Origin of the sequence: Cohnella lubricantis, assembly GCF_014212015.1 — a bacterium.
GTDB classification, from domain to species: Bacteria; Bacillota; Bacilli; order Paenibacillales; family Paenibacillaceae; genus Cohnella; species Cohnella lubricantis.
In genome coordinates, this window is sequence record NZ_JACJVN010000065.1 from 1 (window position 1) to 55,669 (window position 55,669).

60 protein-coding genes and 1 pseudogene (1 of these 61 cut by a window edge) are annotated in these 55,669 nt (G+C 57.8%); 51 read left to right on the top strand and 10 right to left on the bottom strand.

The window, feature by feature from the left end; translation table 11 throughout:
- Positions 1–522 precede the first annotated feature (522 nt).
- From H4Q31_RS16700 to H4Q31_RS16770, 15 genes are all read left to right on the top strand, one after another.
- Positions 523–1,476: an ABC transporter permease gene (locus tag H4Q31_RS16700; protein ID WP_185180200.1), complete on the top strand. Its 954-nt coding sequence runs from the start codon at positions 523–525 to the stop codon at positions 1,474–1,476.
- The gene (locus H4Q31_RS16705) at positions 1,466–2,419 is read left to right on the top strand and encodes an iron chelate uptake ABC transporter family permease subunit (RefSeq protein WP_185180201.1); all 954 of its coding nucleotides are present in this window, start codon (positions 1,466–1,468) and stop codon (positions 2,417–2,419) included. Before H4Q31_RS16700 ends, H4Q31_RS16705 begins: the two co-directional genes overlap by 11 nt.
- Entirely contained in the window at positions 2,416–3,174 is a 759-nt protein-coding gene (locus tag H4Q31_RS16710; RefSeq protein WP_185180202.1) for an iron ABC transporter ATP-binding protein, read from the top strand. The genes H4Q31_RS16705 and H4Q31_RS16710 overlap by 4 nt, the downstream gene beginning before the upstream one ends.
- Before the next feature lie 93 nt (positions 3,175–3,267).
- Positions 3,268–4,290 carry a siderophore ABC transporter substrate-binding protein gene (locus tag H4Q31_RS16715; RefSeq protein WP_185180203.1) on the top strand — a complete coding sequence of 341 codons (1,023 nt, stop codon included), beginning with the start codon at positions 3,268–3,270 and terminating at the stop codon, positions 4,288–4,290.
- 159 nt (positions 4,291–4,449) lie between these two features.
- Positions 4,450–5,139: a response regulator transcription factor gene (locus H4Q31_RS16720; protein WP_185180204.1), complete on the top strand. Its 690-nt coding sequence runs from the start codon at positions 4,450–4,452 to the stop codon at positions 5,137–5,139.
- Entirely contained in the window at positions 5,132–6,235 is a 1,104-nt protein-coding gene (locus tag H4Q31_RS16725; RefSeq protein ID WP_185180205.1) for a HAMP domain-containing sensor histidine kinase, read from the top strand. The genes H4Q31_RS16720 and H4Q31_RS16725 overlap by 8 nt, the downstream gene beginning before the upstream one ends.
- Before the next feature lie 82 nt (positions 6,236–6,317).
- Positions 6,318–7,244, top strand: coding sequence for a M15 family metallopeptidase (locus tag H4Q31_RS16730; protein WP_185180206.1), 927 nt, complete (start codon positions 6,318–6,320; stop codon positions 7,242–7,244).
- A 112-nt stretch (positions 7,245–7,356) separates the two neighbouring features.
- Entirely contained in the window at positions 7,357–8,466 is a 1,110-nt protein-coding gene (locus tag H4Q31_RS16735) for an ABC transporter ATP-binding protein (RefSeq protein WP_185180207.1), read from the top strand.
- A complete protein-coding gene (locus H4Q31_RS16740) occupies positions 8,456–9,262 on the top strand; it encodes an ABC transporter permease (protein WP_185180208.1) in 807 nt (268 codons plus the stop codon). Before H4Q31_RS16735 ends, H4Q31_RS16740 begins: the two co-directional genes overlap by 11 nt.
- Positions 9,259–10,071, top strand: coding sequence for an ABC transporter permease (locus H4Q31_RS16745; RefSeq protein ID WP_185180209.1), 813 nt, complete (start codon positions 9,259–9,261; stop codon positions 10,069–10,071). The genes H4Q31_RS16740 and H4Q31_RS16745 overlap by 4 nt, the downstream gene beginning before the upstream one ends.
- Positions 10,068–11,141, top strand: a complete 1,074-nt coding sequence (locus tag H4Q31_RS16750) for an ABC transporter substrate-binding protein (RefSeq protein WP_185180210.1) — start codon at positions 10,068–10,070, stop codon at positions 11,139–11,141. The genes H4Q31_RS16745 and H4Q31_RS16750 overlap by 4 nt, the downstream gene beginning before the upstream one ends.
- Positions 11,142–11,216: 75 nt before the next feature.
- Positions 11,217–11,756, top strand: coding sequence for a GNAT family N-acetyltransferase (locus H4Q31_RS16755; RefSeq protein WP_185180211.1), 540 nt, complete (start codon positions 11,217–11,219; stop codon positions 11,754–11,756).
- 68 nt (positions 11,757–11,824) lie between these two features.
- Positions 11,825–12,556 (top strand): YwaF family protein, encoded by a 732-nt coding sequence (locus H4Q31_RS16760; RefSeq protein ID WP_185180212.1) that lies wholly within the window; start codon positions 11,825–11,827, stop codon positions 12,554–12,556.
- The gene (locus H4Q31_RS16765) at positions 12,540–13,451 is read left to right on the top strand and encodes a GNAT family N-acetyltransferase (protein WP_185180213.1); all 912 of its coding nucleotides are present in this window, start codon (positions 12,540–12,542) and stop codon (positions 13,449–13,451) included. The genes H4Q31_RS16760 and H4Q31_RS16765 overlap by 17 nt, the downstream gene beginning before the upstream one ends.
- Before the next feature lie 106 nt (positions 13,452–13,557).
- Positions 13,558–14,016, top strand: a complete 459-nt coding sequence (locus H4Q31_RS16770; RefSeq protein WP_185180214.1) for a DinB family protein — start codon at positions 13,558–13,560, stop codon at positions 14,014–14,016.
- A gap of 121 nt (positions 14,017–14,137) precedes the next feature.
- Here H4Q31_RS16770 and H4Q31_RS16775 read toward each other — a convergent pair whose 3' ends face one another.
- Together H4Q31_RS16775 and H4Q31_RS16780 are read right to left on the bottom strand one after the other, a co-directional pair.
- On the bottom strand, positions 14,138–14,899 hold the full coding sequence (locus H4Q31_RS16775) for an SDR family oxidoreductase (protein ID WP_185180215.1): 762 nt from the start codon (positions 14,897–14,899) through the stop codon (positions 14,138–14,140).
- Entirely contained in the window at positions 14,896–15,270 is a 375-nt protein-coding gene (locus H4Q31_RS16780; RefSeq protein WP_185180216.1) for a MerR family transcriptional regulator, read from the bottom strand. The genes H4Q31_RS16775 and H4Q31_RS16780 overlap by 4 nt, the downstream gene beginning before the upstream one ends.
- Positions 15,271–15,557: 287 nt before the next feature.
- Here H4Q31_RS16780 and H4Q31_RS16785 point away from each other — a divergent pair, with 287 nt between their 5' ends.
- The 11 genes and pseudogenes from H4Q31_RS16785 to H4Q31_RS16835 all read left to right on the top strand — a co-directional run bounded on the left by H4Q31_RS16785 (position 15,558) and on the right by H4Q31_RS16835 (position 22,495).
- Positions 15,558–15,866 carry a PadR family transcriptional regulator gene (locus H4Q31_RS16785; RefSeq protein WP_281064873.1) on the top strand — a complete coding sequence of 103 codons (309 nt, stop codon included), beginning with the start codon at positions 15,558–15,560 and terminating at the stop codon, positions 15,864–15,866.
- On the top strand, positions 15,863–16,210 hold the full coding sequence (locus tag H4Q31_RS16790; protein WP_185180218.1) for a DUF1048 domain-containing protein: 348 nt from the start codon (positions 15,863–15,865) through the stop codon (positions 16,208–16,210). The genes H4Q31_RS16785 and H4Q31_RS16790 overlap by 4 nt, the downstream gene beginning before the upstream one ends.
- 10 nt (positions 16,211–16,220) lie before the next feature.
- Positions 16,221–16,571, top strand: coding sequence for a DUF1048 domain-containing protein (locus tag H4Q31_RS16795; protein WP_185180219.1), 351 nt, complete (start codon positions 16,221–16,223; stop codon positions 16,569–16,571).
- Between the two features lie 15 nt (positions 16,572–16,586).
- Positions 16,587–17,345, top strand: coding sequence for an ABC transporter ATP-binding protein (locus tag H4Q31_RS16800; RefSeq protein WP_185180220.1), 759 nt, complete (start codon positions 16,587–16,589; stop codon positions 17,343–17,345).
- A gap of 1 nt (position 17,346) precedes the next feature.
- Positions 17,347–18,114 carry an ABC transporter permease gene (locus H4Q31_RS16805; RefSeq protein ID WP_185180221.1) on the top strand — a complete coding sequence of 256 codons (768 nt, stop codon included), beginning with the start codon at positions 17,347–17,349 and terminating at the stop codon, positions 18,112–18,114.
- Complete coding sequence (locus H4Q31_RS16810; protein ID WP_185180222.1) at positions 18,114–18,986, top strand: aminoglycoside phosphotransferase family protein; 873 nt, start codon at positions 18,114–18,116, stop codon at positions 18,984–18,986. The genes H4Q31_RS16805 and H4Q31_RS16810 overlap by 1 nt, the downstream gene beginning before the upstream one ends.
- Before the next feature lie 7 nt (positions 18,987–18,993).
- Positions 18,994–19,311 (top strand): annotated as a pseudogene (locus H4Q31_RS16815) (ATP-binding cassette domain-containing protein); the annotation flags it as partial.
- A gap of 274 nt (positions 19,312–19,585) precedes the next feature.
- Positions 19,586–19,714: a ribbon-helix-helix domain-containing protein gene (locus tag H4Q31_RS21820; RefSeq protein ID WP_311771752.1), complete on the top strand. Its 129-nt coding sequence runs from the start codon at positions 19,586–19,588 to the stop codon at positions 19,712–19,714.
- A gap of 16 nt (positions 19,715–19,730) precedes the next feature.
- Positions 19,731–20,657, top strand: coding sequence for a DNA polymerase III subunit beta (gene dnaN / locus H4Q31_RS16825; protein ID WP_185180224.1), 927 nt, complete (start codon positions 19,731–19,733; stop codon positions 20,655–20,657).
- A gap of 60 nt (positions 20,658–20,717) precedes the next feature.
- On the top strand, positions 20,718–21,518 hold the full coding sequence (locus H4Q31_RS16830) for a phosphotransferase (RefSeq protein WP_311771748.1): 801 nt from the start codon (positions 20,718–20,720) through the stop codon (positions 21,516–21,518).
- Positions 21,519–21,607: 89 nt separating this feature from the next.
- Positions 21,608–22,495, top strand: coding sequence for an aminoglycoside phosphotransferase family protein (locus H4Q31_RS16835; RefSeq protein ID WP_185180225.1), 888 nt, complete (start codon positions 21,608–21,610; stop codon positions 22,493–22,495).
- Between the two features lie 125 nt (positions 22,496–22,620).
- Here the strand turns inward: H4Q31_RS16835 and H4Q31_RS16840 are convergent, their stop codons facing one another.
- A complete protein-coding gene (locus tag H4Q31_RS16840; protein ID WP_185180226.1) occupies positions 22,621–24,666 on the bottom strand; it encodes a glycoside hydrolase family 127 protein in 2,046 nt (681 codons plus the stop codon).
- Positions 24,667–24,800: 134 nt separating this feature from the next.
- On the opposite strand from H4Q31_RS16840, the gene H4Q31_RS16845 reads away from it, so the two are divergent.
- The 4 genes from H4Q31_RS16845 (at position 24,801) to lspA (ending at position 28,820) form a co-directional block, all read left to right on the top strand.
- Positions 24,801–25,667: an AraC family transcriptional regulator gene (locus tag H4Q31_RS16845; RefSeq protein ID WP_185180227.1), complete on the top strand. Its 867-nt coding sequence runs from the start codon at positions 24,801–24,803 to the stop codon at positions 25,665–25,667.
- Positions 25,668–25,802: 135 nt separating this feature from the next.
- On the top strand, positions 25,803–26,627 hold the full coding sequence (locus H4Q31_RS16850; RefSeq protein WP_311771749.1) for an ABC transporter ATP-binding protein: 825 nt from the start codon (positions 25,803–25,805) through the stop codon (positions 26,625–26,627).
- Positions 26,624–28,249, top strand: a complete 1,626-nt coding sequence (locus tag H4Q31_RS16855) for an ABC transporter permease (RefSeq protein WP_185180229.1) — start codon at positions 26,624–26,626, stop codon at positions 28,247–28,249. Before H4Q31_RS16850 ends, H4Q31_RS16855 begins: the two co-directional genes overlap by 4 nt.
- Positions 28,250–28,349: 100 nt before the next feature.
- Entirely contained in the window at positions 28,350–28,820 is a 471-nt protein-coding gene (gene lspA / locus H4Q31_RS16860) for a signal peptidase II (RefSeq protein ID WP_185180230.1), read from the top strand.
- Between the two features lie 374 nt (positions 28,821–29,194).
- On the opposite strand, the gene H4Q31_RS16865 is transcribed toward lspA, so the two are convergent.
- Together H4Q31_RS16865 and H4Q31_RS16870 are read right to left on the bottom strand one after the other, a co-directional pair.
- Complete coding sequence (locus H4Q31_RS16865; protein WP_185180231.1) at positions 29,195–30,403, bottom strand: MalY/PatB family protein; 1,209 nt, start codon at positions 30,401–30,403, stop codon at positions 29,195–29,197.
- A 128-nt stretch (positions 30,404–30,531) separates the two neighbouring features.
- Positions 30,532–31,542, bottom strand: a complete 1,011-nt coding sequence (locus tag H4Q31_RS16870) for a WD40/YVTN/BNR-like repeat-containing protein (RefSeq protein WP_185180232.1) — start codon at positions 31,540–31,542, stop codon at positions 30,532–30,534.
- On the opposite strand from H4Q31_RS16870, the gene H4Q31_RS16875 reads away from it, so the two are divergent.
- The 3 genes from H4Q31_RS16875 (at position 31,529) to H4Q31_RS16885 (ending at position 33,291) form a co-directional block, all read left to right on the top strand.
- Positions 31,529–31,873 (top strand): hypothetical protein, encoded by a 345-nt coding sequence (locus H4Q31_RS16875; RefSeq protein WP_185180233.1) that lies wholly within the window; start codon positions 31,529–31,531, stop codon positions 31,871–31,873. The two genes, H4Q31_RS16870 and H4Q31_RS16875, sit on opposite strands and share 14 nt — an antisense overlap.
- A 157-nt stretch (positions 31,874–32,030) precedes the next feature.
- On the top strand, positions 32,031–32,711 hold the full coding sequence (locus H4Q31_RS16880; RefSeq protein WP_185180234.1) for a queuosine precursor transporter: 681 nt from the start codon (positions 32,031–32,033) through the stop codon (positions 32,709–32,711).
- Between the two features lie 154 nt (positions 32,712–32,865).
- The gene (locus H4Q31_RS16885; protein WP_185180235.1) at positions 32,866–33,291 is read left to right on the top strand and encodes a hypothetical protein; all 426 of its coding nucleotides are present in this window, start codon (positions 32,866–32,868) and stop codon (positions 33,289–33,291) included.
- 550 nt (positions 33,292–33,841) lie between these two features.
- Here the strand turns inward: H4Q31_RS16885 and H4Q31_RS16890 are convergent.
- Positions 33,842–34,582 (bottom strand): TlpA family protein disulfide reductase, encoded by a 741-nt coding sequence (locus H4Q31_RS16890; RefSeq protein ID WP_185180236.1) that lies wholly within the window; start codon positions 34,580–34,582, stop codon positions 33,842–33,844.
- 165 nt (positions 34,583–34,747) lie between these two features.
- On the opposite strand from H4Q31_RS16890, the gene H4Q31_RS16895 reads away from it, so the two are divergent.
- From H4Q31_RS16895 to H4Q31_RS16905, 3 genes are all read left to right on the top strand, one after another.
- The gene (locus H4Q31_RS16895) at positions 34,748–35,977 is read left to right on the top strand and encodes an MFS transporter (protein WP_185180237.1); all 1,230 of its coding nucleotides are present in this window, start codon (positions 34,748–34,750) and stop codon (positions 35,975–35,977) included.
- Positions 35,978–36,065: 88 nt separating this feature from the next.
- Complete coding sequence (locus tag H4Q31_RS16900; RefSeq protein WP_185180238.1) at positions 36,066–36,518, top strand: RrF2 family transcriptional regulator; 453 nt, start codon at positions 36,066–36,068, stop codon at positions 36,516–36,518.
- A gap of 157 nt (positions 36,519–36,675) precedes the next feature.
- Entirely contained in the window at positions 36,676–37,302 is a 627-nt protein-coding gene (locus tag H4Q31_RS16905) for an FMN-dependent NADH-azoreductase (protein WP_185180239.1), read from the top strand.
- Positions 37,303–37,450: 148 nt separating this feature from the next.
- Here H4Q31_RS16905 and H4Q31_RS16910 read toward each other — a convergent pair whose 3' ends face one another.
- Positions 37,451–38,614, bottom strand: a complete 1,164-nt coding sequence (locus tag H4Q31_RS16910; RefSeq protein WP_185180240.1) for an ROK family transcriptional regulator — start codon at positions 38,612–38,614, stop codon at positions 37,451–37,453.
- A 163-nt stretch (positions 38,615–38,777) separates the two neighbouring features.
- Between H4Q31_RS16910 and xylA the strand changes: the two genes are divergently transcribed.
- From xylA to H4Q31_RS16925, 3 genes are all read left to right on the top strand, one after another.
- On the top strand, positions 38,778–40,094 hold the full coding sequence (gene xylA / locus H4Q31_RS16915) for a xylose isomerase (RefSeq protein WP_185180241.1): 1,317 nt from the start codon (positions 38,778–38,780) through the stop codon (positions 40,092–40,094).
- A gap of 92 nt (positions 40,095–40,186) precedes the next feature.
- Positions 40,187–41,683 carry a xylulokinase gene (gene xylB, locus H4Q31_RS16920; RefSeq protein ID WP_185180242.1) on the top strand — a complete coding sequence of 499 codons (1,497 nt, stop codon included), beginning with the start codon at positions 40,187–40,189 and terminating at the stop codon, positions 41,681–41,683.
- Positions 41,684–41,893: 210 nt separating this feature from the next.
- Positions 41,894–42,259 (top strand): hypothetical protein, encoded by a 366-nt coding sequence (locus H4Q31_RS16925; RefSeq protein ID WP_185180243.1) that lies wholly within the window; start codon positions 41,894–41,896, stop codon positions 42,257–42,259.
- Positions 42,260–42,476: 217 nt separating this feature from the next.
- On the opposite strand, the gene H4Q31_RS16930 is transcribed toward H4Q31_RS16925, so the two are convergent.
- The gene (locus H4Q31_RS16930; RefSeq protein ID WP_185180244.1) at positions 42,477–43,745 is read right to left on the bottom strand and encodes a BaiN/RdsA family NAD(P)/FAD-dependent oxidoreductase; all 1,269 of its coding nucleotides are present in this window, start codon (positions 43,743–43,745) and stop codon (positions 42,477–42,479) included.
- 231 nt (positions 43,746–43,976) lie between these two features.
- On the opposite strand from H4Q31_RS16930, the gene H4Q31_RS21825 reads away from it, so the two are divergent.
- The 6 genes from H4Q31_RS21825 (at position 43,977) to acpS (ending at position 48,228) form a co-directional block, all read left to right on the top strand.
- The gene (locus tag H4Q31_RS21825; protein WP_185180245.1) at positions 43,977–45,644 is read left to right on the top strand and encodes an ATP-binding protein; all 1,668 of its coding nucleotides are present in this window, start codon (positions 43,977–43,979) and stop codon (positions 45,642–45,644) included.
- Positions 45,645–45,710: 66 nt separating this feature from the next.
- Positions 45,711–45,836, top strand: a complete 126-nt coding sequence (locus H4Q31_RS21690; protein ID WP_260440175.1) for a hypothetical protein — start codon at positions 45,711–45,713, stop codon at positions 45,834–45,836.
- A gap of 24 nt (positions 45,837–45,860) precedes the next feature.
- On the top strand, positions 45,861–46,307 hold the full coding sequence (locus H4Q31_RS16940; RefSeq protein ID WP_245347366.1) for a DUF3905 domain-containing protein: 447 nt from the start codon (positions 45,861–45,863) through the stop codon (positions 46,305–46,307).
- A gap of 166 nt (positions 46,308–46,473) precedes the next feature.
- Positions 46,474–46,908, top strand: a complete 435-nt coding sequence (locus H4Q31_RS16945; protein WP_185180247.1) for a BrxA/BrxB family bacilliredoxin — start codon at positions 46,474–46,476, stop codon at positions 46,906–46,908.
- A gap of 108 nt (positions 46,909–47,016) precedes the next feature.
- Positions 47,017–47,826, top strand: coding sequence for an NAD(+) synthase (nadE, locus tag H4Q31_RS16950; protein WP_185180248.1), 810 nt, complete (start codon positions 47,017–47,019; stop codon positions 47,824–47,826).
- Positions 47,827–47,835: 9 nt separating this feature from the next.
- Positions 47,836–48,228, top strand: coding sequence for a holo-ACP synthase (acpS, locus tag H4Q31_RS16955; protein ID WP_185180249.1), 393 nt, complete (start codon positions 47,836–47,838; stop codon positions 48,226–48,228).
- 85 nt (positions 48,229–48,313) lie between these two features.
- On the opposite strand, the gene H4Q31_RS16960 is transcribed toward acpS, so the two are convergent.
- Positions 48,314–48,694, bottom strand: a complete 381-nt coding sequence (locus H4Q31_RS16960) for a c-type cytochrome (protein ID WP_221626876.1) — start codon at positions 48,692–48,694, stop codon at positions 48,314–48,316.
- Between the two features lie 94 nt (positions 48,695–48,788).
- On the opposite strand from H4Q31_RS16960, the gene H4Q31_RS16965 reads away from it, so the two are divergent.
- Positions 48,789–49,694: an AraC family transcriptional regulator gene (locus H4Q31_RS16965; RefSeq protein ID WP_185180250.1), complete on the top strand. Its 906-nt coding sequence runs from the start codon at positions 48,789–48,791 to the stop codon at positions 49,692–49,694.
- 62 nt (positions 49,695–49,756) lie between these two features.
- Positions 49,757–51,109: an A/G-specific adenine glycosylase gene (gene mutY / locus H4Q31_RS16970; protein ID WP_185180251.1), complete on the top strand. Its 1,353-nt coding sequence runs from the start codon at positions 49,757–49,759 to the stop codon at positions 51,107–51,109.
- 590 nt (positions 51,110–51,699) lie between these two features.
- Here the strand turns inward: mutY and H4Q31_RS16975 are convergent.
- Entirely contained in the window at positions 51,700–52,314 is a 615-nt protein-coding gene (locus tag H4Q31_RS16975) for a superoxide dismutase (RefSeq protein ID WP_209703614.1), read from the bottom strand.
- A gap of 414 nt (positions 52,315–52,728) precedes the next feature.
- Here H4Q31_RS16975 and H4Q31_RS16980 point away from each other — a divergent pair, with 414 nt between their 5' ends.
- The 4 genes from H4Q31_RS16980 to queG all read left to right on the top strand — a co-directional run.
- The gene (locus H4Q31_RS16980; RefSeq protein WP_185180252.1) at positions 52,729–53,151 is read left to right on the top strand and encodes a GNAT family N-acetyltransferase; all 423 of its coding nucleotides are present in this window, start codon (positions 52,729–52,731) and stop codon (positions 53,149–53,151) included.
- Positions 53,152–53,305: 154 nt separating this feature from the next.
- Positions 53,306–53,893, top strand: coding sequence for a DUF402 domain-containing protein (locus H4Q31_RS16985; protein ID WP_185180253.1), 588 nt, complete (start codon positions 53,306–53,308; stop codon positions 53,891–53,893).
- On the top strand, positions 53,890–54,480 hold the full coding sequence (lepB, locus tag H4Q31_RS16990; protein WP_185180254.1) for a signal peptidase I: 591 nt from the start codon (positions 53,890–53,892) through the stop codon (positions 54,478–54,480). Before H4Q31_RS16985 ends, lepB begins: the two co-directional genes overlap by 4 nt.
- Before the next feature lie 13 nt (positions 54,481–54,493).
- Positions 54,494–55,669 carry the 5' portion of a tRNA epoxyqueuosine(34) reductase QueG gene (queG, locus tag H4Q31_RS16995; protein ID WP_185180255.1) on the top strand. Its footprint extends 84 nt past the window's final position, so only the first 1,176 of its 1,260 coding nucleotides appear in the window; the start codon lies at positions 54,494–54,496; the stop codon falls past the right edge of the window.

Below are 55,669 nucleotides of genomic sequence, written 5' to 3' on the forward strand. Positions count from 1 at the left end.
AACGCGGGCGAGTTAGCCGGTTTGGACGAGTAACTCAGCCGAGAATGAGCTCAAGGCGGGTGAGTTAGTCGGTTTGGACGAGTATCGCAGCCGAGAATGAGCTCAACGCGGGTGAGTTAGCCGGTTTGGACGAGTAACTCAGCCGAGAATGAGCTCAAGGCGGGCGAGTTAGTCGGTTTGGACGAGTATCGCAGCCGAGAATGAGCTCAACGCGGGGTGAGTTAGCCATTTTGGACGAGCGTCTTCCCGAGACACACGTGACCTGAACGAGATATGGAGTTTTTTCTTATCCAACTGATATTGACAATCATTCTCAAATACAGATATAATCCAACTTGTAATTATCATTGATAATCATTATCAATTATCAATCGCCGATTATCGATTATTGACATCGATCATCAACCATCGATCATCGACTATCAACCATCAATCATCGATCATCGACTATCAACCATCAACCATCGACACTATCAATCATCGACTATCCACTATATCTCAAAGAAAGCGAATCGACCGCCTATGAGAAGATGGCATTTGACCGCCGCGCTCCTCGCGCTGTCGCTGATCTCCCTATTCGTGGGCGTTCAGCGCATCTCGCCGGCCGATCTGTTCCGGCTGGACAGCGAGGCTTGGCAGACGTTCTGGATCAGCCGGCTTCCCCGGTTGATCAGCATCGTCATCGCCGGCGCCAGCATGAGCGTGTGCGGCTTAATCATGCAGCAGCTCACCCGTAACAAGTTCGTATCGCCGACGACGGCGGGCACGATGGACTCCGCCAAGGTGGGCATTCTCGTCGCGATGCTGCTGTTCACGACGTCGGCGCCGCTCGTCAAGATGGCGGTCGCCTTCGTGTTCGCCTTCGCCGGGACGCTGCTGTTCATGCAAATACTGAACCGAATCCGCTTCAAGGACGCGATCTTCGTGCCGCTCGTCGGCATCATGGTCGGCAACGTCATCAGCTCGATCGCGACCTTCATCGCCTACAAGTACGACCTGGTCCAGAACATCTCTTCCTGGCTGCAAGGCGACTTCTCCGGCGTGCTGATGGGGCGCTACGAGCTGATGTATATCAGCGTTCCAATGATGGCCGCGGCCTACTTGTACGCCAACAAGTTCACGCTGGCCGGCATGGGCGAGGAGTTCTCGGTGAACCTGGGGCTGTCGTACAAGCGAGTCGTCTATCTGGGTCTCGCGATCGTGGCGCTGTCCAGCTCGGCGATTATTCTGACGGTTGGCACGATTCCGTTCCTCGGCCTCATCATTCCGAACATCGTCAGCCTTTATCTCGGCGATCACTTGAAGCGAACGCTGCCGCATACCGCGCTGCTCGGCGCCGTGTTCGTGCTTGCCTGCGACATTCTTGGCCGAATCGTGATCTACCCGTACGAGATTCCGGTCAACCTGACCGTCGGCGTCATCGGCAGCGTCGTCTTCCTATATCTGCTCATGAGGAGGAGGGCGTATGGTGAATAGAGCCGCCAGTTGGAAAATCGTATCTCTCGCCGCGCTGGCTCTCGCTCTCGTCGCTCTGTTCCTGTTCCTTCACGTCGGGAACTGGGATTACGCCATTCCGCGGCGCTCGCTCAAGATTGCCGCGCTGCTGCTGACAGGCTGCGCCATCGCGTTCTCGACGGCGGTGTTCCAGACGATTACGAACAACCGCATCCTGACGCCGAGCATTCTCGGCTTGGATTCGCTCTTCATGCTGCTGCAGACCGGCATCGTCTACTTCGCCGGCTCCGGCTCGGTTCTCGTGACGAACGGCAACCTCAACTTCGTCCTGTCAGCCGTTCTCATGATTCTGTTCTCGGCCGTTCTGTACCGCTTCGTATTCCGGCGCGGCCAGCAGAACCTGTACTTCCTGCTCCTGATCGGGCTTGTCATCGGCACGATGTTCCAGAGCTTCTCCACCTTCATGGAGGTGCTGATCGATCCGAACGAGTTCCAAGTCGTGCAGGGGAAAATGTTCGCCAGCTTCAACAATGTGAACACACAGATTGTGCTGATCTCAGCCGTCGTCATGCTGCTCGTCACGGCCTTCTTCCTGCGCAGCGCTAAGTATCTCGACGTCCTGTCGCTTGGCCGCGACCACGCCGTTAATCTCGGCGTGCCTTACGAGAGCGTCGTCAAGCGGCTGCTTGTCATCGTGTCGATTCTTATCTCTGTCTCCACGGCGCTCGTCGGACCGATCACATTCCTCGGCCTGCTCGTCGTCAACGTGGCGCATGCGTTCTTCCGAACGTATCGGCACCGCTATCTGATCGCAGGCTCGATGCTGATCGCCATCGTCGCGTTAGCGGGCGGGCAGCTGCTGGTGGAGCGCGTATTTATCTTCTCGACGCCGATCAGCGTCATTATCAACTTCGTCGGCGGCGTCTACTTTCTATATTTGCTGTTAAAGGAGAATCGGGCGTGATAGAAGTCAGGGACGTATCCAAGAGCTACAATGGCAGAACCGTCGTCGACCGCGCGTCCGTTGCCCTTCCGAAGGGGAAGATCACTTCGTTCATCGGACCGAACGGCGCGGGCAAGAGCACGCTGCTCTCGATCATCAGCCGGCTGATCGGCAAGGACGAAGGGGAAGTGCTGATCGAAGGCCGGGAGATCAGCCAGTGGAAGACCAACGAGCTGGCCCGCAAGATCTCGATTCTGAAGCAATCCAATCATATCAACCTGAAGCTGACCGTGCGCGAGCTCGTCTCCTTCGGCCGATTCCCCTATTCGCAGGGAAGGCTGACGAAGGAAGATGAAGCGAGCGTCGACGAGGCGATCCGCTATCTGAATCTGGAGGCGATCCAGCACAAACATCTGGATCAGCTCAGCGGCGGGCAGAGCCAGCGCGCCTTCATCGCGATGGTCGTCGCCCAGGACACCGAGTATGTGCTGCTCGACGAGCCGCTCAACAATCTCGACATGAAGCATTCGGTCCAGATTATGCAGACGCTGCGCCGGCTGGCAGACGAGCTTGGCAAGACCGTCGTCATCGTTCTGCACGATATTAACTTCGCCTCGTGCTACTCCGACTTCATCGTCGCCCTCAAGGACGGCCGAGTCGTCCGCCAGGGCACGGCAGAGGCGATGATCAATCCTGCCGTGCTGGAGGAAGTATATGAGATGGCGATGGACATCCGACTGATCGGCGGGAACAAGATTTGCGTGTATTACACCTGATTGCGGTAATCTCGCCGTCTCCGCCGAAGGGCCCGTCGGCAGAGGCGCGATATTATAAATTCCACTTGGACATGAAAGGGGTAAATTATAGAAATGAGAAAGACATTATCCATCCTTCTGGCAAGTGCGCTGACGTTAGCCGTTCTCTCCGGCTGCGGCGCCAACAACGCCAACAACACTAATGGCGCTGCAGCTCCCGCGCAAGCGAGCGCGCCTTCCGCGTCCGCATCGGCATCATCTGAGGCTTCGCCAAACGAAGCGGCAGCGCCGGCGGAGATAACCGTCAAGCACGCCTCCGGCGAGACGACGGTCAAGACGAACCCGGCCAAGGTCGTCGTATTCGACTTCGGATCGCTGGATACGCTCGATAAGCTGGGCATCGAAGTGACCGGCGTTCCGCAATCCAACCTGCCTTCCTATCTGAAGAAATTCGAAGACTCGAAATACGAGAACGTCGGCGGCCTGATGGAGCCGGACTTCGAGAAGATCGCCGAGATTCAGCCCGACCTGATCATCATCTCCGGCCGCCAAGCCGCATCCTACGACGAGTTCAAGAAGATTGCGCCGACGATTAACCTGGCGCTCGATACGACGAAGTACCTCGATTCCTTCAAAGCCAATCTGCAGACGATCGGCCAAATCTTCGGCAAGCAGGCCGAAGCGGACGCCGAAGCCGCGGCCATCGACGCGACGATTCAATCGGTACACGACGAGGCGGCCGCTACCGGCAAGAGCGCCTTGATCGTGCTGGCCAACGAAGGCAAGATCAGCGCCTACGGCGCCGGCTCGCGCTTCGGCCTTATCCATGACGTGCTCGGCTTCAAGCCGGCGGACGACAAGATCGAGGTGTCGACGCACGGCCAGAGCGTCTCGTTCGAGTACGTCGCGGAGAAGAACCCCGACTACTTGTTCGTCATCGACCGCGGCGCCGTCGTCGCTGCCGAAGGAGCCGAATCGCAGCCGGCCCAGAAGGTGATCGAGAACGAGCTGGTGAAGAGAACGAACGCCTACAAGGACGGACACATCATCTACCTGGACCCGAACTTCTGGTATCTGTCCGGCGGCGGACTGGTCTCTGTCTCCGAGATGGTGAAGGAAGTCGAGGCAGGCATCTAATATTCGCAAATAATCGCAGCAAGCAAGCATGCGATAACCGAATAAGCAGCCTCTATCGGGACGTCTGGCGATGCGGATCGCCGCGTCCCCCTTTTATTTTGGGGAACAGTTCCGTTAAGATTAGGACAAGTCATACAGCAGCGGATGGGAGGGAAGCGCGTGAGACCCATAACGATCCTCATCGCGGACGATGAACCGGAGATAGCGGATCTGATCGCGATGCATCTCGAGCGGGAAGGCTATCGCACGATCAAGGCTGCCGACGGCAAGGCCGCGGTGCAGGCGATACAGACGAATGCGGTCGACTTGGCCATCTTGGATATAATGATGCCGGGGCTGGACGGGTACGAGGCGACCCGCCAAATCCGGGAGCGCTATCAGCTGCCGATCATCTTCGTTAGCGCCAAGACGTCCGACCTGGACAAGATCACCGGCTTAGTTATCGGAGCGGACGATTATATGACGAAGCCGTTCAACCCGCTCGAGCTTGTCGCCCGCGTCAAGGCGCAGCTCCGGCGTTCCATGCAGCTCAATCAACCGGCGGACGGTCTTCATCAGATCATCGAGGCGGGAGGACTCGTCATCGATCCGGACAAACGGTCGGTCACGCTGTACGGAGAGCCGATCACGCTCACGCCGAAGGAGTTCGACATTCTGGTCCTGCTCGCGAGCCATCCGAACAAGGTGTTCGGCGCGGAGAACATCTTCCAACAGGTGTGGGGAGATGCCTACTATGAGAGCGGGAATACGGTGATGGTGCATATTCGGACGCTGCGGAGGAAGCTCGGCGAGGACAAGGACAAGTTCATCAAGACGGTCTGGGGAGTCGGGTACACGTTCAATGGCTAATTCACGGCGCAGCTTCCGCTCCAAGATGCTCCTGCTGTTCGGCCTCAGCATGCTCGCTTCGGGGACAATCACCTATGTCATTTACAAATTGCTTCAAAACTATTACCGCAACAACGTTCATTACGGGGACTCGATCGCGTTGCTGCGCGATATCATGCGGCAAGTCGGCGATTTGACTGTTTTCATGATTCTCTTCGTCCCGCTGGCCGTCTTATTCTTCTATCTGTTCTCAAAGCCCTACGCTTCCTACTTCGAACGGATCTCCGAGGGCATTCATCGGCTGGCGAACGGCGACTTCTCGGCTCGCGTGGAGCTGAACACGAACGACGAGTTCCAGACGGTGGCCGAAGACATCAACCGCGCAGGGGTCAAGCTGAAGAACGCGCTGGAACGCGGGGACTTCGCGGAGAGCAGCAAGGATCAGCTGGTGCTGAATTTGGCGCATGACCTGCGTACCCCGCTGACCTCCGTACTCGGGTATTTGGATTATCTATTGAAGAATGAGCAATTGCCTGCCGAGCAGGCCAGACACTATACGACGATCGCCTATACGAAGTCCAGACGATTGGAGAAGCTGATCGAGGAACTGTTCGAGATCGCGAAGATGAATTACGGCAAGCTGCCGATCGACAAGAAGCCGATTGATCTTAGCGAGCTGCTGCATCAGTTGGTGGAAGAGCTCTATCCGATTCTCGAAAATAATCAGTTGACGGCGAGGGTCATCATGCCGCCCCGAATCATGGTCGAAGCGGACGGCGCCCTGCTGGCCCGCGTGTTCGAGAACCTGCTCGCGAATGCCGCGCGATACGGCAAAGACGGGCAATTCGTCGATATCAAGGGCGAGCTTGAATCCGATGCGGTCATCGTTCAAGTGATCAATTACGGCCACCGGATTCCGCCGGACGAGCTTCCGTTCCTCTTCGACATGTTCTACACGGGGGATCAAGCGCGGACGCATCAAGGTGGCAGCACCGGGCTCGGGCTGTTCATCGCCAAGAACATCGTCGAGCAGCACGGCGGGGCGATTGCCGCGGACAGCACCGTCACGCGAACGGTGTTCGAGGTTCGAATTCCGCTTCCGGCGCAGTATAATTAAGAAAAATTTAAAGACTGGCCCATATTCTTCTTAAGCTTTCTTCCTTAACCTAATTGGACACTAGGTTGCGGGAGAGATGGAGATGAAGAAGTGGGTTATTCTGCTTGCGCTGCTATTAGGGCTCCTGCTGTGGATCGGAGACCGCAATCTGAATCGGACGCCGGGCACCGAGGTGCAGATTAACCGGGTCGAGACCGATGAGATCGCTGAGACCGCTGCCGCGGATACGAAGGATACGACGAATGCGCCGGATGCGCCGGCAGGGAACGATTCTTCCGTTCGGACGATTCAAGTGACGCCAGATCAGATTTATAAAGGCGATCTGGTGCTGGTGAACCAAGACCATCCGGTTCATGCCGAAGGGATGCTGTCCGATATCGCGGAGCTGTCACGTCATCCGGAGCTAACGGAGGGCTACGGTCTGCTGGATAACAAGATTCAGTTGTCGGAGCGGGTGGCGAAGCAGTTCTCGGCCATGGTCGCGGCGGCGGGCGAGGACGGCGTGAATCATTTTCTGATCAGCAGCGGTTATCGCGACAACGAGAAGCAAGCGGAGCTGTACGAGGAGGAGGGGCCCGACTATGCGCTTCCGGCGGGCTTCAGCGAGCACAACCTCGGCTTGTCGCTCGATATCGGGTCCTCTCTCGAGGCGATGGAGCGCGCGCCCGAAGGCAAATGGCTGACGGCTAATGCGTGGGATTACGGGTTCATCCTCCGCTATCCGAAGGACAAGACGGCGATCACGGGCATCCAGTACGAGCCGTGGCACTTCCGCTATGTCGGGCTGCCGCATAGCCAGATCATGAAGGAGAAGCGCTTCACGCTGGAAGAATATTTGTCTTATCTGAGAGAGCAGAAGCAGATTCAGGCGACAATCGACGGCCGGACCTATGACATCTCCTATATCCCCGTCACGGGCGAGACGGCGATCGAAGTGCCGACGGATCGAGACTATGAGATATCCGGCAACAACGTCGATGGAGTTATACTGACGGTTTATCCGCAGTAATTGCGATTCATGCGCGGCAATAGCCGAGCATATTCTGAAATATTCTGTTGAATATTGGCACATCCCTGATAAAATAGTACCGACTATGATAGGCAGGGGGACGGAGGCCGATATGGGAGCGAACGCGATTATCCGCTTCGAGAATGTGAAGAAGCTGTATGACGGCGACGATGCCGTCGTGCTCGACAATGTGAATTTTGAGATTGAGCACGGGAAGTTCTATACGCTCTTAGGGCCATCCGGCTGCGGGAAGACGACCATTCTGCGGCTGATCGCGGGATTCATCGAACCGACGGAAGGCTCGGTCTATATGCATGGCAAGCGGATTAATGCCGTTCCGCCGAACAAGCGCCAAGTGAACACGGTGTTCCAGGACTACGCGCTGTTCCCGCATCTGAACGTCTATGAGAATGTGGCGTTCGGCCTGCGCGTCAAGAAGCTGAAGAGTGCGGAGATCGATCGGAAAGTGAAGGAGGCGCTCAAGTTCGTCAACCTGAGCGGCTACGAGAATCGGGAGATCCGCGAGATGTCGGGCGGCCAGCGCCAGCGCGTCGCTATCGCCCGCGCGATCGTGAACGAGCCGGACGTTCTGCTGCTGGACGAGCCTCTCTCCGCGCTGGACTTGAAGCTGCGGACGGAGATGCAGGTTGAGCTGCGCGAGCTGCAGCAGCGGCTCGGCATCACGTTCATCTTCGTCACGCACGATCAAGAGGAAGCGCTGGCGATGTCCGACGAGATCTTCGTCATGAACCAAGGCCGGATCGAGCAGAGCGGCACGCCGACGGACATCTACGACGAGCCGATCAACCGGTTCGTGGCTGACTTCATCGGCGAATCGAACATTCTGCCCGGCGTCATGGTCCGCGACTATCTCGTGGCGTTCGGCGGCCAGGAGTTCGAATGCGTCGACGGCGGCTTGCAGCCGAACGAGCAGGTGGAGATTGTCATTCGGCCGGAGGATCTGGAGATTGCCGCGCCTGGAGCGGGCAAGCTGAAGATTCGCGTCGATTCCCAGCTGTTCCGCGGCGTTCACTACGAGATCGTCGGCAGCGACGGCGGCGGCAACCGCTGGCTTGTCCATTCCACGCGCCGGGTGCAGGTCGGCGACGAGATCGGGCTGGACTTCGATCCGGAAGCGATCCATATTATGCGGTTCGGTGAGTCGGAGGAGGACTTCGACAAGCGGATCGAGGCGTTCACCGAGGTGGGCGATGAAGACTAGAACCCGCAATGCCTATCTCATTCCCTACGTCGCTTGGATCGTATTGTTCGTCGTCGCGCCGATCGTGCTGATCGTCTATTACTCCTTCCAAGACATCGAAGGCAACTGGTCGCTGGCGAACTACAAGCATTTCTTCACGCCGGTCTACCTGAACATGACGCTCAGCTCATTCTGGTACGCGCTGCTGATCACGCTGTTCTCGCTGCTGGTCGCCTATCCGACGGCTTACTTGCTGACGAAGGCGAAGCATAAGCGGCTGTGGCTGCTCTTAATTATATTGCCGAGCTGGGTCAACTTGCTGCTGAAGGCGTATGCGTTCATCGGCTTGTTCGGCACGTACGGCTTCGCGAACGGCTTCCTGGAGGCCATGGGCCTTGGCCGCCAACAAATCCTTTTCACCGACTTCAGCTTCGTGTTCGTATCGGTCTATATCTTCATTCCGTTCATGCTGCTGCCGATCTTCAATGCGCTGGAGGAGATGAATCCGTCGCTCATCCAGGCGTCCCGCGATCTGGGCGCATCGGCGTGGACAACGTTCCGCCGCGTCGTGTTCCCGCTGACGATCGACGGCGTGAAGTCGGGCTGCCAAGCGGTGTTCATCCCGTCGCTGTCGCTGTTCATGATCACTCGCCTCATCGCCGGCAACCGGGTCATTACGCTCGGCACCGCGATTGAACAGCACTTCCTCGTGACGCAGGATTGGGGAATGGGGGCGACGATCGCCGTGTTCCTCGTCCTCGTCATGGCCGTCATCATGATCGTCACCGGACAGCGCCGAAAGGGGGCTAGAGTATGAGCCGCAACCGCCAATGGAAATGGTCGAACCTATATCTGATCGCGGTGTTCGCCGTTCTCTACGCTCCGATTCTGTATCTGGTGTATTACTCGTTCAACAGCGGCGGCACGATGCACGGGTATGACGGGTTCACGCTCGAGTGGTACGGGGAAGTGTTCTCCGATACGCGTCTGCTCATCATTGTGCTCAACACGTTCGTGGTCGCGCTGTTCTCTTCGGCGATCTCCACCGCCCTTGGCGTCATCGGCGCGCTGGCGATTCATCGGGTCAGACGGCTTCAGGCTAAAAATGCGTTATTGTCGCTCAACAACGTGTTGATCGTCAACCCGGACGTCGTGATCGGGGCTTCGTTCCTCATCCTGTTCACGATGATCGGCCTGAAGCTCGGCTTCGGTTCGGTGCTCATCTCGCACATCGCCTTCAGCGTGCCGATCGTCGTGCTGATGGTGCTGCCGAAGCTGCAGGAGATGAACCCGGCGCTGATCGACGCCGCGCGCGATCTGGGGGCGAACTCATGGGACGTGCTGTCCAAGGTCGTGCTGCCGTTCATTCGGCCGGGCATCTTCGCAGGCTTCTTCATGGCGCTGACGTATTCGCTCGACGACTTCGCGGTGACGTTCTTCGTCACGGGCAACGGCTTCTCCACATTGTCCGTCGAGATCTACTCGCGGGCGCGGCAAGGCGTGGCTCTGTCTATTAACGCGCTGTCGACGCTGCTGTTCCTGTTCACGATTCTGCTCGTCGTCGGCTACTATCTGATCAATCGCCGCCATAACGGCAAGATTACGGAAGCGGGTGCGCGGCCATGAAGCAGATCGTAAGGCTGTTCGCATCCGTTATCATCGCGGCGTTCGCGCTCATGTACTTAACCTCCTACCTGAACTCGGAGCAGGGCTACACAGGCGGCAATACACTGACCATCTACAACTGGGGCGATTATATCGACGAGGAATTGATCGCCAAGTTCGAGGAGGAGACGGGCGTCAAGGTCATCTACCAGACGTTCGATTCGAACGAGGCGATGCTGACGAAGATCGCCCAAGGCGGCACGACGTACGATATCGCCGTCCCGTCGGACTACGCGATCAGCAAGATGCGGGAGGAAGACCTGCTGCTGCCGATCGACAAGTCGAAGATCCCGAACCTGCAATATATCGATCCGAAGTTCATGAACCTGTCGTTCGATCCGGACAACGAATACTCGGTACCCTACTTCTGGGGAACAGTCGGCATTGTGTTCAACCCCGAGCTCGTGGACGGCAAGACGTTCGAGAGCTGGGAGGATCTGTGGTCGCCGGATCTGCGCAATGACATTCTGCTCGTGGACAGCGCGCGAGAGGTGATCGGCATGGGGCTGAACAGCCTCGGCTATTCGCTTAACGACACGAACGAGGATCATCTGCAGGAAGCGTTGAAGAAGCTGAACCAGTTGACGCCGAACGTGAAGGCGCTCGTCGGCGACGAGATCAAGATGCTGCTCGCGAACGAGGAAGCCGCGGTCGGACTCGTCTGGTCCGGCGACGCGGCCGAGATTCTGGACGAGAACGACAAGCTCGACTTCGTCGTGCCGAAGGAAGGCTCGAACGTCTGGTTCGACAACATGGTCATTCCGAAGACGGCGAACAATCTGGAGGCGGCGCATCAGTTCATCAACTTCATGCTCGATCCGGAGAACGCGGCGCAGAACGCCGAGTACGTCGGCTACGCGACGCCGAACAGCGAAGCGCTTAAGCTGCTGCCGGAGGATATCTCGGGCGACGAGCGGTTCTACCCGCCGTCCGAGGTGACGGATAAGCTCGAGGTGTACGACAACCTCGGCAAGAAGATGCTCGCGCACTATAACGAGCTGTTCCTGGAGTTCAAGATGCACAGCAAGTGATGGATTGGTGAGAGAGCCGTTGGCAGGGAAGACTGAAGCCAGCGGCTCTTGTTCTATACCAGGGAGGAATGCAGCATGGAGATTCGAATGTGGGATCGGCTTGACGATCGGCTGTGGCCGGAGGCGCGGCAACTGTATTTGGATGCGTTCCCGGAGGGCAAGCCCGTTCGCATCATCGAGAATACGTTCGCCAAGGGCGTCGGCTTGCTGTTCGTCGCGCTGCAGGACGGCGAGACGGCCGCGATGGCATTGGCCGGACCCTTGCGCCAATTGAACGCGCTGCTGATCGACTATATTGCCGTCCGTCCGGAGCATCGCCGCCTTGGCGTCGGAACGGCACTTGTGGAAGAGATCGCGCGCTATGCCCGTTCGAAGGGCATGGACGGCTTGATCCTCGAGGCGGAAGCTGGTCCCGAGCCGGAGAATGCCGAGCGCGTCCGCTTCTGGGAGCGCTGCGGCTTCACGCTGACGCCGTATGTGCACCAGTACATCTGGGTGCCGGAGCCGTACCGCGCGATGTACCTGACGTTCGATCCGGCGCGTCCGCTTCCGACGGAAGGGCAGGAGCTGTTCAAGCACATCGGCGGCTACCACTCGTTCGTGTTTAGACGTTAATCCTTTTCGAACATCTAGATGTTATGATGATAGCGAAGTATAAATTAACACAGACTGGGATGGGAGATATGAATAGCTGGTGGAGCGCGGAAGTGGACTATATTCAGCCCTTCTCAATGCAGCATCTTGTCTACATTGCGATCGTATTGGCCGTTCTAGCGGCGCTTGTTATTTGTCGCGGCAAGCTGCGAGCCCAATCCAGCAAGATAACGGCGGTTGTATTAACCGTTGCGATCTTGCAGCAGATGATGCTTTATTCGTGGTATGCGGCCGAGACGGGGTTTAATATGAATGATTCTCTCCCGCTGCATATTTGCCGGATCACCACGCTGCTCGGAATCTACTTTCTGATCACGAAGAATACGATAGTATTGGACGTCATTTTTTATTTCGGCTTGTTTGCTTACGGCTCTTTCTTGTACCCGCAAAGAATATATCCGATCACCCACTCCCAGGGACTCTCATACTTGCTCAGCCACATGCTCGTTATTCTGCTTCCGTATTACGGGTATAAGATCACGGGTTGGAGACCGACCTTGAAGGGGGTTATCCGAACCTATGGTCTATTTGTCGTCTACTTCTTCTTTGTCTATTTCTTAAACCCGCTCATCGACGGCAACTACTTCTATTTGAAGTATCGCCCATTCTTCGGCGGCTGGCCGGATTTGGCCTATGTGCCTGCGACGCTTGCCGTCACGTTAGTCGGCTTCCTCCTTGCCTTCGCGGTTGTGAGGTCTTGCATACGGAACACGGATATCCGAGACAAAAACATAGAGGTGCAGAATGAGAGCAATCCTTAACCCATGGCTGAAGCTCAGAGAGGGAATCTCTCAAGAGGACTATGAATGGATCAACAGACTCCAAGATCGATGCGTTCGTGAGGACCAGATAGCGCTGAAGCTAGAATTGGATTATAAGCTTGGCGCAGCTTCAAGCACAGAACGGACGGGGATTCGCCGAATCAATGAGTTCATGTACTTCGATGGACCCGATCTGATCGGCTATATGGGGATATGTGAATTCGGCGGCGCGAGTACGCCGCTCGAAGTGCACGGCATGGTCCATCCCGAATATAGGCGCCAAGGTGTTTTTACGACATTGAGCAGGCTAGTTATGGCGGAGTGGAAGAGCAGGGCACCCAAGAACATGCTGCTCCTAAGCGATCGGAAGTCGGAAGCCGGGCAAGCGTTCATTCAAGCAACCGGAGCCAGGTATCATCATTCGGAGCATGAGATGTACCTTCGAGCGGATCGTTCCAAGATAGATAGCAACTTAGAAGGAGTCACATTGCGCAAGGCAACGAATGCGGACGCGCCGGAGATCTACCGGCAGAATGCGATCTACTTCGGCGAAGAGCTGGGAGAAGCGGCGATCCTGCCCGAGGAGGAGGAGAAGAAGGGCATGACGATCTATCTTGCCGAGAAGGACCGGCAGGTGATCGGGAAAGTTCACCTTCAGCTGTCCTCCGGCATTGGGGGCATCTACGGTCTTGGCGTTCTGCCCGAGCACCGCGGCAAAGGATATGGCAGAGCAACGCTCTTGAAGGCGATTGATAGGCTGAAGGAAGCACACGCAGAGGACATCATGCTGCAAGTGGCCGTTGAGAACGCCAATGCGCTCCGCCTCTATCAATCCTGCGGATTCGCGGAGACATCGACAATGGATTATTACGAGTGCCAAGCGGGGAAATGCTAATGTGACATGCGCTCATGGCAGGCTCTTGGCGCGAATCGGGAATATGGTAATTTCCTGTAAATAGAAGTATGATGTTTAAACGGAAGCATTAGGGAGGTGAACCTGTATGCAAACAATCCGCAATATGTTCAAGCAGCTCAACTGGGCCAACGAACGAATTCTCGCGCATCTTCGCACGCAGGACAATAACGAGCAGGCAGTGCGATTATTTGCCCACATTCTGCGCGCTGAGCAGGTGTGGCTCGCTCGGTTGACGGGGAAGGACAGTTCGCCTATCGCGTTATGGTCGGATGCCAATTTAACCGATTGCAGCCGATGGATTGAAGAGAACAAGGAGAACTTCCAGGCTTATCTTGCTGCGATTGAAGAAGGCGGAAGCCTGGATCATGTCATCGAGTATAAGAACCAAGCCGGGACCTCATCTTACTCCACATCTGTTCGTGATATATTGACGCATGTAGCGCTTCACGGACAATATCATCGCGGACAGATCAATTCCATGCTTCGAGCTGCAGGCGGCGAGCCGGTCAGCGTCGACTATATCGTCTTCGCAAGAGAGGATTGATGAGCAGAATAAGTCAACTAAAGAGCGAATCATTCAAGACCACTCCGCTAAGGGAGTGGTCTTGTTGTTATGACGCCCTGCCAATCTCCGATTGGCGAATTCCATGGCCTAGCTGCCGCCGTTAATCTAAGGAGCTCTTCGTTGCTTGATACATCTTCTCTGTATATTCGTCGATCTCATCTCGGGACATCCGCAGACGGGCTGCAGATGTGCCATACCCGATTTCCGTCTTGCCTGCGGCCAGCTCCGTGAAGACTCCGTCTGCGAAATCATTCAACGGCTCGCCATGCGTGTGCAATCCGGAACCGCCTAAATCTGTATTAACGGCCGGAGGAGCAACTTCAATGACTTCGACTGGCGTATCCGACAACTGGTGTCTTAGACTTACGGTGAATGAATGAAGAGCTGCCTTCGTTGCGGAATAGATTGGAGCGACTGCGAACGGTGTGAAGGCTAGACCGGACGTCACGTTCATGATTACCGCAGAATCTTGCGCAGCAAGCAACGGCGCGAACAGCAGCGACAGATGGCAAGGAGCTTCAAGGTTCGTTACAATCTCCTGGTTGAAATACGCCCAGTCGTCCCTTGCGTCTGCCTTCAAGACGTTGAACCGTTGCTGGATCCCTGCGTTATTCACTAACACATTCGCTTCCGGATAGTTCGCGGTTACCCAATCAAACAAGGCGATACGCTCGGATTCCTTCGTCAAATCGCTTGCATGCGTGATAAGGCCCGGCAACGTTTCCTTGGCCTTGCGAAGCACATGCTCGCGCCGTCCGGTAACGATGACTGTATTGCCCGCCTTCATAAACCTCTCTGCAAAAGCAAGCCCGATTCCGGTGCTTCCGCCTGTAATCAGAATGGTGTTACCTGATAGATTCATGATTGTTTCTCCTCCATACTAGTTGTGTAACGCGTAATCTTGTCCTCAATGCCTTGCAAGGATTCGGTCATAGACGCAATCTCATCGAGCACCGCCTGCTTGTGGCGCTTCATCATTTCAAGCCGGCGTTCAATGGTAGTGTCTCCCTCCAAGATCCAGTCGATATACTGCTTAATCTGTTTTATTTGCATGTTCGTGTTCTTTAAGCAATTCACGGTTCGAAGAAGCGCCATCTGGTCTTCCGAAAATATACGCCTGCCTGCTTCATCCCGCTCGATCAGCGGCAGGAGCCCTTGTCTCTCATAATAACGCAGCATCGATTCCGACATCTTGAACGCAGCTGCGGCTTCGCTTATGGAACAATACTTCATTTGGAGGCCTCCGCATTAGATACCCTATGTTTTCCTGTCGACATAGATTAGGATACGACTTAAACCATGGTTTAAGTCAACAAGGGAATTTCTATGGCGGTATGCGGTACCCGGAAGGGACTTTTGCTTAGAATAAGCGAAAGTCCCTTCTGCCCTTTTCGAGGGGAATCGCACAAAAGCTGTTGACAGACCGACTACTGCGTGATACTTTATAGCTGTAGTAAGTGATACTGGATACCTGCAATACAGAATAGCAAAGGGTGATGGCGTTGGAGAACTTAACGGAGATGCTCAAAGGCGTGCTTGAAGGCTGTGTTCTTGAAATTGTAAGCCGCGAAGAGACCTACGGCTATGAGATCACGCGGCGGCTGAATGCTCTCGGCTTCACAGATGTCGTGGATGGTACGGTGTACACCATCTTGATCCGACTTGAGAAGAACAAGCTGGTGGAGACCGCCAAGAAACCATCCGACATGGGACCGCCGCGGAAGTTCTTCGCCCTCAACGACGCGGGACGCGAGGAGCTGCGGAAGTTCTGGGAGAAGTGGGAGTTCGTATCATCCAAGATGAACGAGTTAAAGGAGGAGAACCAATGAACTTGTGGGAGAGAATGACGGGCAGCGACATGACGAGGCAAATGAGGGACTTTGAATCGCGGGCGCAAAAGCTGCCGACGGATTATCAAGCGGCATGGGAGACGATAAAAGCCAACCTTTGGCCGCACTCCGACTTCACCGGCCGCAACCTCATGCCCATACTGGACGGCGTGCTTAGTCTGCTTGAAGAGACGGCGGCGGACGGCCAGAGTGTCCAAGAGGTTCTGGGCGGCGACATCAAAGGCTTCTGTTCAGCGCTGGTCGGCGCGGAAGGGGCAAAGTCGTATCGCGACAAGTGGCGTGAGCAGCTTAACCAGAATATCGCCAGAAAATTAGGCAAATAGGAGGGATCACATGAGTATCCGAGATCTCATTGAAGGCAAGAAGAAGTGGCGCGCGCACATGGCGCGCGTCAAAGCGCTCCCGCGGGATTATCAGCTGGTGTATAAAGAGATTCAGAAATATCTCTTTAAGGTCGGGCCTGTTGAGCTGACCGAAGGAACGGGGCTGCTCGACGGGATTGTCGAACTGTTCGAAGAAGGCGCGGCCATGGGGAAAGGCGTGCTTGAAGTGACGGGAAGCGACGTAGCGGCATTCTGCGACGATCTGATCAAAGATTCCAGGACTTACGCGGACGTCTATCAAGAATCGGTTAACCGGGAAGTTGCCAATGCCATGAATAAGGTAGCGAAGAAGACAAAGTAAAAGGAGGGAGCCGGGATGGACAAAGCGATTCAAGTTAGGGGGCTGCAGAAATCCTACAAGCAGCTTCAAGTGCTGAAGGGCGTAGACTTTGAAGTGGAGAAGGGCAGTATATTTGCCCTTCTCGGTTCCAACGGGGCAGGCAAAACCACGATCGTCCGAATTCTATCTACGCTGCTTAGGCATGACGGAGGCGCCGCCTCCGTCAACGGATTCGATGTCTCCACCAAGCCAGACGCCGTGCGGCAATCGATCAGCCTGACCGGGCAGTTCGCCGCCGTAGATGAGGTGTTGTCCGGACGGGAGAATCTGATCATGATTGCCAAACTGCGCCATACCGCCAACCCGCGTCAGGTCGCGGACGATCTGCTGAGACGCTTCGGCCTGACGGACGCAGCCGACCGCAGGGCATCGACTTATTCGGGCGGCATGCGCCGCAGGCTGGATATCGCCATGAGCCTGGTGGGCAAACCGCAGCTGATCTTCCTCGACGAACCGACCACCGGGCTTGACCCCGAGGCGCGCATAGAGACATGGAAGGTGGTCAAAGAGCTTGCCGACGGCGGAACGACGGTGTTCTTGACAACGCAGTATCTGGAAGAGGCGGAACAGCTCGCCGATCGAATTGCGATCTTGCATGAAGGCCGAATTATTGCGAATGGCACGCTGGAGGAGCTGAAGAAGATGTTCCCGGCCGCGAAGGTGGAGTATGTAGAGAAGCAGCCGACGTTGGAGGAGATCTTCCTCGCCATCGTCGGCAACAAGGAGGCGGTCTAAGATGGAGACCGTTAGAAAACATTTTCTCAGCGACATGAGTGTTATGCTCGGACGTTCCATGCGCCATGTGTTCCGCAGCATGGATACGATCATCACGGTCTGCGTGACGCCGATCGCGATGATGCTGCTGTTCGTCTATGTGCTCGGCGGCGCCATCCAAGCCGGCACGGATAACTATGTGAACTACCTGCTGCCCGGCATCCTGCTGATTGCGATTGCGAGCGGTATCTCCTATACAGCTTACCGCCTGTTCTTGGATAAGCAGCGGGGCATCATTGAACGGTTCCACTCGATGCCGATCGCGCGCTCCGCCGTGTTGTGGGGGCATGTGCTGACCTCGGTGGTATCCAACGTCATCTCTCTCGTCGTCATCATTGCCGCAGCGCTCATTATGGGATTCCGCTCATCTGTGGGCATGCTGCCTTGGCTTGCCGTAGCCGGCATCCTCCTCCTGTTCATGCTGGCCTTGACCTGGGTCGCGGCGATCGCCGGACTGTCCGCCAAGTCGGTGGAAGGCGCAAGCGCGTTCTCCTATCCCCTCATCTTCCTCCCGTTCATCAGCTCGGCCTTCGTGCCGACCGATTCGATGCCCAAAGTCGTTCGCGCGTTCGCCGAGAACCAGCCGGTCACCTCGATTGTCGAATCCATCCGCGCGCTGTTGGCGGGTCAACCTGTAGGTAATGACATTTGGGTCGCGCTTGCGTGGTGCGTCGGCATTATGCTCGTGGCTTATCTCTTCGCGATGCGCGCGTACAAAAGGAGCAGCTAATGAGTAAGAAGATGCATGTCGATGAGATGGAAATTGACGAGGCGCTCGTGCGCGGTCTGCTTGTCGCCCAGTTTCCCCGCTGGGCAGAGCTGCCCCTGCGGCGGATCGAGCCGGCGGGCACAGTGAACGCCATCTTCCGGCTGGGCGACGAATATTCCGTTCGGCTCGCGCGGCGGGAGGGGCCAACGAGACCAGGCAGTCGAGAGTTGATTTGGCTGCCCAAGATTGCGCCGTTGGTCCCACTTGAGACACCTGTCCCTATCGCTCAAGGGCAGCCGAATCACGAATATCCGTGGTATTGGGAGATCCATACGTGGGTTGAGGGCGAGACGGTACCGATCGAGGAGATCGACGCCGTTCAGGCAGCGCGCGATCTAGCCGCGTTCGTTGCAGTGCTGCAACAACTCGATTCATCGGGCGGGCCGCTGGGACGCGGCATTCCTCTAGCTGAGCGGGATGAGGAGTTCCGATATTGGCTGGCGCGGTTCGATGGCGATTGTGCGGCGGTGTCTGCTGCGTGGGAGGCGGCGCTTGCTGCGCCACCGTGGAACGGCCCGCCGGTGTGGCATCACGGCGACCTCGACGTGCGTAACTGGCTTGTGCGCAATAAACGCATCACCGGTGTGATCGATTGGGGTACAATGGGCATTGGCGATCCTGCATGCGATGTCATGGTCGCATGGAAGTTACACTCGCCGGCGGCCCGCGATGCGTTCCGCGAATGTCTTCCAACGGACGACGCAACGTGGGCAAGAGCCCGTGGCTGGGTCGTATCTCAGGCGGTAGCCGCGCTGGCTTACTACACGTCGGACAACAATCCAGTTCTGTACCATGAGGCGAAGTTATGGCTCGACCTAGCACTGTCAGAATGAGACGACGGCAGACTACCTTTTCTACGGGGTCGATGTGTTTAAGCCTGTCCGGCTGCTCTCCGGCGGAGAATGGACTCGTCTGAGGCTGGCGCTGCTCGTGCATCGGAAGCCGAACCTGCTCATTCTGGACGAACCGACGAACCATATGGATATCGCGTCGAGGGAGGCTCTCGAGGAAGCGTTGGAGGATTAACCGGGGACGATTCTTCTGGTGACGCACGATCGGTATCTCATGAACCGCCTGGCGCAGAAGATTTGGGAGTTGGATCATGGCCATCTCACCGTCTACCTAGGCGGATTTGATGAATATAAGGCGGAGAGCCGGCGAAGGAAAGCTCAGGATAAATGACAATCAAATGGCACCCTGCCGGGGTGCCATTTGGCTTTGGCAATAGGGTTGAAAATATTGTAAAGCCCGCATGCGTTATGATATGATTAATTTGAACGATATTGAATAAAGTAACCTAAATCAAAATAAGGGACTGAGCAAATTGAACAATCATAAGGTCAAGGTTGATGTCTCTAATAAGGAGGGGCAGCTAGGCTTTGTATTTACGAGAGGCGGTCTTCGCGAAGGGGCGGGTAGAAAGAGTATCGGCGTGACAAAGAAAGTATCCTTAACCCTAACGGAGGAGATGTGGGGGAAGATAGAAAGCTGCTGTGCGGACAATCAACTCTCTCGATCGGAGGTTATTCGTAACGCGCTTGAGTCTTACTATTCCAAATAATCCAGTTCGAGGTTAGGTGACAGGGGCTGTCGTTATACCATCACGTTATTTTCACGACGTTATTCGCAAACTTAGTGATGAGATAATTGTACTTGAACTGATAGAGCCGTTCATTCTGAATGTGAGGTCAGGCCATTCTCAAATACGCTTATGCGGGATGGATTCAACCGAATTTCCGTCTATTCATAGCGGAGATCCTGCTTGGTCCAAGAAACTGCAAATGAACAATGGCTTGTTTAGATCAGCAATTAAACAGGCGGCGACAGCGGCATCAACATCTGAGACTAGACCCGTATTAACGGGAATCCTCTGCGAGTGCGATAACGACGCACTAACCCTGGCCGCCACTGACGGAGTCCGCCTTGCTTCCCGAACTTTGCATATTGAAAATAACTCACACGCAGAATTTCAGGCCGTTATTCCAGCCAAAAATCTTTATGAAGTGTCAAAGCTATTAAGCAATGATGATGATACGACTGAGATCGAAGTGAGCGATAACCGAGTCAGATTTACAACAGACGGGCTCATCGTCGAGTCCGCGCTTCTTGAAGGCACTTATCCGTCCGTTAAGAATTTAATTCCACCATCTTACTTGTGCGAGATCCAGGTTGATAAAGACCGTCTGTTGACAGCGGTTGAATGCGTAACGGTATTGGCCAGCGAAAGGATTATTAGGTTAGAAGCCGGAGCAACTAAATTAAAGCTATTATCTAGAACGGCGGAAGTCGGGGATATGGAGAATGAAGTTCCTTTAATGGGAATGAGCGGGGAAGAATTCATCCTATCTCTGAACGGGAAGTATCTTATCGATATCCTTCGCAACAGTGATTGCCCGAATGTTCGAATTAGATATGCAGGGAGAACGAATCCCATTGTCGTGCTTCCGAATGATTCGCTCATGTCTGCTCTGTTCTTGATAACTCCAGTGCGGACGCGTGATTGATATACCCAGACCAACTTTAAAGGCTAGAAATACACCATCGTAATGAGAGGGTGAGGCATTGTGACTCAAGAAGAAGTGTTGGCAGGAGGCAATGTTAATCACATTGTCCGTAAGGAAAATACGGTTCTCCGTCCCACTGGTTATTGGAGTCCGAGTGTTCATGAGTTGCTTCAACATCTAGAGAAGCAAGGCTTTGAGGGGGCGCCGAGATATCTCGGGATCGACGACTCTGATCGTGAGATCATAACCTTCATCTCGGGGGAAGTCCCAGGCAATAAGTACCCTGAACTTGAACCTTATATGTGGTCGGATGAGACGCTCGTTGGTTTAGCGCGTCTACTACGCCGCTTCCATGATGCGACGGAAGGCTCAACTCTCATGACGCTAGGCAAATGGCAGCTGAGCTATGCCGATGATCGCGAGTACGAAGTGATCTGTCATAATGACGCTGCGTTGTACAATGTGGTCTTTCAACAGGGGACTCCTGTGGCGTTGATTGATTTTGACATGGCTGGACCCGGTCCGCGCATGTGGGACATTGCCTATTCCCTCTATACATCGGTTCCGCTTGCGAGCTTCTCGCCGGACCATTCTTCGGGGAGAACGGCAGAATATCAGTCGGACTTGCATGCTGCCGAGCGCCGCCGGCGTATTCGATTATTCTTTGAATCGTATGGAAATGCTGCTCCCGCTGAACTGTGTCAGTGGATTATCCAACGATTGACTGTCTTGTGCGATACGTTAAGAAACGGCGCTGCCGAAGGAAATCCAGCTTTTCAAAAAATGGTCGATGATGGACACCTGGCGCACTATGAGAGTGAGATTCGATTTGTAACAGATCATTTCAAAGAGTGGATATAGAATATCGGACTTTACGAAAACCGTTCTGACGAACAAGGTGTGTTGGTAATGGATCGCGAATATGATATAAATGCGGAGGGAAGAATGAAATGACATTCAGTCACCACCAAATAAATACTGATTTAGTACAAAGCTTAATCAGAAAGCAATTTCCTCAATGGGCAGACCTGCCTATCAAACCGGTTGAGAAAGGCGGGTATGACAACTTCACCTTTCATCTGGGCGAGGAAATGAGCGTGAGGCTGCCAAGAGACGAAGGCCACGCTCCGCAGGTTGAGAAGGAAGCGCGATGGCTCCCCCTGCTAAGACCCCATCTATCACTCCCTATTCCTGTCCCACTGGCGAAAGGTGTTCCGGACGAAAACTATCCATTTCATTGGTCAGTCAATAAGTGGATTGACGGCGACACCGCAAGACATGACAATATCTCGGATCTGAATGAATTTGCCGTTGATCTTGCTAGGTTTTTGAAGGAGCTTCAATCCATCGACGCATCCAACGGCCCATTAGGCGGAGACCATAACTATTTTAGAGGCCGTCCTCTTACGATGTACAAATTCAATCAGTGGACGATGGACGCTCTGGATGAACTGGCAGGAGCAATCGATACCGAGAAGTGTCTGGCCATATGGCGTCGAGCACAAGCGACGGAATGGACCAAGCCGCCAGTCTGGATTCACGGGGACATTAATCCTGGCAATCTTCTTGTAACTGACGGCAAACTATCAAGCGTGATAGATTTTGGCGTTATGGCGGTTGGCGACCCTGCAGCAGAATTGACCATGGCATGGACCTTCTTTGATGACGAGAGCAGGAAGGTATTTCTTCAGTCAGCAGGTTTCGATACGGATACAGAAGACCGGGCAAGAGGATGGGCGTTATGGAAAGCGCTAACCACATGCGTATGGGAAGAAGACAAGGAATCTACCGCTGTAAGAGAAGCGAGGAAGGTCATCGATATTTTATTGAAGGAATAGCAAGAACAAGTTTCCTGTTGAAAATGATTTTCCGAGGACAGCTGTTGAGGAGCAAAGTCAAGCTTTGCGGTAATCAGCTATAAGAGCCCGACAGGCGCGAAGCCTGCCGGGCTCTCTTTGACTTGTTAGATCTGAGCCGTCCGAATCCAGACGCTCATCTCGCCGGGCTCGCGGTTGCCCCACAGATAGTACGGCACCGCCGTCAGCCGCGTCGGCTTGGCGAGAGGGCGATACGGCGCGTACGGCGTGCCGTATCCATCGCCAGCGCTGTCCGGCCAAGCCTCAAGGTCAACCGTCGTGCCGTCCAGCTCAATGACAACGCAGCCGCCTAGCAGCTCTTCGTCGTATCGCTCGCTCGGAGCCGCGCCAACGTTCACTGCCGCCGAAGCGAGCGGCGCGAAGTTGTCCGCCTCCTCGAGGCAGTACACGAGCGGCCCGCGCTGAATGGCGACCTTGCCGGCGTCGGCGCGAATCTCCGGCCGCGCGGCGATCAGCTTCGTCTCGAGCGGCAGCTCCCACTCCGCCTCGTCGCCGTCCGTCCATGTCCGCTCTACGAGGGCGTAGCCGTTCTCGAGGCGGTAATCGACCGGCAGGCCGTTAACGCGGAGCGCCGGCTGCCCGCTCTGGAACCAGCCCGGCACGCGCAGAGCCAGCGTGAACGCCGCCGTTGCCTGGCCGCCGTTAGCGCCGGCTGCGCTTGAGGTTGCTGCTTGGCCGCCGCCAGCGGCCAGTGACACCTTGAAGCAGACGCGGCCGTCCCACGGCAGCTTCGACTGCTGCGTCAGCCCAACCTTGGCGCCGCCCGCCAGTTCAAATTCCGCTTCACTGCCGATGTATAGGTGCACATAGATCCGGCTGTCCGCCGGCGATGCGCCATAGATGTACTCATCCAGCGAGCTGAGCAGCCGAGCTACGTTCGGCGGGCAGCAGGAGCAGCCGAACCACTTCTGCCGGACCGGCTTGACATGGCGTCTACCCGGATTCTTTTCGCTCGCCTCCGGCCATACCTCCAGCGGGTTCACATAGAAGAAGTGCTTGCCGTCCTTGGACATGCTGCCCAGCACGTTGTTGTACAGCGCCCGTTCCATCACGTCGGCGTATTCGCTCTTCGCTTCAAGCTGCAGCATCCGCCGCGCGAAGAAGATGAGGCCGATCGAAGCGCACGTCTCCGCGTAGACCGTATCGTTCGGCAGATCGTAGTCGAACGAGAACGCCTCCCCGTGGTGCGTCGAGCCGATGCCGCCCGTAATGTACAGCTGCTTGCGCGCAATATTGCTCCACAGCCGCTCGCAAGCCGCGCGCAGCTCGGCGTCGCCGGTCAGCCGCGCCAGGTCGGCCATCGCCGTGTACATGTAGACGGCGCGCACCGCGTGTCCGACCGCAACGGACTGCTCACGGACGGGGAGGTGAGCCTGGTGATACGCGAGATTCGGTGAAGGCGTCGTTCCTTGCGACCAATGGCTCGTTCGTCCGCGCCGTTCCCACTCCTCCACGAAGTAGCTCGGCTGGCGCCCCCGCTCGTCGATGAAATATTGGCTGAGCTTCAAATACCGATTTTCACCCGTCGTCTCGTACAGCTTCACCAGCGCGAGCTCGATCTCCTGATGCCCGCAATACCCCTTCAGCTTCCCCGGCTCCGGTCCGAAGATGCTGTCCATATAATCCGCGAACCTGCAGACGATATCGAGTAGCTTCCGCTTGCCCGTCCCGTGGTAGTAGGCGACAGCCGCTTCGATCAGATGACCGGCGCAGTACAGCTCATGAGCGTCGACCAGATTGGTCCACCGCTTGTCCGGCTCCTTGATCGTGAAGTATGTATTGATGTAGCCGTCGTCCTGCTGCGCCTGCCCGATCAGGTCGATGGCCTCGTCCGCGATCCGCTCGAGCTCCGGGTCCGGATGGCTTCCAAGCGAATAGCCGACGGCCTCCAGCCACTTCGCCAAGTCGCTGTCTTGGAACACCATGCCCCCGAATTCGCCTTCCTGCAGCCCCGCCGCAATCCGGAAGTTGCGAATCGCGTAGCTCGGCTCGGCCCCTTCGATGAGATCGTTCAGCGCTTCCCATTGGTACGGAATGACCGTGTTCCTCACGAGCTCCGTATAGCCGTTCCAGAAGTCGTCGCGGATGCGCACTCGCTGTGTCTTGCGCTCTCCAACCGATGGCGTATTCATGTCCTCATCTCCCCGTGGATTTATCACAAATTGACTCCTCACATGCACGAGTATATGCTGGAATGGACAGACGGAATAGGTCGAAATTGAACCTTTTTTCTATAAAATCTCACACTGCGCGGAGGTGCGGGACGATGAGCGGCGAAGGGACTATTGCGCTTCGAACGCCGCCCCTTCCTTACTATTTGGGGAGCGGCATGTCACTCTTTCATCCGGGAGATCAGCATCCGAACCGAAGGGGGCTCGGCTTCTTCGATCTGCTGCTCGTCGCGAAGGGGACGCTGCATATCGGAGAGAACGGGAAGGAATGGGCGCTTGGCGAAGGGGAGACGCTCCTGCTTCAGCCCGAAGGCGAGCACTATGCCGTGAAGCCATGCGAGGAAGAGACGGCGTTCTATTGGGTTCACTTCGAGCATGCGGGAATGAGAGAGGGGAGCGCAGAGGAGGCTATTGCCGTCACGCCTTCCTCCGGCCGGCAGCCGTTCGCGAATCCGCATGCGGTTCGGCTTCCGAAGCGGTCGGTTCTCCGCAACCCGGCTGCCTCCTTCGGTCTGCTGGAGGAGCTGTTCAACTATTCGGGAGAGAACAGGCAGGCGGCCTTCTGGCGGGAGCAGACGCTCCTGCTTGAGCTGCTCAGGCAGCTTGAGGAAGGGGCGGCGAATCGGACGGCCTCGCCGTCCTACAAGCTGGCGGCGCAGACGGAAGCCTATCTGAAGCAATATTACCGCTCGGAATTGACGAACGAGTCGGTCGCGGAGGCGCTGCACTTCCATCCGAATTACATCGTCCGATGCATGAAGGAGCACTATGGCCGGACGCCGATGGACTACCTTCAAGCGTACCGGCTGGAGCAGGCGAAGCGGCTGCTGGTGGCGACGGATTGGCCGATCGGCCGGATCGCCGAGGAAGTCGGGTTCCGCTACGCGCCTTATTTCTCCAGCTGCTTCAAAGCGAACGAGGGTCTGCCGCCATTGCGATTCCGGAAAATGTATCGAACCTAGGCGCAAGACCGTATAAGACTTTATCGAGATGAGATGCCGAGCAACGAAGAAGAGTGCAACAGACACGGGAGGTGCAAGGAGATGGAAGGAACGAGTGGAGTGAGCGGAGTAAGTGGAATTAGCGGAGTGAGTGGAGTGAGCGGGACTAACGGGACAAGCGGAACCAGCGGAACCAGCGGAACCAGCGGAGAGAGCGACGTATTGTTAAGCATCCGGATCGAGGAAGCGGGTTACGAGCCGGGACGGCCTTACTTGCGCGATATTTCCTTCGAGGTGCGCGCAGGCGAGCGGCTCGGGCTGCTCGGCCCGAACGGGGCGGGCAAGAGCACGGTGATGAAGGGGCTGCTCGGACAACTGCCCCATTGGAAGGGGCAGCTGCAGTGGCGGGGAGAAGAGGCGGCTAGCGATCCCGGGAGTATGCCTGTCCGCCGGGTGGCTTATATTCCGGAGCAGCCGATTCTGTACGACCGGTTCACGCTATGGGAGCATCTGCAATTGGCGGCCGCGGCGGCCGAGCTGCCGGAGGATATATTCGAGGCGCGCGCGGAGGAGCTGCTGCACCGCTTCCGCCTGACGAAGAAGAAGGATGAATATCCCGTTCTTTTCTCCAAAGGCATGCAGCAGAAGGTTATGCTGATCACGGCGTTCCTGCTGGAGCCGGAGCTGTTCCTGGTGGACGAGCCGTTCATCGGCCTCGACCCAGGCGCTATCGTAGAGCTTCTTGCCGCACTGGATGAAGAACGCGCGCGGGGAGCGTCCGTCATTCTAACGACGCACGTGCTGGATTCGGCGGAGCGGCTGTGCGACCGGTTCGTGCTCGTTCATGACGGAGGCGTCGCGGCGTCCGGCACGATCGGCGACATCCGGCTCGCAGCGGACTGCCCGGCGGACACGCCGCTGTTCGACTGCTTCCGCGTCCTGACGGCGGAGCAGGAGGAGGAGGAGGCGCGAAGAACGTGAGCCATAAGCGTGCGGATATGAGGGAGCGCGATGAGCTCGCGGACCTCGAAGAGAATGGGGCCCGAGAAGAGCTGGCAGACCTCGAAGATCTTGCAGATCTTGAGGCGCTGGGCGGCCGTCAAGTGCGCGATACACGCGAAGGTTGCGAGGAACGGGAAGGCTTTGAGGGTCGTGAAGAACGCGAAGACTGGGCAGACCGCGAAGACTGCGCAGACCGAGAAGACCAAGAAGACCAAGAAGACCGCGAAGACTGGGCAGACCGTGAAAACTATGGGGACCGCGAAGACCGTGATGGCCGCGCCTGCGAAGACACCGCTCCCTCGCGCAGCCGCCGCTTTCACCCGTTGCCGCTGGCCGCAGCCCGCATCGCGAGCTTTTGGACCGATGTGTGGAAGAGCTGGCGGCTCGTATTCGACTGGACGGTTATCGTATATCTTGCCTTGCCAGGCATCTTCGTCTTCGCAAATATGTACCGGGATGCGTGGGAGCACACGCCGGGCTGGTTCGAGCTCATGCGTCCGCAGATCGTGTACGCGCTGCTCGGCCTGCTCATGCTGGGAGCGCGGCTGCGTACCTTCGCTGATCCGGGAGACGGCTTAATTCTTCGCCGGAATGCCCGCTGGACAGGGACGCTATATGCTGCTGGCGTCGCCTATACGCTCGCGGCTCGGCTGCTGATGTCTGCGTCAGCGCTAGTTCTGCTTATTCCGATTCTGACGATTCGTCTGCATTGGTCGCTGGAAGAAGGTTTATTCACCGCCGCAGCATCTTCCTTGTTCGGCTTCGTCTGGGCGCTAATTCGGGACGGGATCGAACGGCGGCGGGCCGGCTGGGGGCGAATCGCTCTCCTATGGTTCATTCGAGCGCTCCTGTTGGCGTCATGGGTTGCGTTTATGACATGGACAGCCTCGACCGGCGATGCCGCGCGGTATGCGCCGCATGTCTTGCTGCTCGCCGCCTCGGCTCTGCTAGTCTGGCGAAGGGCGAAAGCGAAGGGAACGTTCCTGCAAGAGATCTTGGCGGAGAACGAGGCTTATCAAGCCTGCGTTCAGTTCTTGCTGAAGAATTCTGCTGGCATCCGAAGCATGCCCAAAGGCCGTAGGCCGCTGCTATCCTTCGCGGGGCGCAGGCTGTTCCGTGAACGGGATGTTACGCGGCGGATCGCCGAGCTCGGCGTGAAGGCGGGACTGCGGGAGAGCGGGAATATCAGAACCTTGCTGCAGATGACGGCCGCTGGCGCAGCCGCCCTGCTGCTGATTCCGTTCGGGCTGGGGCTGTTCGTCTGGCTGGCGCTTGGCGCGCTGTCTCTGTTCTGGGTTCACTGGCAATGGGGGCATTGGAGAGAAGAGCGTTACGTCTCTATGCTGCCATTGTCCTTTGAGTCGCTGCAACGAGCGGAGAATGTAGGACGATTGGTTTATTGCCGCCCCTTATTCGGGCTGTGGGGCGTAATACTTGGCGTAAAGGCAGGGCTGACCTATGGAAGCTGGGGATGGCTGGCGGTTCCTGTTCTTCTAGCGGTGAGTTGGCCGCTTGCGAACTATATGAACCGAGCGGCGACGCGGATCTGGAAGCGGCGTTCCCGCCGAAGCGCCGCGAAGGGAGCTGACGATTCCCTCTAGGTATGGTCAGAATCACAGGATAATGTTGCATCTTGGTAAAGATAGGGAGATAGGATACAATTGCTATATCTAGCTTTTTGACTAAGGGAGGCGTTCGAAGTTGATCTTCTATCTGGTTGCCGCCATCGTCTTGGCTGCCGATCAATTGTCTAAATGGTGGGTGCGCAGCCATTTGGAGATGGGAGTGGCATCGACGGTATGGGGCGGCCTCGTGCACGTTCTACGCCTTGAGAACACCGGCGCCACCGGCAACACATTCGCAGGATATGGCAGATGGTTTGTTCCGATCGCCATTCTGATCTTGGCGGTCGTCTTATATTACCGGAGCAAAGGGAAGCTCAGAGGCGCATGGATGGAGGTCGGGACCGGCTTGTTCGTAGGCGGCGCACTCGGCAATGCGGTTGACCGGGCTGTGTTTAACGCGGTAACGGACTTCATCAAGGCCTCGAAAGGCCACGACGCCATTATGAATATCGCAGATATCGGCTTGAATGCCGGCGTCATCGTGATTCTGCTCTCAACGCTCTTCTTCCGCCGCAAGCGGGCTGAAGCAGCCCAGACGGCCGAGTGACGTAGGCAGACCGCGCGAGCGCATGTTGGTTGGTGGAATCACCCGCGGCGGGCGGTGCGCAAGAGGGTGATTGAAATGCCTACATTAGCGCAAAAGCGCATGGCGGATAGCGGCAGCCGACCACGAACAAGGCCCCAAAAGTGCCTTGTTGAGGCGGATAGCGGCAGCCGAGCGCGAACAAGGCCCCAAAAGTGCCTTGTTGAGCAAATTAGCAACAATCCACTCGCAAGAAGGCAACTAACTTACCTTGTTGCAACAAGCAGGGGCTGTCCCAATGGACAGCCCCTGCTCTACTCAATCGGCGGCCGATCCGGCCTGTGCCTTGCTTATGCCTTCGCCTCGGCCTACTCCCATGCCTCGCCTCCGCCCTCAGCCTAAGCCTCCGCTTTCACCTCGGCCTCGGCTGGTGCCGGCATCCCCGGCAGAGCCTCCCGGATCCGCTGCAAGGCTTCTGCCAGCACCGCGCGCGGTGCGGCGGCGTTTAAGCGCATGAAGCCTTCCCCTTCGGCTCCGAAATGGTAGCCGGCGTTCAGCGCAACCTTGGCCGTCTTCGTCATCCAATCCGACAGTTGGACGGGGCTGAGCCCATAGGCGCGGAAGTCCATCCAGACCAAGTACGTGCCTTCCGGCCGCACGACCTCCAGCTCAGGCATATGCGCTGCCACGTAGTCCATCAGATAATCCATGTTGCCGGCAATGTAGCGAAGCGCCTGATCGAGCCATTCGTCGCCGTGACGGTAAGCCGCTTCGGCCGCGGTTAGAGCCATCGCGTTGGCGCCACCGATATGAAGACGCTCCATATAAGCGGTGAACGCCTTCCGGATCTCTTCGTTCGGGATGATGATGAAGGAGGACTGGAGTCCCGCCATATTAAATGTCTTGCTCGGCGCCATGCAGATGACGAAGCGCTCGTCCTCGTTCATCAGCTTCGCCAGAACTGTGTGCCGGCTGGAAGGAAGCGCGAGATCGGCGTGAATCTCATCGGAGATGATCATGACGCCGTGCCGGCGGCAGATGGCGATTACCGCTGCCAGTTCTTCCTCGCTCCACACGCGGCCGACCGGATTGTGGGGGCTGCAGAGAATGAGCATCTTGGCCCCGTTCGCTTCGATCTTGGCTTCCAAATCCTCCAAGTCCATCTCATAACGTCCGTCCGTTAGCCGCAGCGGATTGGTCACCAGCTTCCGGCCGTTCTCCGTGACAACCTTGGAGAAGGGAGGATACACCGGCGGTTGAATCACAATAGCGTCTCCCTCGGCAGTGAAGGACTGCACGCAGGCGGCCAGTGCCGTGACGACGCCCGGCGAGTGGCACAGCCACTCCTTCTGAATGCGCCAGCCGTGCCTTCTGTCCATCCAGCCGATGACGGCTTCATCCATCGCTTCTGTTCGCATGCTATAGCCGTAGATCCCCGAATCCACACGGCGGCGCAGCGCCTCAATCACTTCCTGCGGCCCTTGGAAGTCCATATCAGCTACCCACAGCGGCAGCAGATCGCTCTCTCCGAAGATACGGCTGGTCGCCTCCTGCTTCACCGAACCAAAGCCAGTCAGATCGACATGCTGGTTGAAATCGTAGATCATTCTCGCTCACTCCTCTGCCCCAGCGGGCGCGATTGCGCGCAAGGCACGATATTTATTTTCAACCAGTTTATCACGCGGATCCAATCTTTGCATGAACAAGAAGGCAGGTATGGCGGCACCGCCCCTGATTAGTCCTCGGTCTTCGGCTTGTCGAAGGTATACGCCTTCTGCCAGCTTTTGCCTCCGTCATCGGAGGTATGCAGGACGGTGGGCTCCGTGGAATCCTTGGCGATCAGCCAGACGTGCTTCTCGTCCGTCGCGGCGATGATTTGGCCCTGATAGCCGCCGAACTCTTCCGGGCTCGCGCTCCACGTCTTGCCGCCGTCGGCCGTCGCTTGGATCGTATTCGGCTTGTCGCACGCCGGGCAATACCCGCCCATGAAGGCGGTCTGCGGATTCACCGCATACAAGTCGCCCGGCCTGCTGCCCGTTCCGTTCGGGTACTTGCCGTTGTCGTCCATCGTGAAGCCGGGCGCGGGACCGGCTCCGGCGGTGTTCTTGACGATGGCGGGCAGCCACGTCTTGCCTCCGTCCGTCGTATGGAATAGGACGTAGGACGTCTGGCTCATGCCGCTGTCGCCGATCACTTCGATCCAAGCGTCGTTCTTGCCCGTCGAACGAATGACGCTGGCAGCGGGAACGATGTCGCTCGCGCGCTTCATGACCGTCTTCCACGTCTTGCCCTGGTCCGCCGTATGCAGGAACCGGTACTCGCCGTCCGCCGATTGCACTGCCCAGCCGTTGTTCGCGTCATGGAAGTAGACGTCGCCGATGACGCCGTTCGGTACGGAGAGCTTCTTCCACGTCTGGCCGCCGTCGGTCGTCATGGCGTTGCCGCTGAAGGCCGTCCCATCATTCGTAAAATGCAAGAAACCCGCGTTCGGCGTCGTGCCGGCCTCGCTCCAATGCTTCCCGCCGTCGGTCGAGCGGATGAGCTTCAAGCCGTCTGCGCTGCCGGTATCCAGCGTCGCCCACACCTTGTTGCTGTTCAGCGCGAAGATTTGCTGCACGGCGAACGAGCCGCCGGTATATTGCAGCTCCCAGCTCGCGCCGCCGTCGTCGGTTCGGGCGATCCAGCCTTCGCCGCCGGTCCAGCCGCTCGTGTCGTCGATGAGCCGAAGTGCGGTGACAGCGCTCATCGAGACATCCGGATTCACTGGCGAGCTCGGCTTAGCGGGAGCAGCCGGACTTGTCGAGCCGTTCGGATTCGCCGGGTTGCTTGGACTAGCAGGCGCAGTCGGATCAATAGAGGCGGACGGCGAAGGAGACGGCAACGCCGAATCGGAAGGAGCCGGCGTCACTGCCGCAGACGGCGTTGCGGACGGGCTGGCAGAGGGAGCGGCATCATCGCCGAGGCAGCCGGAGAGCGCCATCGCTAACGCCAATATCACAGCGGTGGCCAACGGAATCGATCTTTTCTTTAACGCATGTGGATTGAACAAGGCGTACACCACCTTTTTCCCAAGTTGATGTCTTGTTGCTTGCACTTGTTAGACGCCGAAGCCCCGGCCGATGTTACTGCCATCTTCTGTATTGGGCACTATGTGCTATAATGATAGATTGTCCCGGGACACGGGGCCGCGGTTCGCAATCTCCCGCGTTATCAAAACTAGGAGGACTAGCTATTATGTTCAACTTGCTATGGGGCATATTCTTCGTGCTCGTCAACTTCGCGCTGTTCCTCGCCTGCTACCGCCTGCTGGGCAAGAACGGGCTGTACGTCTGGATCGGCGCAGCGACGGTACTCGCCAACATTCAGGTGGTGAAGACGTTCGAGATCTTCGGCATCGTCATGACGCTGGGCAACACGATCTATGCAACGATCTACCTGACGACCGACCTGCTCAATGAGAAGTACGGAGAGAAGGAGGCGCGGAAGGCGGTCTGGTTCGGCTTCTTCACGATGATCATGTCGCTCATTCTGATGCAGATGGTGCTTGCGTTCAAGCCGGGAGCGGACGATATCTCGCAGGAGGCGCTGGAGACGATCTTCGGACTGACGCCGCGGATCGCGCTTGGCAGTTTGTGCGCTTACTTCGTCAGCCAGTTCCTCGACGTGCGTATTTTCAGCCGGTTGAAGGTGAAGTACCCGAGCCGCTCACAGCTGTGGATCCGCAACAACGGGAGCACGGGATTAAGCCAGCTGGTCGATACGCTCGTGTTCAGCTCGATCGCATTCATCGGACTCTACCCGTGGGACGTCTGGTGGGAGATCGCGATTACGACGTACGTGCTGAAGTTCATCATCTCCGCCGCTTCGACGCCGGTCATCTATCTGGCGCGAAACTTCAAGTTCAGCGAAGGGTAGCCAAAAATAATGGAGCCCCGATCCGCCAAGCGCGGCGTCGGGGCTTCTGCGCGCGGGACCGGAGATCGCTCGGCGAAGGCGCGGTTTAAAGTGCAGTTGCATTACGGCGGCATCTCATGCCATGATGGAAATGTCAGAACATGGGAGGTTCGTTATGATCAATCGATTGGGGTTGCAGCGACGCGTTCTGTTCGTGCTTATCGCCTGTTATCTAGCAGGAGTCATCCTGGCGGGCTTGCTGTTCGCCGGATTCTATCTATGGAACAATATGAATGATCGCCCTTCGATGACAAGCATATCGGCCAGTGAGATCGGCAGCTCTCTGCATTACAAGGGGAAGGCTGTTCTTCCAGCTTGGGGAATTGAGAGAGCGGCGCTGTATGATGATCATTTTGCGAGTCCGCATGTGACGGTCGAGTTCGCCAACGGCGTGGCCGTCGAGGTGTCGAAGAGCCAGTTCGCGGTTAGCGGCAACGACGAATTTGTAGTGAAGAAGGGCGGCCTAACCTACCATTACATTCTGCCCGAGAGAATGACCGAATCGGAGATTGCCGCGCTGAAGGAAGAGGTAACGCCTTAGCTAGAGAACGCCCCGGGCCGCGGACAGCGGAGTGCGGGGCGTTGCTGTTCGAGCGCGGCCTGAAGACGTTTGCGTATGGCGGGAATTAGTTCGCGAACGGACTAACTCTGCGCCCGACTGGTGCGAATCGCGGGAATTAGTTCGCGAACGAACTAACTCCGTGCTCGGCTGGTGCGAATCGCGGGAATTAGTTCGCGAACGAACTAACTCCGCACTCGACTGATGCGATCCGTCGGAATTAGTTCGCGGACGAACTAACTCCGCACTCGACTGGTGCGATCCGTCGGAATTAGTTCGCGAACGAACTAACTCCGTGCTCGGCTGGTGCGAATCGCGGGAATTAGTTCGCGAACGAACTAACTCTGCGCCCGACTGGTGCGAATCGCGAGAATTAGTTCGCGAACGAACTAACTCCGTGCTCGACTGGTGCGAATCGCGAGAATTAGTTCGCGAACGAACTAACTCTGCGCCTGACTGGTGCGATCCGTCGGAATTAGTTCGCGAACGAACTAACTCGACGCCGGCCGGCCTTAGCCAGACCCTCTGCCCTTCAACCCTCGGCCTTGCCAAGCAGCCGCTCGGCGCGCTTGTCGAGCTCGTCCCAAGTCATGGCGCCGAGCACGCCGTCTTGGATAACGCCTTGGGCGTCAATGAAGAAGGTGGTCGGAATCGGACGGATGCGGTAGCTGTCAGCGGCTTTGCCGCTCTCGTCGAACAGGACGGGGAACTTGAAGCCGAACGCGGCGGCGAATTGCTGCGCGTCCTTCTTGCTGTCCACGTCGGTCAAGTTGACGGCGACGATCCGCAGGTCCGAGCCGTGCTCCTGATATAGCTTCGTGAGAAGCGGCGCTTCCTCCCGGCAAGGGCCGCACCATGAAGCCCAGAAGTTGAGCACGACCGGCTTGCCGCGGAACTTGGCCAGGCTATAGCTCCCGCCGTCCATGCCCTTGAGCGTGAAGGCAGGCGCAACCGCGCCGATCCGAGGCTCCTGGCGTCCCGCTGCGATGGCTGCCGCAACAGCTGCGCCCCCGTGCGCAACCGCGCCGATGCGCGGCTCCTGGCGTCCCGCTGCGATGGCTGCCGCAACAGCTGCGCCCCCGTACGCAACCGCGCCGATCCGCGGTTCCTCCCGGCCGGCAGCGTACGCAGCACTCGCCGCTTCAGCCGCCGCCCCGTCCGCTGCTTCCGCAGAAGCGGCGGCAGGGAGTGACAGCGATGCAGCGAGCAAGCCGCACAACGCTGTTGCTGCCGCCGATCCGCGGGCGAAACGGCTAATTTTTATCACCAGCATATACGTTCCTCCCAACCTGGGTATCTCGAATAGCATTACTATCGCCTTATCGGATGCCGTTCAAACGCGTATGAAAGGTATTGACTTCCAATGCCGACGCTACTAAACTTACACCATCATTAAGAGGATGCTCCATCAAGGTCCCGCAGACAGAGGTGAAAGATTGTGTCGACAGCAACGCAGACACGGGGGCCTGGTCCAGCGGCCGCCGCGTCGTTAACCGTACTGCCCGTCCTATTCTTAATTAGCTTCGTACATATGATGAACGATTCGATGCAGGCGACTGTACCGGCGCTGTACACGATATTGGAGAAGTCGCTTAACCTGTCATACGTGCAATTAGGCTGGCTCACATTCGCGCTTAATATGACGTCTTCCGTTCTGCAGCCGGTGGTCGGCATCTATACGGACCGGACCTCGAAGCCGTACTTGCTCCCGTTCGGCATGGCGCTCAGCCTATTAGGCATGGTCGGCATCGCGCTCGCGCCGTCCTTCTGGGTGCTGCTGTTCGCCGTTGTCTTCGTCGGCTTCGGCTCGGCGATCTTCCATCCCGAGGGCTCGCGCGTCGTTTGGTTCGCGGCCGGCGGGAAGCGGGGCTTCGCCCAATCGGTATACCAAGTCGGCGGCAATGGAGGCAGCTCGCTTGCCCCGCTCATGACGGTGTTCATCTTCGTGCCGCTCGGCCAGATCGGCGCGCTATGGGGAACCGCCTTCGCATTGGCGGCGATCGTGGCGTTGCTGTGGGTCGCCCCGTGGTACAAACGGCAATTGGCCGATTGGAAGACGCAAGGCGCGGCCGGCAAGTCCAAGCGAGTCGTCGCAGGCATGTCGCTGAGCACTCGCCATGTCCTCATCGCGATGGGGCTGCTGGTGTTCATCGTCTTCGGGCGTTCCTGGTATTCGGCGGGAATCGGCAATTATTATCAATTTTTCTTAATCGAGCATTACGGCTTGACGGCCAAGCACGCGCAGGTGCCGGTCTTCCTGTTCCTGCTGGCCGGGGTGATCGGGACGTTCTTCGGCGGTGTCATCGCGGATAAGATCGGCATGAAGAAAATGATTTTCTTATCGATCGCGGGAACCATTCCCTTCGCCATTGCGCTGCCTTATCTGCCGCTATTCTGGGCTTACCCGTTCATGTTCGTGCTTGGTCTCATCCTGAACTCCGGCTTCTCCGTCGCGGTCGTCTACGCTCAGCATCTGATGCCGACGAAGGTCGGCATGGCTTCTGGCCTGACGACAGGGCTTGCCTTCGGCATGGGAGCGCTTGGCGCCGTCGTGCTGGGGGCGATTGCCGACCGCCTCGGAATGGTCGATATGATGCGAATGATCGCCTTCCTGCCGCTGATCGGGCTGTTCGCGCTGCTGCTGCCTTCGGATCGCAAGAGGGGATGATTGGGAATATCCTATCCGGCCGTTATGCGTTATACTTTAAGAGACGATATGCCGTTAGCATAGCGGCGGAAGGAACGGAGGGCTTCCTGTGAGGAACGATAGGTGCGGGACCGCAACGCCGAGATGGTTCGGCTATGCGCTTCAGTCGCTTGTCTACCTGGCGCATCGCGCGGAGAACGATTCACGCTGTCCGAGCGGAGAGATCGCGGACAAGTGCAGCACCGAAGCGACCTTGATGCGGCGCATCCTGGCTCGCCTGGCCCGGGCGAATATCGTAGAGGCTAGAGAAGGCCGCGACGGCGGCTATTATCTGCGCAAATCGCCGGAAACGATTACATTGGCGGAAGTGTATCGCGCGCTGGAGATGATCGACCCTCTCGGCGTCGGATTGATGGATACGGCGGAGGGCTGCATGCTCGGCATGGGGATGAAGAGCGTCTTCACGGACATTACGAAGGAGACTGAGCAGCTCATGATGGCGGTGCTGGAGAAGCGGACGGTGGCTGATCTGGTGCGGCAGACGTATGGTGTGGAAAAGTAAGTTACTGCAATTGACATAGTCATATTGAACGTTATATACTGTGCAAGGTTGATGCACAGTCATGGCGGAGCAAGGGGGCTCGCCGGCCTATTTTTTTGCTTGCTCTTAACTGTGCCAAAATTTATCATAGTCTCTAACATCAGGAGGAATTAGCATAATGGCAAATGTATTGTTCATCAAGGCCAACGGCCGTCCGGCCGATCAGGCGGTCAGCGTGAAGCTGTACGACGCTTTCGTTAAATCGTACCAAGAGAGCCACAGCGGCGACCAAATCACCGAATTGGATCTGTTCCAAGAGAACTTGCCATACTACGACAACACGATGATGACCGGCCTGTTCAAGCTGTCGAAGGGCATGGAGCTGACGGCCGAAGAGAAGCAGGCAGCGGACGTCGCCAACAAGTACCTGGATCAATTCCTCGCGGCGGACAAAGTCATGATCGCGTTCCCGCTCTGGAACTTCACGATTCCGGCGCAGCTGCTGACATACCTGTTCTACCTTGGACAAGTAGGCAAGACGTTCAAATATACGGCTGAAGGCCCTGTCGGTCTGGCCGGCGACAAGAAAGTCGCGCTGCTGAACGCTCGCGGCGGCGTCTATTCCGAAGGCCCGATGGCTTCGATCGAGATGTCGATGAACTATGTGATGAGCCAGATGTCGTTCTGGGGCATCACGAACGTCCAGAAGGTCGTCGTTGAAGGCCACAACCAGTTCCCGGACCGCGCGCAAGAGATCGTGGAAGCCGGCCTGGCCGAAGCTGCGACACTCGCGGCAGCATTCTAAGCTAGACAAGCCCGCTGCGCAAACGGATAAAAGCCGATCGTTTCTCCCGATGGGAGAGTCGATCGGCTTTTATTTGGTATTCTTGCAGGCTGTGTCGTCACCGGGATGTTCGGGCGACGCTCGGTCGATATCCGGGCGGCGGCGGCACTCAAGCCGACTTCAGCCGCTCGAAGAATGCGGCGATGGCGAGCTCGGCCGCGCCCATCACGGCTGAACGGTCGCCGAGCTCGGCATAGAGCAGATGCACGCCCCGCAGGTGGAAGCCCAGCGCGCGCTGCTCGACCGTCTGCGTGACAGCTTCCTCCAGCCAAGGCTGCGCCCGGCTCATCCGGTTGCCAATGACGACCGCGTCCGGGTTGAACACGTTGACGATATTCGAGATGCCGACGCCGAGGTATTCGCCGATACCGCGCAGCATGGCCAGCACCTGCTCGTCGCCGGCCTCGGCAGCCTCCAGCAGCTCGTCGAGGTCGCGCGGATAGCCTGCCGCCTCCGCTTGTTCGAGAAGCGCTTGCTCGGAAGCGTACAGCTCCCAGCAGCCGCGGTTGCCGCATCGGCAGGGTCTGCCGTGCGCCTCCACCGACAGATGCCCGAGCTCGCCGGAGAAGCCGGAAGCTCCTTTATAGAGTGTGCGATGCAGAATAAGCCCGGTGCCGATGCCGATGCCGACGCTGACGTACACCATATTGGAGATGCCGCGGCCGATGCCGAACATCCGCTCGCCCAGCGCGCCTACATTAGCTTCGTTATCAACCATGACCGGAATGCCGAACGTGCGGCTGAGCGCCTCCTTCAGCGGCACGTCGCGCCAGCCCATATTCGGAGCGAACAGCACAGAGCCGGCGCGGTCGACCAAGCCGGGAACGCCGACGCCGATGCCGACGATTCCGAAGGGGCTTTGGGGAGCCTTCTCCATTAAAGTCTGTATAAAAGGGCGCAGAACGTTAAATACTTCATCAGCATCGGGCGCTTGCAATGGGAGCTTCTTCTCTGCGATGATTGCGCCGCGCAGGTCAGTCAGCACGCCGCGCAGATAGTTAACCCCGATATCGACCCCAACCGCGTAGCCGGCCGTGGCGATGAACTCCAGCATGACCGGCTTGCGGCCGCCGCTGGATACCCCGGTTCCGATCTCGCGCACCAGTTGATTATCAATGAGGTCTTGAACAAGAGAGGAGACCGTTGCTTTGTTCAAGCCGGTGATCTCGGATATCTTGGCCCTGGAGAGCGGCTCAGCCTGTAGAATTGCTTCCAGCACGATGGCCGTATTCATTCGCTTGATCAATGCTTGATCGCCAGTCGTCGTCTTCATGCCATCGTGGCTCCTTATCGTGATGAAAACAATAAATGATTGTGTTCATCATACCACAAATATTTCACCTGACAACTTTGTTTATCCAATAGACAAACAAACTTGCAAGTGATATGCTAAGGTCGTCGCAATTCACTTAAACCATTTAGGAGGCCATACAATCATGAGCTTTTTCCCGAATGTACCTCAGATCAAGTATGAAGGCCGCGGCTCCAAGAATCCATTCGCTTACAAGCATTACAACCCTAAAGAAGTTGTCTTCGGCAAGACGATGGAAGAGCACCTGCGCATCTCCGTCGCTTACTGGCACACATTCAATGCGAACGGCACTGACCCGTTCGGTGTTGGAACCGCTGTCCGCAGCTGGGACTCGCTCTCCCCGCTGGACCGTTCCTTGGCTCGCGTTGAAGCGAACTTCGAGCTGCTTGAGAAGCTCGGCGTTCCTTACTACGCGTTCCATGACGCCGACATCGCTCCGGAAGGCGAGACGCTGGCTGAGACGAACAAGAACATCGACGTTGTCGTTGCCAAGCTGAAGGAATACCAGCAATCGACCGGCAAGAAATTGCTGTGGAATACGGCTAACCTGTTCACCAACCCGCGGTATGTTCACGGCGCTTCTACTTCCAGCAACGCGGAAGTATTCGCTTACTCCGCCGCTACGATCAAGAAGATGCTCGAAGTCGGCAAAGAGCTCGGCGCCGAGAACTATGTCTTCTGGGGCGGCCGTGAAGGCTACGAATCGCTGCTCAACACCGACATGGGCCTCGAGCTCGACAACCTGGCGCGCATGCTGCACATGGCTGTCGATTATGCGAAGGAGATCGGCTTCGGCGCTCAATTCCTGATCGAGCCTAAGCCGAAGGAGCCGACGAAGCACCAATACGACTTCGACGCCGCTACCGCCATCAACTTCCTGCGCAAGTACGGCTTGAAAGATTACTTCAAGATGAACATCGAAGCGAACCATGCGACGTTGGCCGGCCATACGTTCGAGCATGAGCTTCGCGTCTCCCGCCTGGAAGGCGCGCTCGGTTCCATCGACGCCAACCAAGGCGATTACCTGCTCGGCTGGGATACGGACGAGTTCCCGACCGATCTGTACAGCACGACGCTGGCTATGTACGAGATTCTTAAGAACGACGGCCTGGGCAAGGGCGGCGTTAACTTCGACGCGAAAGTGCGCCGCACGTCCTTCGAGGACGAGGATCTCTTCTACGCTCACATCGCGGGCATCGATTCCTTCGCGCACGGCCTGAAAGCCGCCGCTAAGCTGATCGAAGAGAAAGTGCTGGACGGCGTCATCGAAGAGCGCTACAGCAGCTACCGCGAAGGCGTCGGCGCCGAGATCGTCGCCGGCAAGCACGACCTGAAGTCTCTGGAGCAATATGTGCTGACGAAGCAGCAGCCGATCAAGAACCGTTCCAACCGTCTGGAGCAGCTGCGAGCTTCCGTTAACGAAGTCATCACCAGCGTTTGATCGGATAGAGATTAAGCTAGCTTATACCATAATCCGCATGCCCGCCCCCCGGTTCGGACCGAGGGGCGGGTTGTGCGAGGGAGGACTATCGGATGAAATATGTCATCGGCGTTGACCTTGGCACGAGCGCGGTGAAGACGCTGCTTGTGGCGCAAGACGGTACGGTTAAGGCGGAAGCGACGCGGGAATATCCGCTGTATCACGAGAAGTCGGGGTGGAGCGAGCAGGAGCCGGAGGATTGGGTTGCGGCGACGCTCGAATCGCTCAAGGAGCTGGCAGCCCAGTCCGGCGTGTCGCCGGAGGATATCGAAGGCCTCAGCTTCTCCGGCCAGATGCACGGTCTCGTGCTGCTGGATCAGAACAACGCGCCTGTTCGCCGCGCCATTCTGTGGAACGACACGCGCACGACGGAGCAGTGCCGCGAGATCGAGCGGACGCTGGGAGACAAGCTGCTGTCCATCACCCGCAACCCGGCGCTTGAAGGCTTCACCCTTCCGAAAATCCTATGGGTACGCCAGCACGAACCGCAGTCGTTCGCCAAGGCCAGCCGCTTCGTGCTGCCGAAGGATTACGTCCGCTATCGGCTGACCGGCGAGATTCATATGGACTTGTCCGACGCGGCCGGCACGCTTATGCTGGACGTCGCGAATAAGCGCTGGAGCCCTGAGGTGCTCAGCGCGTTCGGCCTCGCGGCGGCATTCTGCCCGCCGCTGGTTGAAGCCGGCGGCTTCGTCGGCACGCTGAACGCCGCTTCGGCGGAAGCGACGGGCCTTGCGCCGGCGACGCGCGTCTTCGCGGGCGGCGCGGACAATGCCTGCGGCGCGATCGGCGCGGGCATCCTGAAGCCGGGGCTGACGCTGTGCAGCATCGGCACGTCGGGCGTGGTATTAACCTACGAAGCGGACGCTTCGGCGGACTACGCGGGGAAAGTGCACTTTTTCAACCATGGCAAGGAGAATGCGTTCTACGCGATGGGCGTGACGCTGGCGGCGGGCTACAGCTTGAGCTGGTTCCGCAACACGTTCGCGAAGGGCGAATCGTTCGACTCGTTCCTCGCGGGCGTGGGCGACATCGCGCCGGGCTCCGAAGGACTGCTGTTCACCCCTTATCTGGTTGGGGAACGGACGCCGCACGCCGACGCGAACATTCGCGGCAGCTTCATCGGCATGGACGGCTCGCATACGCGCGCTCACTTCGCCCGGGCGGTCATGGAAGGCATCACCTTCTCGCTGCATGAGTCGGTGGATATCTTCCGGCAGGCCGGCAAGACGGTCGATACGATCGTCTCGATCGGCGGCGGCGCGAAGAATCCGGTGTGGCTGCAGATGCAGGCGGACATCTTCGGCGCGGAGGTCGTGGCGCTGGAGAACGAGCAAGGACCGGGTCTCGGCGCGGCAATGCTGGCGGCGACCGGCTGCGGCTGGTTCCCGAGCTTGGACGCGTGCGCGGACACGTTCGTGAAGCGCTCGCGCTCGTATCGCCCGGATCCGGCGCGATCCGCGCGCTACGCCGAGCTGTTCGGCGTGTACAAGCAAGTGTATGCGCAGACGAAGGGCTTGAACGAAGCGCTGGCTGCGTTCCGGAAGTAATTATTGTTGAGTTAAGGCAAGACACAAGAGCCTCCTTCGGCTTCGGCCGAGGGAGGCTCTTGATTAATCTCGGACTCTTCGATTCTTCTCGATCGCCCCGTCTAACGGCGAAGATCACGCTGGCTAGTGCCAGTCGTCATGCATGCCATTGCCCGCCTGAGGGCAAGTTATGCTCAGACTTCTCCAGATAAGGACGGGATCAGCTAACTTATGAGCCATGCTTCGATAATGTTCCAATTCCCGAACGACTCGGCCGCCCGGCTTGCATTCGATACGCTGCTGGATTTGGGATACGACCCTGAGCTCCATGACGCCGGGCGTCTGCATATTCACGTGATCGAGGAAGATATCACTTCGGCGTTGGAGGTCTGCCAGAGCCACGGCGGGGAGCTGCTGGAACAAGCGCCCGCAGAAGAAGCTGCGCTGACGAGTGCCTCCTACAGCTTGGACTGCGTTCCGATTCCCGCGCATCTGGTGAACGAGGATTGGACTGAGGAAGGAGTCGGCGAAGGATTGGTCTCGAGCCGCGAAGTGAACCCGGACCCCGGCGACTACAATACGTTCGAAGCAAGGTAGGGGTGGGGCGCAAGCTGAAGCAAGACCGCTGTACGCGCGGGAGAAATTCGATTATGTAGAACTTCTCGCGAACTGACCATCGAATGCGCCGGAGAAACTCGATCATTTCGAGTTTCTCTCTGTATGTTCGCGGATATCGCCGGATTAACTCGATTTTATAGAAAGCAAAGGGGGAGTTAGTTTGTTTGCGAACTAATTCGGCTCAAAGGAGCCCGCCTCAAGCCTGCGCTTCGGCAGCGCGCTCGGCGGCTGCCTGGCCGGCGGCGCGGCCGGAGGAGAAGGCGGCGGTGATATTGTAGCCGCCGGTATAGCCGTGCACGTCGAGAATCTCGCCGCAGAAGAACAGCCCCGGCGTCAGCTTCGACTCCATCGTGCGCGGGTCGATCTCCTTCACGTTCACGCCGCCGCCGGTGATGAACGCTTCCTCGATCGAGAGCGTACCGGTTGCGGACACCGGGAACGCCTTCACCAGGTGCGCGAGCCGCTGCCACTTCGCCTTCGGCACGTTGGCGACGCCGGCGTCGCCGTCCAGCTCGGCGAGGCGCAGCGCGAGCGGCACCATCCGCTCCGTCAGCCGCTGGCGGACGAGCGTCTTAACCGCCTTGCGCGGATCGGAGCGCGAAGCGACCCCCCACTCTTCGGCGATGCGCTCCTCCTTCTCGTCCGGGAACAGGTCGATGGCGACCGTCACCGGCCCCTTGCCAGCGCGCAGCGTCTTAACGACGAATTGGCTGCAACGAAGCGCAGCTGGCCCCGACAGCCCAAAATGCGTGAAGATCATGTCGCCTTCGTGCGCGGCAACTTTTCGACCATTGCCGTCCAGCACCGTCAGCACCACTTCCCTGAGCGACAGACCTTGCAGCTCGCGGTCTTGAATCCAAGGCTCGTCGGATGTGATTGGCACCTCCGTCGGATAGAGCTCCGTCACCGAATGTCCCGCCGCCTCCGCCCAAGCGTAGCCGTCGCCCGTCGAACCCGTGTGCGGGACGGACTTGCCGCCAACCGCCGCGATGACGCAACGCGCCGCAATCTCTTCCCCAGAAGCGAGCCGCACGCCAGCCGCTTGACCGTCCGCATACAGAACCTGCGCCACAGGTTGATTCACCCGGATTGTGACGCTAAGCCGCCGAACCTGATTCACCAGCGCCTCCACGACCGTCTTCGCTTTGTCCGACACCGGGAACATCCGCCCGTGATCCTCTTCCTTCAACCGAATGCCCAGCTCTTCGAAAAAGTCCGCGATCTCCCGGCTGCCGAACTGCGATAATGCGCTGTGAAGAAACCGGCCGTTGCCCGGCAGATACCCAATAAGCTCCTGCGTATCCTTGTTGTTGGTGACATTGCACCGCCCGCCGCCGGATATCCCGAGCTTGCGCCCAAGCTTGTCCCCCTTATCGAGCAGCAGCGTCCGTGCGCCTGCTTCTGCGGCGGAGATAGCGGCCATCAGGCCGGCTGGACCTCCGCCAACGACGATTACATCCCACATAAGTTGTCTACCGCGCTTTCCGTGAACGATTTTGTTATCCAATTGTAGTGGTTTTGCGCTTCAAAAGAAAGCGAGCTTCATAGGCCCGCCGGATTGTAAAACATCGGAAGTTATGTTTTAATCAAAGTAAATAAGGTTAATTGTGTTAAATAATAACAGCATTACAGATGTACGGTATAAATAAAGAGGCTTCATACATAAAGGCATCCGTGGAAACGGAGGGTCATCGGTGTGTGGCAATATACGCTGTTTCAATTTCTAATCGCTTTTATACCTATTTGGGCGATGCAGGTCTGGCTGGCGCATCCGGGCAGAGTCCGCCATAGTCCCGCCGTTACAGGCATAGCCTGCGGTTTGTCCATGATTTTGGCCATGCTTGTCGCAGAACATTCGCATGGGAACAATCTTTTTTTTGATATGCGGCTTGTACCATTTCTGGTTGGGGTGTTCTATGGCGGCATTCCTACCGCCTCTATTCTCACGGTACTCTACATGGCCGTTCGGCTCACGCAAGTAGATCAGGGTATCCCGCTGATCATGCTGGCGCTGTTCTTCTTCCTCTTCATTCCTTACCTGTTCTATAAGATTATCCACTTCCAAACCGCAGACCGCAGAGGCAAGATGCGAATCATGCTTCAATCGGCAATCATCTGCTTGCTCTTCCTGGCGGTTGAGGTTGCCAATTACTTCTGGACGAACCGAGAGAGCGCTTGGGAGTCCGTCGAAATTCTGGCAGTTGGACTGATATTCGGAGGCATGTTCCTCGTCTTGACGCTGGTATCGGTATACTTCATTGACGACGCTTATAACAAAGTGAAGCTGCAGATTGACTACAGACGGATCTCAGATAGGTATGATTACGAGGTGCAGCGGCTGCAGCACTTCATCGATTCCTCTCCGCTCGCCGTCGTCTTAATTGACAAGGAAGGCAATATCTCGCATTTGAACGAGCTGGCGTTGAAGCTTCTGTCTCCGCTGACCCGAGAAGATATTCTGCACAAGCCCTATCGCGTATCGCTAGTGGGCTGGCAATGCGACTTCGTTCTAGAGGCGACAGCCAAAGTGATGAACGGGGAGAACCGGTTAGCCGATCTGTGTACGATCCGCAACCGCCTATACTACACGACGGTCAGCTCTTGGGGTGACGCTCCGAACCTGCCGCCGGAAGGCGCTCTGCTGATCGCCCACGACATGACGGAGATCCAGCAACTGAAGGACGAAGTGAACAAGATGGAGAGGCTCAGCCTAGTCGGCCAGATGGCGGCCAGCATCACGCACGAGATCCGCAATCCGATGGCGGTCATCCGCGGATTCGTGCAGCTGCTTAATGAGCGTAGCACAAGCGAGCAGAACTCATATTTTCACATTATTCTGCAGGAATTGGATCGCGCTAACGGCATCATCAACGACTTCCTGTCTCTGGCGCAGAATCGGATCGTAGAGAAGAACGTCAGCGATCTGCACAGTCTGCTGGAGGATCTGTTGCCTCTGCTTCAGGCGGATGCGAACATGCGGGGCCAACAGATCGAGCTAAGTCTCTGCGAACAGCTGGATCCTCTCGAGCTGAACGTCAAGGAGATCAAGCAGCTGGTTCTGAACCTCGCTCGCAACGGCATGGAGGCTATGGACGATAAGGGCGTTCTGCGCATTGAGACGCATAATCTGCCGGACCGAATCGAGCTCCGGGTGACAGATAACGGCGTGGGCATTCCGCCCGAGAAGCTAGAGCGGCTGTTCGAGCCGTTCTACACGACGAAGACGAACGGCACCGGACTCGGCCTCGCGCTATGCTTAAGCATCATGGAACGGCATAACGGCAAGATTCACGTCGTTTCCAAGATCGGGGAGGGCACGACCTTCATCGTTACGTTCTGCAAGCCGGACTGCCAGTGCTGGTAATTGGTATAATAGCGGCCGGGCAGGGTTATTCTATATGGGACTTATTCAAACAAGGAGGAAGCTCCCATGCCTAACCCTCAAGGCCCGTCCCGGCTCGGGAATAAGGATCCGAAGCCCAAAGACAGCAATCGTTCGCCCGAAACGCCTGGATATGACAAGAAGCTGGACGGCCCGAATCGACCGTCCACCTGATCGATTGGAGCTGACTCGCTAATGATGAGCGACAAGAGATCCGACCGGCAGAGGAGCTTGCCCCCGGCTCCCGGACACGACGATCCGAGCCTTGATCCTTATGAGATCGAGTTCCGGCAGGAATACCGGGAGGGAAGGGGGCCGGAGGCCCCATTCGTTAACGATTACGGCGTCGTGATCGGCGACCATGATTACGCTTCACCGAATTCACCGCTCGAGCAATGGACAGAAGAGACAGATCCGCACACGATGTCGGGGGATCAGTGGGTTCATCCCTTCAAGGATGTCGGCTTCCGCACCAGGGAGAACCGCGATTTGTTTGAGACAGGGATAGCTCCAGCTTCGGGCGTGTTCATGCATCCCGCGATTCAGTCGGCTAAGCCGGAACGAAGCTGCTACGATGCGTACGGCGACGAGGATGAGTACGAGAGAGGATACTTCCCCATTCCTGAAGTGCTGGACGAGCCCTGACGATCTGTCGGGGTATTTTTTTTATCCCCCTTAAGTGACGCGAGGTTGCTTGTGGGGGTTTTGTTTTTTTTGGGGATTCCTTTTTGACGGTAATCCGGACGAAGCAGTATAATGAAGTGTAGCGGATAGACCGCCAATATGGACGTGAAAGCGAGGTAACAGCGCAATGTCGATGTCTTTTGAGAGATATATGCTGGATATGATCCAACCGATGCGCGATGATTTGACCAGCATCGGCATCCAGGAACTGAGAACGCCGGAGGAAGTCGAGCAAGCCATTCCCGATGCCAAAGGAACGACGCTCGTCGTCGTGAACTCCGTCTGCGGCTGCGCGGCGGGCCAAGCTCGTCCGGGCGTCGCCAAGGCGCTTGAGCACGACGTGCTTCCGGATCACCTCTATACGGTATTCGCCGGACAAGACAAGGAAGCGACGGCCAAGGCTCGCGAGTACTTCGCGCCATACCCTCCGTCTTCGCCCTCGATTGCCTTGATGAAGGACGGCGAGCTGGTGCACTTCATCGAACGTCACCAGATCGAGAACCGCAGCGCGGGAGAGATCGCTGCGGATTTGACGGCTGCTTTCGACCGATTCTGCCGTTAAGAAGCCAATGGCCCGCGGGTTCCGAGGTCGGGACCGCGGGCGTTTTTTTCGTAGAATGGCGGATTGCGGGCATCACCATTACATGTTCCCGTGAAGGAGTGGAGTTCCATGACTCTTCAACAAGAGATTATCGCGAAGCTTGGCGTGAAGCCGTCCATTAACGTGGATGAGGAGATCGCGCGCCGCGTCGCGTTCCTGAAGGAATATATCCGGAAGGCCGGCGTGTCCGGATTGCTCATCGCGATCAGCGGCGGCGTCGACAGCGCGGTGGCGACTGGGCTGTGCAAGCGGGCGACGGACGAGCTGTCGCAAGAGACCGGCAAGGAATACATAACGCTTGGCGTCTTCCAGCCTTACGGGGAGCAAGCGGACATCCAGCACAGCTACGCGGTGGCGGAAGCGTTCAACCTGACGCACAAGGTGGAGACGAATATCGCCGAAGCGGTCGATGAGATCGCCCTGGAGACGGAATATGCGTTCAAGGCGCTCGGCACGCCGCGGCACATGAGCCGGGGCGGCAAGGGCAACGTGAAGGCGCGCACGCGGATGGTCGTTCAGTACGCGCTGGCATTCGACCTGAACCTGCTCGTCGTCGGCACGGACCATGCATCGGAAGCGCTGACCGGCTTCTACACGAAGTGGGGCGACGGAGCCGTCGATCTTACACCGCTAAGCACGCTGAACAAGCGGCAGGTGCGCGAATTGGCGAGACGCCTCGGCGTTCCGGCGGAAGTCATCGACAAGGCGCCTACGGCGGGGCTGTGGGAAGGCCAGACGGACGAGACGGAGCTCGGCGTATCCTACGAGGCGAACAGCGATTACCTCGAGGGCAAGGAGATCGACCCGAAGGCGCGGGAGATTCTGGAGAAGCATTATCTTCGTACGGAACACAAGCGCCAGCCGATTCCGGGCATCTGACGGACGAACATGATCGTCGGGATCGGATTGGATGTGGTGGAGCTCGGGCGGATGGAGAAGCTGCTGGCGGGACCTGCGGGCGGCCGCTTCGCCGCCCGGGTGCTGACAAGCGGCGAGCTGGCGCGGTATGAAGCGCTGGCGGGACGCCGGGCGGCGGAATTCGCGGCCGGCAGGTTCGCGGCGAAGGAAGCCGTCGTCAAGGCGCTTGGCTGCGGTATCGGACAGGCCGTCGGCTTCCGTGACATCGAAGTGCTGCCGGACGCCGCCGGCCGGCCGATCGGCCGGTTGTCGGCGGATGCTTGGGCCCGCTTGGGGATGGAAGAGTCCGTACATAGCATTCACGTCGCCATTACGCATGAACGGAGCTTGGCAGCGGCGACTGCGATCGTGGAACGGCATTAAAGAAGCTCGGCGCAAGTGCGGCCGAGCTTTCATTATGGGCAGGGATTGCGGGGGCAGGCCAATGGGACGAAGCCATCGGCCCGAATTACTTATGTTCGGCCAGCCAATCCGCCAGCGCTTCGATCTGCTCCGGCTGCAGCTTATCCTTGAACGGCTTCATTAGGCTGCCGCCATTCTCGATCTGCAGTACGATCTGTTCCTTGGAGAGCTTCGATCCGACATGCCGCAAGTCGGAATCGGCTCCCATCTGGCCTTGAAGCTCCGTTCCGTGGCAGGCGATGCAGTTGCTGCGGTACAGCTTGATTGTCTCCTCCGGTCCTTCCAGAGGCTTGGAGGCAGGCTGCGGGGAGGTAGCTTGTCCGGAGCCGCTGCCGCAGGCAGACAGTATAATCAACAAAGCGGCGGATATCGCGGCGGGTACTATCTTGAGGCGGACGAGGGACGACGGAAATGGTGTTTTTTGCAAGAGCTATCTGCTCCTTCTCTAGTTTATAATTAGGACTGCTCATTCCTTCATGAGCGCGAATCATTCGATAGATCGAACACCATGAGGAGCTCACATGACTACCAGTTATTTTAACATAATGATGAATCATCTAGAACATATGCAGTTCGATGTGGCGGCTGCGGCCGAGACGTCCCTTCAGGGTATGGAGGAGGACGCGAGAGGCAGATCGGACGCGGGGGACTGTACGAAGCTTCTGTTCGTGACGGCCGGCGAAGGAAGGCTGCTCACAGCAGACGGCGAAGAGGCGCTCAAGCCGGGAGATTGCGCGATGATTCTGCCGGGCACGGAGCATGCGATAGAGCCGCAGAACGGAGGAACGCTAGTCTTCAAATGGTGCCATATTCGCGCGAAATATAGAGAGCGGGATGTCTACAAGAAGCTGGGTTTGCCCCTCGTCGTGAATCTTTGTTCCGAAGAAGCGGGCCGGCTGATCGACACCATGATTCGTTGTCTGCCTCAAGAAGGCATCGCTGCCAGGCTGCGGGTTAAGGGGGCCGTGCTGGAATTGCTCAGCCTCTATATCGAACGTCTCCCGGAGCGGGAGAAGCGGGGAGTGGAGGCGGCTCCGTCGCAGGAGATGGCGAAGATCGAGACGGTCCTTCAATATATCGACGATCACCTCATGGACAACGTGACGATCGAGGAACTGGCAAGGCTCGTCTACCTGCATCCGAATTACTTCATCGTGTTCTTCAAGAGCATGCTCGGCTGTTCGCCGATCCAATACGTCAACAACAGGCGAATGGAGGTGGCGCGGCAGTTGCTGCTGGACCCGAAGCACAGCGTGTCGGATGTGGCGAACCGGATCGGGATGAAAATCTACTATTTCTCCCGCATGTTCAAGACGCAAACGGGATTGACGCCGAGCCGTTACCGCAAGCTGGCCGCCGAGCGCAAGGGGAAGGTCTCGGGCAGCGATGCAGAGGCATTGCTGGCTGCTGCGGGCAAGGCGGATTGACTGGCGCGTGCGATTACATATCTGGCTATAGGGAAAGGCAAGGAAAGGGGCACGGACAACGGATGCAAGAGCATGAGATGAAGACAACGTTCAGCCGAGAGCTGCTGGCGTGGTATCGAAGAGGCAATCGGGATCTTCCATGGAGGCGCAGCCAGGATCCTTATTATATCTGGGTGTCGGAGATTATGCTCCAGCAGACTCGCGTCGATACCGTCATCCCTTACTTCAACCGGTTCGTGGAGCGTTTCCCGACGGTTCGGGATCTGGCGGAAGCGCCGGAGGCGGACGTGTTGAAGCATTGGGAAGGGCTTGGCTATTATTCGCGCGCCCGCAATCTCCAGGCGGCGGCGCAAGAGGTCGCGGAGCGTTACGGCGGGAAGATTCCCGACGACATTGAAGCTGTCCGCGGGCTGAAGGGCGTTGGCCCCTATACGTCGGGCGCGATTCTGAGCATCGCGTTCGGCCGTCCGGAGCCGGCTGTGGACGGCAACGTTATGCGTGTGCTGTCGCGGTATTTCTGCATCGACGACGACATCGCCCGTCCGGCGACGCGTCCGAAGATGGAGAGCCTGGCCCGCGAGCTGATTCCCGAAGGAGCGGCCGGCGACTTCAACCAGGCGCTGATGGAGCTCGGCGCCATGGTGTGCACGCCGCGCTCGCCGCAATGTCTGATCTGCCCGGTCACGGAGCATTGCGCGGGCCGGCTTGCCGGACGGGAAGAGGAGCTTCCCGTCAAGACGAAGGCGAAGCCGCCGAAGCCGCAGCACCGGCTCGCGGTGCTGGCAGAGCGCGCCGACGGGCGCGTGCTCGTGCGGCAGCGGCCGTCGCGAGGACTGCTCGCGCGGCTATGGGAGCTGCCGCATGTGGAGGCGCCGAGCGAGAGCATTTGGGGCTCGGCGGAGCAGGGGCCGCGCTGGCTGGCGGAGACGCTCGCGCTCGAAGGCGTGAGCGTCAGCCCGGCTCGGCATGCCTGCGACGCGGAGCATGTATTCTCGCACCTCCACTGGTATGTGCGAGTATGGGGCGCCGACGGCGCCATGTTTGACCCAGAGCTGGCGCCGGACGTGTCGGCAGCTCTGGGTCCCGCAGGCGCAGCCGCGCTGCGCGAAGCGGCGGCGACGTATGCCGCCGCAGCGGAGCTGGCGGCAGCGGCCGGCAGCGCGGCTGTGCGGCCGCGGGCTGCGGCGGAGGAGGCGGGCATGGCGGCTGCGCCTGCTCGTGATGCCGCTGAGCCGGTACCGGCTCACGGCGATGCAGCGGCTAGCGGAGTCAGCGCTGCACGCGCGAGCACTCCGGCGGGCGAAGATGCGCTGCCGGACGGCTATCGTTGGATCGACGGCGCCGAGTTCGAGCGGCTGGCCTGGCCGAACGTGTTCCGCAAGATCTTAGCGGACCACTTCGCCGGCCGCGGCTGAGCGCCGCGCCGCCGGAGCGCCCAACGCGCCGAGTTAATTCGTTTGCGAACTAACTCCTGCCTCTCGAACGCCCCATGTGCCGAGTTAATTCGTTCGCGAACTAACTCCCGCCGCCGGAGCGCCCAACGCGCCGAGTTAATTCGTTTGCGAACTAACTCCCGCCTCTCGAACGCCCCATGTGCCGAGTTAATTCGTTCGCGAACTAACTCCCGCCGCCGGAGCGCCCAACGAGCCGAGTTAATTCGTTCGCGAACTAACTCCCGCCGCCGGAGCGCCCAACGCGCCGAGTTAATTCGTTTGCGAACTAACTCCCGCCTCTCGAGCGCCCCATGTGCCGAGTTAATTCGTTCGCGAACTAACTCCCGCCGCCGGAGCGCCCAACGAGCCGAGTTAATTCGTTTACGAACTAACTCCCGTCTCTCGAGCGCCCCATGTGCCGAGTTAATTCGTTCGCGAACTAACTCCCGCCGCCGGAGCGCCCAACGCGCCGAGTTAATTCGTTTGCGAACTAACTCCCGCCCCCAGCCGCAAACGCAAAAGAACACCGCCGTCCCCAGTGGAGACGGCGGTGTTCCGTTTCTAGCTAATGATTACTTCTTGGCACCGTCGTACAGGGCGCCGACTTTGTCCCAGTTGACGACGTTCCAGAACGCGCCGATGTAGTCCGGACGCTTGTTCTGGTACTTCAGGTAGTATGCGTGCTCCCATACGTCCAGGCCGAGCAGCGGCGTGTCGCCTTCCATGATCGGGCTGTCTTGGTTCGGGAGGCTGTATACTTTCAGCTTGCCGTCTTGACCCAGCGCGAGCCAAGCCCAGCCGGAGCCGAAGCGCGTCGCAGCCGCAGCTGCGAACGTCTCTTTGAACTTGTCGAAGCCGCCCAGCTCGCTGTCGATGGCAGCGGCAAGAGCGCCCTTCGGTGCACCGCCGGCGTTAGGGCCGATGACTTCCCAGAAGAGGGAGTGGTTCGCATGGCCGCCGCCGTTGTTGCGGACAGCGGTACGGATGCTCTCCGGAACCGCGTTCAGGTCTGCGATCAGAGCTTCAACGCTCTTGTCGGCCAGCTCCGGAGCGGATTCCAGCGCTTTGTTCAGGTTCGTCACGTACGTGTTGTGGTGACGGTCGTGATGGATCTCCATCGTCATTGCATCGATATGCGGTTCGAGCGCATTGTTTGGATAAGGAAGCGGGGGCAGAACATGTGCCATGATTCAAAATCCTCCTTCAAATTTGGAAATATGTAGCCTACCCGTATTATCCCTGATATCGGGCATTAAAGCAACATCGGTGTTTGTAAAGTCGATCCTTGCCTATGTAATACCAATAACCATACGACGATATATAGGATTCCCATCCCTTCTTGATTCATGCAAAGGCAAAAAACGGCGAAAACGGTCGAAATCGACGGTATCATGAAGGAATTTAATGAATATCCATAGAAAGCGCTTCATAATGAAGCGCTTTCAAACAAAATCGAGCTAAAATGCTAAAAAATTTTTATGTTTTCTTAACAAAAGGGGAGAAATTTTCGATAAGTTGTCGTAAAATTAACTTTGCGTCGTCTCGTAACTTCCTATCATAATGTTCGTATCTATCTAAACTCATTCCGAGGAGAATAGAACATGAGAATTCGTACGTTCCAATTATCGGATTACCGGTCCGTTGCCGAGCTGTTGCAAGTGTCTTTGTCGGAGGAATGTTGTGAAGAGACAATGGCAGCGCTCGCGAAGCAATTGTCTTGGGATAGTGAATTGGTTCTTATCGCGGAGAGGGAAGATAGCATCATAGGCGCCATGATCGGCACGATCGACCGCAACCAAGGCTACGTCTACCGCATCGCGGTTCATCCGGACCATCGCGGCGAAGGGGTCGCCCGCACGATGCTTGCAATGATGAGCCAACGGTTCCGCCAGCGGAACGTGTTCAAGATTCAGATTGCGGGGGACAAGCATAACGAGGTGCTGCGCCCGTTCTATCAATCTTTGGCGGATCATCCGATCGATTTCGTTACGCTGTCGAAGCCGCTCGCGATTATGGCGATATAAGCGAATCAGGATAAGGGCTGCGGCTAGCAGCATCGCCTGCCGCCCTGGAGGAAAGCATATCTTACGAATCAAGAGAAGCCGTATTCGGTTGCTTTTGACCCTAAGATATGCTTTTCTTATATTAACTTTAGCCTAGTCGGGAAGGAGGCGACCTATGGATAGCCAATCGCCCAACGCCTCATACGAACGCTGCATTATTAAGAGCTTCAAGAACGACGGATCGCTGCACCGCGTCTGGCTGGAGAACTGGCAGGTGCCGGGCCGCCTGCTCCATCCGCAGCATGCGAAGGAAGACATGTGGATATGCGTCAACGACCATACGACGATCCGGGAAGCGGACGGCAAGGAGTGGATCAGCCGCGTGCCTGCGGTGTCGTTTTTCATTCCCGGAGAATGGTTCAACGTCGTTGCGCTGCTCGAGGACAAGGGCATTCGCTATTATTGCAATGTCGCGTCCCCCCCATATCGGTATGCGGACGTGCTGACTTATATCGACTACGACCTGGACATGGTGTTGCTGCCGGACGGGTCGTCCTTCGAGCTGGACCGCGACGAATATGACCGGCACAAGGAAGAATATCATTATGCCCCATCCGTTCAGGACCAGGTAATCGAGGGGCTAGGCAGGCTCCAGGATCGGATCGCGGCCCATTCGCAGCCTTTCGACGACGATGAGGTTCGCCGCTATTATAACGAATGGAAAGCCCGGTTCGCAGCCGACGGAGATAGAAGACAGGCATGAGAACACAGGCTGCGCTCGGCGCCGCGTCGGACATCGTCCAAGCACCCCAGCCGCGGCAGCCGCGATGGCTGGCAGAGGCTCTTCGCTTCATTAGAGCTCTAGTCATTGCGGCGGCGATCGTATCGCTGCTTCAGTCGTTCGTCTGCCAACTGTCACGGGTGAAGAGCATCTCCATGGAGCCGACGCTGTACGAACGCGACTGGCTTCTGGCGGATAAGATCAGCCTGGCGTTCGGGCATCCTAGACGGGGCGACATCGTCATTCTGAAGGATCCGGACCCGGATTCGGATCAGAAGAAGCTGCTTGTCAAAAGGGTGGTCGGCGCTCCGGGCGATCGGATCGAGGCGCGCGGCGGCAGGCTGTACGTGAACGGCATGCCGGAGGCCGAGCCGTATACGGATTCGGTTATCGAAGACGGGGACATGGGGCCCGTGACCGTGACGGCGGGCTATTACTTCGTCATGGGCGATAACCGGCATTGGGGAGCGAGCAAGGACAGCCGGAGCTTCGGCCTCGTGCCGGAGAAGACGATTAAGGCACGGGCAGATCTGATTGTGTGGCCGATCAAGCATTGGAATTCTCTATGAGGAGGTGAGGGTAATGGCGGACATTCAAGCCGCTCCGCAGAGAGATGCCGCGTTCTGGCGTCAATTGAAGGAAGAGATGAAGGCGGCGGCGCCGAGCCTTGGCATCGACAAGATCGGGGTGGCGTCCGCCGAACCCTTCACCGAATTGAAGGATCGCCTCATTCGCCATCGCGAGCTCGGGCATGAATCGGGCTTCGAGGAGCCGGATCTGGACAAGCGGACGGATCCGGCTCTGCTCTTCGACGCCCCCCGATCGATTATCGCGATCGCCGTCGCATACCCTTCGAAGCTGCTCAATCCCCCTGTATCGGAGCCGGGAGCAAGACGGGGCATTCTGTCCCGTTCCGCTTGGGGCGAGGATTATCACCGCGTGCTGAACGACCGGCTCTCCAAGCTGGCCGATTGGATCGCGGAGCGGGTGCCGGAAGCGCGCGGCTTGTCCATGGTGGATACAGGAGCGCTGTCCGACCGCGCGGTGGCGGAGCGAGCCGGCATCGGCTGGAGCGGGAAGAATGCCTCGATCCTGACGCCGGAATGGGGATCTTGGGTGTACCTCGGCGAGATGATTACGAATTTGCCGCTGCCGCCCGACACGCCGATTACCGACAGCTGCGGCGACTGCACCCGCTGCATCGACGCTTGCCCGACGGGCGCTCTAGTAGGGCCAGGGCAGCTTAACGCGCAGATCTGCGTCTCCTACGTCACGCAGACGAAGGGCATCGTATCCGACGATATGATGGAGAAGATCGGCAATCGGCTGTACGGCTGCGATACATGCCAGATCGTCTGTCCGATTAACCGCGGGATCGACTCGCGCCAGCATGCGGAGCTGCTGCCCGATCCGGAGGTGGCGAAGCCGCTGCTCCGGCCGCTGCTCGAGATGGGCAACCGCGAGTTCAAGGAGAAGTTCGGCGCTAGCGCAGCAGCATGGCGCGGCCGCAAGCCGATCCAGCGCAACGCGCTGATCGGGCTCGGCAACTTCCGCGACGCGGAGTCGGTACCGGACGTCGCCCGTGTGCTGCGCGAGGACCCGCGCTTCGAGCTGCGGGCGACGGCGGCGTGGGCGCTTGGCCGCATCGGCGGCAGCGAAGCCGAGAGCGCGCTGCGGTCCGCCTTGGAGACCGAGGAGGAAGAGCAGGTCCGCGCTGCGGCGGAGAAGGCGCTGGAGACGATCCGCTCCGGCGGACCG

Excerpts from the sequence above, each read along its gene's own strand:
- H4Q31_RS16700 (WP_185180200.1), top strand. The coding sequence starts at position 523 with ATGAGAAGATGGCATTTGACCGCCGCGCTCCTCGCGCTGTCGCTGATC.
- H4Q31_RS16705 (WP_185180201.1), top strand. The coding sequence starts at position 1,466 with ATGGTGAATAGAGCCGCCAGTTGGAAAATCGTATCTCTCGCCGCGCTG.
- H4Q31_RS16715 (WP_185180203.1), top strand. The coding sequence starts at position 3,268 with ATGAGAAAGACATTATCCATCCTTCTGGCAAGTGCGCTGACGTTAGCC.
- H4Q31_RS16725 (WP_185180205.1), top strand. The coding sequence starts at position 5,132 with ATGGCTAATTCACGGCGCAGCTTCCGCTCCAAGATGCTCCTGCTGTTC.
- H4Q31_RS16730 (WP_185180206.1), top strand. The coding sequence starts at position 6,318 with ATGAAGAAGTGGGTTATTCTGCTTGCGCTGCTATTAGGGCTCCTGCTG.
- H4Q31_RS16735 (WP_185180207.1), top strand. The coding sequence starts at position 7,357 with ATGGGAGCGAACGCGATTATCCGCTTCGAGAATGTGAAGAAGCTGTAT.
- H4Q31_RS16740 (WP_185180208.1), top strand. The coding sequence starts at position 8,456 with ATGAAGACTAGAACCCGCAATGCCTATCTCATTCCCTACGTCGCTTGG.
- H4Q31_RS16745 (WP_185180209.1), top strand. The coding sequence starts at position 9,259 with ATGAGCCGCAACCGCCAATGGAAATGGTCGAACCTATATCTGATCGCG.
- H4Q31_RS16750 (WP_185180210.1), top strand. The coding sequence starts at position 10,068 with ATGAAGCAGATCGTAAGGCTGTTCGCATCCGTTATCATCGCGGCGTTC.
- H4Q31_RS16755 (WP_185180211.1), top strand. The coding sequence starts at position 11,217 with ATGGAGATTCGAATGTGGGATCGGCTTGACGATCGGCTGTGGCCGGAG.
- H4Q31_RS16760 (WP_185180212.1), top strand. The coding sequence starts at position 11,825 with ATGAATAGCTGGTGGAGCGCGGAAGTGGACTATATTCAGCCCTTCTCA.
- H4Q31_RS16765 (WP_185180213.1), top strand. The coding sequence starts at position 12,540 with ATGAGAGCAATCCTTAACCCATGGCTGAAGCTCAGAGAGGGAATCTCT.
- H4Q31_RS16770 (WP_185180214.1), top strand. The coding sequence starts at position 13,558 with ATGCAAACAATCCGCAATATGTTCAAGCAGCTCAACTGGGCCAACGAA.
- H4Q31_RS16775 (WP_185180215.1), bottom strand. The coding sequence starts at position 14,899 with ATGAATCTATCAGGTAACACCATTCTGATTACAGGCGGAAGCACCGGA.
- H4Q31_RS16780 (WP_185180216.1), bottom strand. The coding sequence starts at position 15,270 with ATGAAGTATTGTTCCATAAGCGAAGCCGCAGCTGCGTTCAAGATGTCG.
- H4Q31_RS16785 (WP_281064873.1), top strand. The coding sequence starts at position 15,558 with ATGCTCAAAGGCGTGCTTGAAGGCTGTGTTCTTGAAATTGTAAGCCGC.
- H4Q31_RS16790 (WP_185180218.1), top strand. The coding sequence starts at position 15,863 with ATGAACTTGTGGGAGAGAATGACGGGCAGCGACATGACGAGGCAAATG.
- H4Q31_RS16795 (WP_185180219.1), top strand. The coding sequence starts at position 16,221 with ATGAGTATCCGAGATCTCATTGAAGGCAAGAAGAAGTGGCGCGCGCAC.
- H4Q31_RS16800 (WP_185180220.1), top strand. The coding sequence starts at position 16,587 with ATGGACAAAGCGATTCAAGTTAGGGGGCTGCAGAAATCCTACAAGCAG.
- H4Q31_RS16805 (WP_185180221.1), top strand. The coding sequence starts at position 17,347 with ATGGAGACCGTTAGAAAACATTTTCTCAGCGACATGAGTGTTATGCTC.
- H4Q31_RS16810 (WP_185180222.1), top strand. The coding sequence starts at position 18,114 with ATGAGTAAGAAGATGCATGTCGATGAGATGGAAATTGACGAGGCGCTC.
- H4Q31_RS16835 (WP_185180225.1), top strand. The coding sequence starts at position 21,608 with ATGACATTCAGTCACCACCAAATAAATACTGATTTAGTACAAAGCTTA.
- H4Q31_RS16840 (WP_185180226.1), bottom strand. The coding sequence starts at position 24,666 with ATGAATACGCCATCGGTTGGAGAGCGCAAGACACAGCGAGTGCGCATC.
- H4Q31_RS16845 (WP_185180227.1), top strand. The coding sequence starts at position 24,801 with ATGAGCGGCGAAGGGACTATTGCGCTTCGAACGCCGCCCCTTCCTTAC.
- H4Q31_RS16865 (WP_185180231.1), bottom strand. The coding sequence starts at position 30,403 with ATGATCTACGATTTCAACCAGCATGTCGATCTGACTGGCTTTGGTTCG.
- H4Q31_RS16870 (WP_185180232.1), bottom strand. The coding sequence starts at position 31,542 with ATGAGCGCTGTCACCGCACTTCGGCTCATCGACGACACGAGCGGCTGG.
- H4Q31_RS16880 (WP_185180234.1), top strand. The coding sequence starts at position 32,031 with ATGTTCAACTTGCTATGGGGCATATTCTTCGTGCTCGTCAACTTCGCG.
- H4Q31_RS16885 (WP_185180235.1), top strand. The coding sequence starts at position 32,866 with ATGATCAATCGATTGGGGTTGCAGCGACGCGTTCTGTTCGTGCTTATC.
- H4Q31_RS16890 (WP_185180236.1), bottom strand. The coding sequence starts at position 34,582 with ATGCTGGTGATAAAAATTAGCCGTTTCGCCCGCGGATCGGCGGCAGCA.
- H4Q31_RS16905 (WP_185180239.1), top strand. The coding sequence starts at position 36,676 with ATGGCAAATGTATTGTTCATCAAGGCCAACGGCCGTCCGGCCGATCAG.
- H4Q31_RS16910 (WP_185180240.1), bottom strand. The coding sequence starts at position 38,614 with ATGAAGACGACGACTGGCGATCAAGCATTGATCAAGCGAATGAATACG.
- xylA (WP_185180241.1), top strand. The coding sequence starts at position 38,778 with ATGAGCTTTTTCCCGAATGTACCTCAGATCAAGTATGAAGGCCGCGGC.
- xylB (WP_185180242.1), top strand. The coding sequence starts at position 40,187 with ATGAAATATGTCATCGGCGTTGACCTTGGCACGAGCGCGGTGAAGACG.
- H4Q31_RS16925 (WP_185180243.1), top strand. The coding sequence starts at position 41,894 with ATGAGCCATGCTTCGATAATGTTCCAATTCCCGAACGACTCGGCCGCC.
- H4Q31_RS16930 (WP_185180244.1), bottom strand. The coding sequence starts at position 43,745 with ATGTGGGATGTAATCGTCGTTGGCGGAGGTCCAGCCGGCCTGATGGCC.
- H4Q31_RS21690 (WP_260440175.1), top strand. The coding sequence starts at position 45,711 with ATGCCTAACCCTCAAGGCCCGTCCCGGCTCGGGAATAAGGATCCGAAG.
- H4Q31_RS16940 (WP_245347366.1), top strand. The coding sequence starts at position 45,861 with ATGAGCGACAAGAGATCCGACCGGCAGAGGAGCTTGCCCCCGGCTCCC.
- H4Q31_RS16945 (WP_185180247.1), top strand. The coding sequence starts at position 46,474 with ATGTCGATGTCTTTTGAGAGATATATGCTGGATATGATCCAACCGATG.
- nadE (WP_185180248.1), top strand. The coding sequence starts at position 47,017 with ATGACTCTTCAACAAGAGATTATCGCGAAGCTTGGCGTGAAGCCGTCC.
- acpS (WP_185180249.1), top strand. The coding sequence starts at position 47,836 with ATGATCGTCGGGATCGGATTGGATGTGGTGGAGCTCGGGCGGATGGAG.
- H4Q31_RS16965 (WP_185180250.1), top strand. The coding sequence starts at position 48,789 with ATGACTACCAGTTATTTTAACATAATGATGAATCATCTAGAACATATG.
- mutY (WP_185180251.1), top strand. The coding sequence starts at position 49,757 with ATGCAAGAGCATGAGATGAAGACAACGTTCAGCCGAGAGCTGCTGGCG.
- H4Q31_RS16975 (WP_209703614.1), bottom strand. The coding sequence starts at position 52,314 with ATGGCACATGTTCTGCCCCCGCTTCCTTATCCAAACAATGCGCTCGAA.
- H4Q31_RS16980 (WP_185180252.1), top strand. The coding sequence starts at position 52,729 with ATGAGAATTCGTACGTTCCAATTATCGGATTACCGGTCCGTTGCCGAG.
- H4Q31_RS16985 (WP_185180253.1), top strand. The coding sequence starts at position 53,306 with ATGGATAGCCAATCGCCCAACGCCTCATACGAACGCTGCATTATTAAG.
- lepB (WP_185180254.1), top strand. The coding sequence starts at position 53,890 with ATGAGAACACAGGCTGCGCTCGGCGCCGCGTCGGACATCGTCCAAGCA.